A 57,197-nucleotide genomic window follows, 5' to 3' on the forward strand; every position below is an offset into this window, starting at 1 on the left:
TATTTTTTAAACATATGGCACCCAACTTGTAAGCAGGTCCTGGGAAACAGCCCAGAGGCCTCACCCGTTTTCACGAAAAACGACCAGAGCTCCAAGGGTGACTAATTTTTAGACAGGAGGAAGACTGTATGACTGCCCAACTCGACGAAAAAGTGGAACCGATTTTCCAGGAAGTCCTGGCGCGCAACCCCGGCGAGACCGAATTCCACCAGGCCGTTCGCGAGGTTCTCGAATCTCTCGGACCGGTCCTGGTGAAGAACCCCGAGTTCACTCACCACAAGATCATCGAGAGGATCTGCGAGCCGGAGCGTCAGATCATCTTTCGGGTGCCCTGGCAGGACGACAAGAACCAGGTGCAGATCAACCGTGGCTTCCGGGTCGAATTCAACAGCGCCCTCGGCCCCTACAAAGGCGGCCTGCGCTTCCACCCCTCGGTCTACCTCGGCATCATCAAGTTTCTCGGCTTCGAGCAGATTTTCAAGAACTCCCTGACCGGCCTGCCCATCGGCGGCGGCAAGGGCGGCTCCGACTTCGACCCCAAGGGCAAGTCCGATGACGAGATCATGCGCTTCTGCCAGAGCTTCATGACCGAGCTCTACCGCCACCTCGGAGAATACACCGACGTCCCCGCAGGCGACATCGGCGTCGGCGGCCGGGAGATCGGCTACATGTTCGGCCAGTACAAGCGTATCACCAACCGCTACGAGGCGGGCATCCTGACCGGCAAGGGCCTCGACTGGGGCGGCTCCCTGGTACGCACCGAGGCCACCGGCTACGGCGCGGTCTTCTTCGTCGACGAGATGCTCAAGGCCCGCAAGGACAGTTTCGANTCTGCACGGTCTCCGGCTCGGGCAACGTGGCCATCTACACCACCGAGAAGATCAACCAGCTCGGCGGCAAGGTCGTCGCCTGCTCCGACTCCAACGGCTACATCTACGACGAGAAGGGGATCGACCTGGAGCTGGTCCAGCAGCTCAAGGAAGTGGAGCGCCGCCGCATCAAGGACTACACCGGCTACCGCAAGCACGCCAAGTACGTGGCCAAGGGGAACATCTGGGAGGTCCCCTGCCAGGTCGCCATGCCCTCGGCGACCCAGAACGAGATCAACGGCAAGGACGCCGCCCTGCTGGTCAAGAACGGCTGCATCGCGGTCGGCGAAGGGGCCAACATGCCGACCACGCCCGAGGGGGTCAAGGTCTTCCTCGAGGCCGGCATCGCCTACGGCCCCGGCAAGGCCGCCAATGCCGGCGGCGTGGCCACCTCGGCCCTGGAGATGCAGCAGAACGCCAGCCGCGACTCCTGGGACTTCGAGTACACCGAGAAACGCCTGCAGCAGATCATGAAGAACATCCACCAGAACTGCTACGAAACCGCCCTCGAGTACGGCGCACCGGGCAACTACGTCGTCGGCGCCAACATCGCCGGTTTCATCAAGGTGGCCAACGCCATGGTCGCCATGGGCGTCATCTAGAGCGAGAACCGGAAACAGAACGCACATGTTGATCGCCTGACCCGCAAGCAAAGCCCTCCGAGCGACCCGCTTGGAGGGCTTTGCTTTCCCCGGGAACAGGGCTAGAATGAAGCGGGATCAGATTTCCTTCCGGGCGGGTACGAGAACCCGCTCGGGGGAAGCGGCACTACAAGGACAGGAGACGGGATGATGGCAGCAGCACGGGTAACGACCGGCTTTCAGGGACTGGACGACATTCTGGACGGCCTCCGCATCGGCGACAACGTGGTCTGGAAGGTCGACTCCATCGACGATTACCGTGACTTTGTCGGCCCCTTCGTCGAAAGTTCGCTGAAGGACGGCAGGAAAGTCGTCTACATGCGCTTCGGTCAGCATGCGCCCCTGCTGGAGGAGATCGAAGGGGTGCGCACCTGCGAACTCGACCCCCGCCAGGGCTTCGAGCATTTCGCCACCCGGATTCACGCCATCATCACCGAGGAGGGCAAGGAGACCTTCTACGTCTTCGACTGCCTCTCCGAACTGCTGTCCGCCTGGGCCACCGACCACATGATCGGCAACTTCTTTCGCGTCACCTGCCCCTACCTGTTCGAGTTGGACACCGTCGCCTACTTCGCCCTCATCCGCGACCGCCACGCCTTCAAGACCATCGCTCGCATCCGGGAGACGACCCAGGTCCTTCTCGACGTCCACAACTGTGCCGGAGACATGTACATCCACCCCCTCAAGGTGTGGCAGCGCAACTCCCCCACCATGTTCCTGCCCCACCTGAGGGACGGAGACGTTTTCACCCCTCTGGCCAACAGCTACGACGCCACCAACCTCCTTACCGACATCCACCGCCGCGACTCGGTCAGCGCCAGCCGCCAGCTCGACCACTGGCATCGCCTCTTCCTGCAGGCCGAGGAACTCGACCGGAGCGCTTCGGCCGAAGACGAGCAGAAGGCCATGGTCGGCCACCTCTGCCATCACCTCATCGGGCGCGAGGAGCGGATGCTCTCCCTGGCCCGCGAACACCTCTCCCTGGAGGACCTGCTCAACATCAAGTCGCGCATGGTCGGCACGGGGTTCATCGGCGGCAAGACGGTGGGCATGCTGCTGGCACGAAGGATCCTGGAAAAAGACCACCAGCTCGACTGGCAGACTCTGCTGGAGACCCACGACTCTTTTTTCGTCGGCTCCAACGTCTACTACGCGTATATCGTCCACAACGGCTGGTGGAAGCTGTACATGCGCCAGAAGACCGAAGAAGGCTACTTCGAGGCCGCCGCCGAGCTGAAAGAAAAGATGCTCCACGGCACCTTTCCCGAGATGGTCGCCACCGGTTTCCGGCAGATGCTCGAATACTTTGGCCAGTACCCGATCATCGTCCGCTCCAGTTCCCTGCTGGAGGACAGTTTCGGCAGCGCCTTCGCCGGCAAGTACGACAGCTTTTTCTGCGCCAGCCAGGGCTCCCTCGAGCAGCGCTACGAGGCCTTCGCCGACGCGGTGCGCAAGATCTTCGCCAGCACCATGAGCGAGGACGCCCTGACCTACCGAATCCAGCGGGGCCTGGACAAACATGACGAGCAGATGGCCCTGCTCGTCCAAAGGGTCTCAGGAGCCTACCGCAAGCACTACTACTTTCCCGAGCTGGCCGGGGTGGGGGTGTCGCACAACACCTTCGTCTGGGACAAGGACATGGACCCGAAGGCGGGGATGCTGCGACTGGTCTACGGCCTGGGCACCCGGGCGGTTGACCGGGTGGAGGGAGACTACCCGCGCATCGTCGCCCTCGACGCCCCCCTGAAAAAGCCCCACAAAGGCTTCGAGGACACCCGCCGCTTTGCCCAGAGAGACATCGCCCTGATCAATCTCGAGGACAACGCCGTCCAGACCGTCTCCATTCTGAGCCTGGCCAACGACGGGCTCGACCTGCGCCTGGAGCGGTTCGGGATCAAGGACCGTGAAACGATGCAAAAACTGGCGGCGCGGGGCCGCAAGGGACAGGAGGTCTGGCTGCTGACATTCGACGAACTGCTCTCCGACGAGGGCTTCACCGGCCTGCTCCGCAACATGCTCAAGACCATCGAGACGGCCTACGGCTACCCCGTGGACGTGGAGTTCACCGTCAACTTCGCCACCGACGGCAGCCCCAAGATCAACGTCCTGCAGTGCCGCCCCCTCCAGACCAAGGGCCAGCGGAAAAAGGTCCAGATCCCCGAAAGGGTCGAGGCGAAAAACGTCCTTATCCGCTCGGAGGGGAATTTCATGGGAGGCAACATCTCCCAGCCCCTCAAGTGGGTGATCTGGGTGGATCCGGAGGAGTACACCCGCCTGGCCCTCTCCCAGAAGTACGAGGTCGCCCGCCTGGTGGGCCGCCTGAACAAGCGGATCGCCGACCGCCAAAAGAGCCCCACGATGCTCCTCGGTCCCGGCCGCTGGGGCACCTCCACCCCGAACCTGGGGGTTCCGGTGACCTTCTCCGAAATCAGCAACATCACCGCCCTGGGCGAGGTGGCCTTCAGCGCCGGCGGCCTCATGCCGGAACTCTCCTACGGCTCCCACTTCTTCCAGGACCTGGTCGAGGCCGACATCTTTTATCTGGCCGTTTTCCCGGAAAACAAAAGCTGCCATTTCAACGAAAAGTGGCTGAAAAGCCTGCCGAACAGCCTGGAACCCCTCATGCCCGCCAGCAGCCACTTCAAGAACGTCGTGAAGGCCTACCGAGTCGAGGAGGAACGACTGCTCCTCGTGGCCGACGTGGTGACCCAGGCCCTGCTCTGCTACCGGGGCGGCGCTCCCCTGCCGGAACAGAACTGACCCCTGCCGGCCGAAGAAGGACGATCCCCTCTTCCGCCCGGCATCGAGGATCTACTGCAAGGCCATCAGGACCTTGGCGAGGGTCTCCCTGCGCTCCTTGAGCATCTCCCGGTAGTCCAGCAGGTCGGTGCCGGCGATCTCCATTCCCAGGTTGGAGATGTCGTTGTTGAGGGTGTCGATCAGGATCTTCTGTTCCTCGGAGTTCAAGTCGATCTGGACCATGGCTACCTCCCCTTGACTGCGGGTGAACGAGGGCCGGCCCCATGGGCCGACCCTCCCTTTACCTTCAAGTCTAGGTCGTTATCCTCCCGGCGCAAGGCCGCCATAAACACACCCCCTCCCCCCTGAGCGCCCCCGACAAACCCCGCCCTTGATTTTTCCCCCAACAGAAGACAGAATGGAATTCGGTTAATCATTCCCCCCCCCGACAGGAGAATACGCCATGAGCAAGGGCAAAACGACCCCCCTCGCCTGCTCCCGCTGCAGCGCCATGTGGGCGAAGGAGGGCACCACCAACTGCTGGAGCGACCCGGCAGCCCGTCCGCCGCGGCCCGGCTACTGCCCCTCGGAGCGGAAGAGCGAGATCATCGACGATTCCTTCCAAAAATACACCGGAAACGACGAGGACGCCAAGCTGGCACGGGTCGCCGCCGTGGTCGAGGGCCTCTGCTACCAGCCGGTGCCAGGCTCCGATGCAGTCAACGCCCGGTGGAACCGGGTGGAGGATACGGTCGCCCTGGCCAAGCTCATGAACTACCGCAAGATCGGTATCGCTACCTGCATCGGCCTGCTCGATGAAACCGAGCGCCTCAGCGCCATCCTCTCGGCCCAGGGGCTGGAACCCTTCTCGGTCTGCTGCAAGGCCGGAAGCATCGACAAACGCCGGCTTGGCATCGCCGAGGAACACAAGGTGCGCCCCGGCACCTTCGAGCCGGCCTGCAACCCCATCGCCCAGGCCCAGCTCCTCAATCAGGAGGGGACCGACATGAACATCATCGTTGGCCTTTGCGTAGGCCACGACATGCTCTTCGCCAAAAACTCGGAGGCCCCGGTCACCACCCTGGTGGTCAAGGACCGGGTCACCGGCCACAACCCGGCGGCTGTGCTGTACGGCCAGAATTTCTACTACAAGCGGCTGCAGAAGCAGCCGGTGCTGAGTGATGACCAGGTCTGCGAACTCCAGGAGGAGGGATAAACTACACCCCGAAGAGGGCCACCGGTCTCAGCGGCCCGACCCCGCTCGCCGCACCGCCGGAGGTCAAGACGACCGGCATCACCGACGGGCGCGATACCGGCCATCGCCTTGCAGATGAGCATGGATGGGGACATGGAGATGAGAAGGGCGGGTCCGAGACCCGCCCTTTTTATTTCGGAAACATAACCCAACCGAAGGTGACCAAGAAAATCAGTTTCTCTTTAACGCAGAGAGGCCGATACGAAAGGGAAAAGACCAGAAGCCCTGTCATGTCCTGCTTTTAGCTCAGGTGGTGCACTTTGAACTAGAATCTACCTTCCCCCTCACCCAGTACCACCCCCCCGCCAGCCCCTGCAGCCCCAGCACCACCCCGAACCCGGCACGGTAGCCGGCCGGGTCGTACCCACCGGTCGCGGTCTCGGGCCAGAGCCCGATGATGGCGCCGATTGCCCACTGGGCGACGAAGGCGGCCACGAACACCGGCAGGTTGAGGCCGGTGTTGGCGCGGCCGGCGAGGTGCCGGGGGAAACCCTGTGAGAGGGCGGCGTAGGGAAGGATGCAGCTGGTGCCGCAAAAGCCGAACAGCAGCCACAGAGGAACCGTGCCGACCGCCGGCTGCAGGACAAGGAGGAACTGTACCCCCATGAATGCGCCCATGCCGGCCGCCGCGACGCGCATCGGCTTCACTCCCCGGCGACCGAGGCGGTCGGCGAGGGCGCCGAAAGAGAAGTAGCCGGCGATCATCGCCAGGGAGATCCCCATCAAAGTTCCCGCCACCTCCATCCGCCCGTAACCGGCGACGTCGCGCAGCCAGGGACCGGACCAGAGACCGAGAATGGAGAGGTAGGCGGCCTGGCCGGCGACCGCCCAGGGGGCGATACGCCGGAAAGTGCGGTCGGAGAGGACGGTGGCGATCCCCGAAATCGCCTCGCGCAGACTCTCGCCGACGCCCGGCCCCTCTTTCTCGGGGACGACCAGAAAGACGAGAATCGCCGCGAGCAGGGTCAGGGCGGCAACGGCCAGGAACACCCCGCGCCAGTCGGTGACCTGCAGGGCGAACTCCACGGGGGCTGTTGCGGCCAGGGCGCCGACGCCGCCGGAGACCATCTGCACCCCGTTGACGAGAGGAAGCCGCTCCGGGGGAAACCACAGAGTGAAGGCCTTGAAGGCGGCCATCAGGCAAGCCGAGACCCCGAGACCGATGAGCGCCCGCCCGAGCATCAGACCGGCGAAGGTCTCTGCACGGGCGAAGACAAAGGCCCCGACTGCGGCGAGAAGAAGCAGCGCCGCCTCCACGCGGCGCGGCCCAAAGCGGTCGAGAAGCACCCCGAGGGGGAGCTGAAAGGCGGCAAAGAAGAGGAAGTAGGCGGAGGTAAGCAGGCCGAGGCCGGCCGGGTCGAGCCCGACGTCGCGCACCAGGTCGGGGGCGATGACCGCATTGACCGTGCGGTACAAGTAGGAGAGGAAGTAGCCGAGAGAGAAGGGAAGAAAAACGCGCAACAGGGTCAGTGGTGCCATGGCAGTCCTCCAGAAGGACCATGATGGCCGAAATCCCCCGTGATGACCAGGAAAACCCGGCCCCGAACAATCGTCCCCAGGAACCCCCGCCTTCTGACGAACGGACTTGACAGAAAGCTCAAACAAGAATATCATTCTCCCTCAAGGAGTTATTTTCGAATGCTTGACGAAATCGACTTGCAGATACTGCACATTCTTCAGGAAAAGGCCCGCATTCCCAACGCCGAAGTGGCGCGCCGGGTCGGCATGGCCCCCTCGGCAGTTCTGGAGCGCATCCGAAAGCTCGAGGAGCGGGGGATCATCGAGGGCTACGAGGTCCGGCTCAACCCGGGCCACTTCGGCCAGCAACTGGCCGCCTTCGTCCTGGTCGATGTCGACCGCGCCGGCAACGGCAGCGTATCGGGCGAACTGGCGGCCATCCCCGGGGTCCAGGAGGTGCACCAGGTCGCCGGAGAGGACGGCTACCTGGTCAAGGTTCGCGTTGCCAGCGCCGAAGCCCTCGGCAAACTGCTGCGCGAGAACTTCACCCTGATCAAGGGAGTGCGCGGCACCCGCACCCACATCGTGCTTTCGACCTTCAAGGAAACGCGCCGGATCACCCTCAACGGGACGGGCGGATAGGCTCATCTCCCCGGATCAGCACCCCCATTAGGCGCAAAGATCTCGAGAGAACAATTTCTCTTACAATATAAAACCTGAAACCAAAAACCAGAACAGGAGACCCGTCCCATGCCCATGTCCCAGAGCTTCAAGGACCGCCTATTTCCAGTGGCGGAGGAGATCGCCGCCCACTACGGCACCCCCTTTCACATCTACGACGAGGCCGGCATCCGCGAGACCGGCGAGAACCTGAAAAAGGCCTTTTCCGGCATCGACGGCTTCCGCGAGTACTTCGCGGTCAAGGCCCTGCCCAACCTGCGCATCCTCGAAATCATGAAGGATATGGGCTTCGGCTTCGACTGCTCGTCGATCCCCGAGTTGATCATGAGCCGCCAACTCGGCGCGAAGGCCGAAGACATCATGTTCACCTCGAACAACACCGACCAGGAAGAATTCCGCTTCGCCGAGCAGGATGGCGGCTGCATTCTCAACCTCGACGACATCACCCTTATCGACAAGGTGCCGAACTTCCCGGAACTGGTCTGCTTCCGCTACAACCCGGGCCCGCGGCGCACCGGCAACGTGATCATCGGCAACCCGGTCGAGGCGAAGTACGGCGTCACCCACGAACAGGTGGTCGAGGCCTACCGCAGGGCGCAGGAGCGCGGCGCCAAACGCTTCGGCCTGCACACCATGGTCGCCTCCAACGAACTCGACTACAGCTACATGGTCGAAACCGCCCGCATGGTTCTGGAGATCGCCGAGATGGTTGAGACCGAGCTCGGCATCCGCTTCGAGTTCGTCAACATCGGCGGCGGCTTCGGCATCCCCTACCAGCCCGACCAGCAACCGCTCGACGTCGACGCCATGAGCAAGGAGATCACCGCCCTGTTCGACGCCTTCAAAGCGAAGCACGGCTACGCCCCGGCGATGGTGATGGAGAGCGGCCGCTACATGGCCGGCCCCCACGGCTGCCTGGTGACCGCTGCCATCAACCACAAGGACACCTATCGCAAGTACATCGGCGTCGACGCCTGCATGAGCGCCCTGATGCGCCCGGCCCTGTACGAGGCCTATCATCACATCGACGTCATTGGCAAAGAGGGGGCGTCCAAAAGCGAGCTCTACGACGTGGTCGGCTCCCTGTGCGAGAACAACGACAAGTTCGCCGTGCAGCGCGAACTGCCCCCGATCGACGAGGGTGACCTGTTGGCGATCCACGACAGCGGCGCCCACGGTCACGCCATGGGCTTCCAATACAACGGCCGCCTGCGCCCGATGGAACTTCTGCTGCGGATCGACGGCAGCGTCGAACTGATCCGCCGGGCCGAGACGGTGGAGGACTACATGGCCACCCAGGAATTCACCCAGGACGCCTTCAGCCCCTCCGGCGCCTAGAAAAAGAGCCTCGGGGAAACCCCGCTTTACGAAAAAAATCCCCATTCTGCATAGGGATTTGTTACGGTGAAAAACACATCAACCCGAATCCAAAGGAGAACTCATGGCTCAGATCAAGAGCGGAGATACCGCCAAGGTCCATTACACCGGCAAGCTCGACGATGGGACGGTCTTCGACAGCTCTCGACAGGGCGACCCGATGGAATTCGAGGTCGGCGGAGGCCAGCTGATTCAGGGCTTCGACGAGGCGGTCCTCGGCATGTCCCTCGGGGAGAGCAAAACGGTCACCATCCCGTCGGAAAACGCCTACGGCCCGTACCGGGAGGAGATGGTCATGGAAGTCGAGCGCGGCCAGTTTCCCGAAGGGGTCTCCCCCGAAGTCGGGCAGCACTTCGAGATCCCCAACAACGACGGCCCCCCCCTGGTGGTGGAAGTCAAGGCCACCGACGAAGAGAAAGTGACCCTCGACGCCAATCACCCCCTTGCGGGCAAGGACCTGACTTTCGAAATCGAACTTGTCGAAGTCGCCTGACCCGCCCCGAAGAGAGAAGAAGGAACCTCAAGGCAGCCCCCCCCTGTTGCAGGGAGGGCTGCCTTTCCCTTTTCCGAGCCAAACGACTTCTTCGTTTCCCCTCCTGCGGGCGGCGGTAATGGTCCGGCTGGCTTAAAAGTGCCCCGGTTGCCCACAACCTCGTTCGCGGGTGTCTTTCAAAAGAAAAACGCCGCCCTTTCGGCCGGCGTCTGATGTGCAATCAGGGGGATGGTTGGGTGGCGCGTTGCATGTTCGGTGAAGACAGCGCCTCGATTAATGGGTGATCCGACGGGGCAGGTTCTGGGCCTGATGAATCCAGTCCTCTACCTGGCCCTGGGTCGGCAGCCGCCGCACCAGTTTCTTCTCTTGGTTGATCGCCTGCAGTTTCTGGAACAGATGCTCTGCGTTGCGTTGGCCCAGTTCGGGAACGGTATCGACTCCCGCCGCCTCCAGAAGGTCGGCATATTCCTCGCTGACCCCCTTGATCCGAAACAGGTCCACGATGTTGACCCAATGCAGGATCATCGATTCGGAAAGTCCCGATTTTTCTGCAATTTCCTTGCGTCCGTGCCGGGAAGCCCCCCTATCAAGCAGGGCCTCGGTGGACAGGATGCCTGCTTTCCTGAGCTTCTGGGCGTATGATTCGCCCACTCCTTCGATCTTGGTCAAGGTCGTCATTTTGAGCCTCCATTCGTTCGAAAGAACACCCAACCTGACGCAATTATACCACCAATGCCTTGATTTACAGGCGAAAACCCTTTCGACCGCAAATCAAAGCAAGCCCTCCTGGCGCAACTCGGCCAGCAGTTTCCTCCCCTGGCCCAAGCTGTCGAAAATTAGGGCGGAGGTGATGGTCGCCGTGGTCACGGCATCGACCTCGGGGTGGAAGAGCGGAGGCCGGTTCAGGCTCTGGCCCACCATTCGCCCGCGGAGCTTTGCGATATCGGAATCGTCCCAGTGAACGTTGCCGTACTTGGTCAACAGCAGGGGGATGAAGCCGAGCACCTCGCCCGCCGTGTCGAAAAGGTAGACGAAATGCACGTCGTGGCAAAGATCGCAGACCGAGGGCCGGCTGATCGCCTCGGCGAAGAAGCGCCGTTCCCCGCCCTCCCCTCCGACGAAGGCGGCATAGACCCTGCGCCCGCTGGGCAGGGCGACCCGCCTGAAGGCTTTTACCGGGGCGCCTAAAGTCGCAAAAGCGGCGCGCACCGTGGTCTCCATCCCCTCCTCGGAGACGATCGGCTCCACGCGAACGAGCGCATTACCCTGCGGGCCGCGCCGGCGCAGAAAAGACAGGTCCTGCTCCAGCAATCCCAGCAACTCTTCGAACAGGCGCCGGTATCGGCTGTTGGCGCCGAGGTGAGTCCCGGCGACGAGGCCCGCCCCGCCCCCGGGTTCGAACCGGACATAGGCGGCAAATGGAGTCGGGCTTCCCCCCAGGGCCCGGTGGAGAGCGAAACGAGGATCGGCGAGGACGGGAAAGGGAACCTCGTAGATGTCCCGAAAGTCCTCCACTTCCGCCCCCACGTTGCCGACGGCCACGGCGAGCATCTTGATGCGCCCCCGGGTCCGGGGATCTTTTTCGATGAGTTCGAAAAGACGGTTGAAAGGAAGGGTCTGCTTCTGGCAATGAGAGCAGTGAGTATTGAGAATTTCCACCAGGACCAGTTCGGCCCCGACCTGGCTGAGGGTGAAGCTCTCCCCCCCTCTCAGCCCGAGATAAGCCCGATCGGCCTGGGCGTCGGGCATGGGAAGAGGCTCCTCGGGGAAGGGCTCTCCGACCCGCAGGTAGCGGGCGTTTTCGGCGGCGGACAGGGCAGTGCCGAGCAGGAGGAAAAGCAGGGCAAACAGGACTCTGCCGAAGCAACGAAAAGCCCTAGCCGAGGAAATCTCTCCGGCCGGAGGGCCACCCGCCCGGCGACTCACGGGTAGGGGCCAGCGGAGGCAAAGGGCGCGAAGGGACCCAGGCCGGAAGGAAGGGTGCGCAGACCGACAGAATCGGGCAGGTGCAGGAAAACCACTTCCCCGCAGAGCACCTGCTGGCCGTACCGGCTGTGCAGGGTGCCGCCGAGGCACTCGAGGCGGACCGGGCACCCCTCGAGCAGGGGAACGCCGGTGCCGGGTCCGGTGCACCAGTTCACATCGGAGGGAACCGGGCAGGGCCCGCGGGCCGGGCAACTCCCCTCCAAGGAAGGATCCCCCGGCCAGTCGCGGCCGGGAAAGTTGAGGGCGAAGGGCTCTCCCCTCCAAAGGGGATCGACCGTCGTCCCGGGCCTGATTCCCGCCGAAAGCATGACGGGACGGGTCCCGACAAGTCCCACCCAGGCGGCAGCCACAACCGCCGGCCGCCCCGAGTGCAGTTTGAAGGTCACCCAGGCGGGAGCGAGGGACGAGGAGTGAACCGGGGGACAAATCGACGCCGTCATATCCTGCCTCCGAAGTAAAATCTGTCTTCAACTTTAATCCAAAAGGCGAGATTCTCAAGGAAAACGTTAAATAATTCTTGACACCTTTCGTGGACTTTTAAATAATACCAAAACGAACAGTTTGGAGGATTATTACCTATGAAACTATCGACCAAAGGCCGCTACGGGGTTCGTGCACTCTTTGACATGGCTTACCATTCGGGCACCCTCCCGTCCCAGATCAAAGACATCTCCCGCCGCCAGGAGATCTCGCCCCGCTACCTGGAGCAGATCTTTCAGGACCTGAAGAAAGGCGGTCTGCTGAAGAGCAAGCGGGGCCCGCAGGGGGGCTACTTCCTGGCAAAAAAACCGGACGAGATCACGGTCCAGGAGATCATCCTGGCGGCCGAGGGCGAGTTGGCCCTGGTTGAGTGTGCCAAGGCCCCGGAGGACTGCAAGAGCCAGTGCGACTTCATCAACCAGTGCGTGACCCAGAAGATCTGGGTCGAGGCCAGTCGCCGCCTCAACGAGTATTTTGAAAAGATCACCCTCAAGGATCTCTGCGAGGATGCGAAAGGGCTGGGGCTGGAAAAGGAACTGGATCACCGCTTCATGTATTTCATTTAGCCCACATCTCCGACCGCGCCCTCAGGCCTGGGCGCCCCACCCGAACCGGACTCAACTTTTTAAAGAGAGGTTCTCATGCCGACCACCATCAGTGACAATTCCATCGGCCAGGTAGGCAACACCCCCCTCGTGCGGCTCAACGCCCTTACCGAGGAGGGATCTGCCACCGTATGGGGCAAAATGGAGGGAACCAACCCCGGTGGCAGCATCAAGGACCGCATCGCCCTCGCCATGATCGAGCAGGCGGAGAAGGACGGTCTTCTCAAGCCGGGCGACACAATTGTCGAGCCGACCAGCGGCAACACCGGGATCGGCCTCTCCCTGGTCTGCGCCGTCAAGGGCTACAAACTGGTTCTGACAATGCCCGACACCATGAGCCAGGAGCGCCGCAGGCTTCTCGGGGCCTACGGGGCGGAACTGGTCCTAACGCCAGGTTCCCAGGGCATGCGCGGCGCCATCGATGCGGCCGAGGAGATCGTCCGCAAGAAAATGTGTTACCTGCCCCAGCAGTTCAAGAACCCCGCCAACCCCCGCGTCCACGAGCAGACCACCGGCCCGGAGATCCTCCAGGCCCTGGACGGCAAGGTGGACGCCTTCGTCGCGGGGGTAGGCACCGGCGGCACCATCACCGGGGTGGGCCACGTCCTCAAGGCCCACAACCCGGCGGTCCGCATCGTCGCCGTGGAACCCGCCGACTCCCCCGTCCTCTCCGGCGGAGACCCGGGGCCCCATCAGATCCAGGGCATCGGGGCCGGATTCGTGCCCGACGTCCTCGACACGACGATCTACGGGGAAGTCATCACCGTCACCAACGACGAGGCGATGAGCACCGCCCGCCGCCTGGCCAGGGAGGAGGGCATTTTCACCGGCATCTCCGCCGGCGCCAACATTTTCGCCGCACTCAAGGTGGCCAAGGACCTCGGCCCCGGCAAGAACCTGGTCACCGTCCTCTGCGACACCGGCGAGCGCTACCTGTCGACGGGCATATACGACTGATTTTCCCCCGGGGATGGAGTTGGCTCCATCCCCCTCTCGGAGAAGAGACGCGCATTGACCGGCACGCCCCTCGCCGCCAAGGCTCAAAAGCTCGGCACGGCCCTGGCCGAGATGACCCGGGTGGCGGTCGCCTTTTCCGGGGGACTCGACTCCAGCTTTTTACTGGGGGCCGCACGGGGAGAACTCGGCCCTGGAAACGTCCTGGCCCTCACTGCGGTCTCTCCCCTCTTCCCCCGCTGGGAACTCGAGGAGAGCCGGGCCCTGGCATCCACTCTTGGAGTTCGCCAGGTCCTGGTGGAGATCCCCTGGCTGAAAGAGCCCGGGCTGGTAGAGAACGGCCCCCGACGCTGCTATCACTGCAAACGGACCCTTTTCACCCGTTTGCTGGAGACGGCCCGGCAGAACGGAGATGCAGTCCTTGTCGACGGCTCCAACACGGACGACCTCGAAGACTACCGCCCCGGGCACGAGGCCGTTCGTGAACTGGGAGTCCGTTCCCCCCTGCTCGAAGCCGCCCTGTGCAAAGAGGAGATTCGCGCCCTCAGCCGCCGGATGGATCTCCCCACCCAAGACAAACAGCCCTTCGCCTGCCTGGCGTCCCGCTTCCCCTACGGAACCCCCCTGTCCCAAGCGGGGCTGGCCCGGGTGGAGCGCTGCGAGGACCTTCTGAGGGCGATGGGCTTCGCCAACTACCGGGTCCGCTCCCACGGCGATTCGGCCCGCATCGAGGTCTGCGCCGAGGAGATGCCCCGGCTCCTTGAGGAATCCTTGCGAGCGAAACTGGTTCGGGATTTCAAGGAAGCCGGCTTCGCCTACGTCTCGGTTGACCTGGAGGGCTACCGCACCGGGAGCATGAACGAAACCCTCGCCTGACCGCTCCGGGAAGCACGCCGGGGGGGGCCGGGCGGGATAAGAGATACACAGATGCATTGCACTGTTTTCACCTGGGAGGGGACATGCAGCGTAAGGGTGCTCTGTTTGCCGTCTGCTTCTTTGCCGGACTTCTCGGCGCCCTGGCCAACAGCCTGGCCGCCTGGCTCGCCGGAAGCTGGGGGCTGACCACCACCGCCGGGGTGGCCATGACCCCCGAACTCACCAAGACCTGGCTCTACCCGCGCCTGGTCTGGGGCGGCGTGTGGGGACTGGCCTACTTCTTCGTCGTCGCCTCCCCGCGCCACCGGCGCCGCTGGGTTCGCAAGGGCCTCTGGATCAGCCTGCTCCCCTCTGCGGTGCAACTCTACTACGTCTTCCCCTACCACACCCCCTTCGGCACCCTCGGCCTCGGCCTGGGCGCCCTCACCCCCCTCTTCGTCCTGATGTTCAACGGCATTTGGGGGTTTTTCACCGGCCTCTTCACCCGCATGATGTGGGGGCGGGGATGAAATCGCCCCGACCGCCCCTCCCCCACCCTGCCCCGTCCATCACCCCGCTTATCCTCTTTCTCCTCGCCCTTCTCCTCGCCCTTCTCCTGCTCGCCGGCTGCGCCGGGGCCGACACCGAACAGATCACCGGCAGGGTCACCTGGGTCTACGACGGCGACACCCTGGAGGTGGAGGGTGCCGGAAAGGTGCGCCTGATCGGCATCGACACCCCGGAGCGTGAAGCTTCCGGCCGCGACCGCTTCTTCCGGGAGAAGTTCGACATCTCTTCCGAAACCCTGCGCCGGGGCTACCGGCAGGCCCTGCAGTTCAACATCGCCACCGCCAAGGGGAATACCGTCCGCCTCGAATTCGACCGGGAAAAGCGCGACCGTCACGACCGTCTTCTCGCCTACGTAACCCTCCCAGACGGCCGCCTGCTCAACCGCCTGCTGCTCCAAAAGGGGCTGGCCGTGGTCTACCGGCGCTTCGGCTTCCGCCTCAAGGACGACTTTCTCCGGGCCGAGGCGCAGGCCCGAAAGGAAGGCACCGGCCTGTGGAAAAGATAGCAAAGCCCTGCCGGCGCGGCAGGGCTTTGCGTTTCGCATGCCGGGGAAAAGCCGGCAATCCCGTTGGCCGTCCTCCCGCTTCGAGATTTCGGCGCAGCCCGCCCGCCTTTGCTAAACGCCTCCCTTCAGCAGCCTGTAAAGAACGTAATTGAGGATTCCCCCGTAGCGGTAGTAGGCGATCTCGTTGGCGGTGTCGAGGCGACAGGTGACGGTGATCTCCTCGCTGCGGCCGTCGGTCCGGAAGATGTTCAGGCGCAGATCCTGCCCCGGCAGGAGCGGGCCGTCCTGACCGGCCAGGTCGAAGGTCTCGCTTCCGTCGAGGGCAAGGGTTTTGCGGCTCTCCCCTTTTCGGAACTGCAGCGGGAGCACCCTCATGCCGATGAGGTTGGAGCGGTGGATCCGCTCGAAGCTCTCGGCGAGAACAGCTTTCACCCCCAACAGCAGCGTCCCCTTAGCGGCCCAGTCGCGGCTGGAACCGGTGCCGTATTCCTTACCGGCGACGATCACAAGGGGCTTTTCCTCCTGCGCATAGTGCATCGCCGCGTCGAAAATGCTCATCTCCTCGCCGCTGGGGATATGCCGGGTCATGCCCCCCTCCGTCCCCGGCACCATCTCGTTGCGCAGGCGGATGTTGGCAAAAGTGCCCCTCATCATCACCTCGTGGTTGCCCCGCCGCGACCCGTAGGAATTGAAATCGGCGGGGCCGATGCCCCGCTCCCGCAGGTAGACCCCGGCCGGGCTGCTCGCCAGGATCGCCCCGGCCGGCGAGATGTGGTCGGTGGTAATTGAGTCGCCGAGCAGGGCCAGGACGCGCGCGCCGGCGAAGCCCGTCAGGCCGGCTTCAGAAGGCTCCCTGAGGGCGAAAAAGGACGGCTCCTTGACGTAGGTCGACTCCGGCTCCCAGGCGTAGGTCTCGCCCTCGGGCACCGGCAGGGTGCGCCAGCTTTCCTCCCCGCTGAAGACGTCGGCGTACTTCTCGCGGAACATGCCCGCCGAGACGAGTTTCACCAGTTCGGCGATCTCGGCATCGCTCGGCCAGATGTCCCGCAGGTAGACGTCGCTGCCCTCCGGGTCCTGTCCGAGGGGCTCGCGGGTCAGGTCGATGCGCGTGGTGCCGGCCAGGCCGAAGGCGACGACCAGCGGGGGCGAGGCGAGCCAGTTGGCCCGGGTCTGGGAATGAACGCGCCCCTCGAAGTTGCGGTTGCCGGAGAGGACCGAGCAGACCGTCAGGTCGCCCTCGGCGATGGCGTCGGCGACAGGGCCGTTCAGGGGGCCCGAGTTGCCGATGCAGGTGGTGCAGCCGTAGCCGACCACGTTGTAGCCGAGCCGGTCGAGATAGCCCTGCAGGCCGGCCTTCTCGAGGTAGTCGGTGACCACTTTGGAGCCGGGCGCCATGGAGGTCTTGACCCACGGCTTGCGCCTCAGCCCTTTCTCCACCGCCTTTTTGGCGAGCAGCCCCGCACCCATCATCACCGCCGGGTTGGAGGTGTTGGTGCAGGAAGTGATCGCCGAGATTACCACGTCCCCCTGTTTGAGACGGTAATCGGAGCCGGCGACCGGCACGCTTTTATCGCCATCGCCCTCCGGGATCGCCGCTTCGGTGGCCTGTTTCATCGTCTCGAGGTCAACCCGGTCCTGGGGCCTTTTCGGGCCGGCCAGGCTCGGCTTGACCGTGGAGAGGTCGAGTTCCACCACGTCCGTGAAATGGGGATCAGGTGTGTCGTCGGAGCGCCACAGGCCCTGCGCCCTGGCATAGGCTTCGACCAGGGCGACGGTGGCGTCGTCGCGGCCGGAAAGGCGCAGGTAGTCGAGGGTCACCCCGTCGACGGGAAACCAGCCGCAGGTGGCGCCGTACTCGGGCGACATGTTGCCGATGGTCGCCCGGTCGGCCAGTGGCAGCCGGCCGAGACCGGTCCCGAAGAATTCAACGAACTTGCCGACCACCCCGAAGGAGCGCAGCATCTCGGTCACCGTCAGCACCAGGTCGGTGGCGGTGACCCCCTCGCGAAGGGCGCCGGTCATGCGGAAACCGACCACCTCGGGGATGATCATCGAGACCGGCTGGCCGAGCATCGCCGCCTCGGCCTCGATCCCGCCGACCCCCCAGCCGAGCACGGCCAGGCCGTTGATCATCGTCGTGTGGCTGTCGGTGCCGACCAGGGTGTCGGGATAGGCGAGACTCCTGCCCTCGCGCTCCTCGCACCAGACGGTGCGGGCGAGGTACTCGAGGTTGACCTGGTGGCAGATGCCGGTCCCCGGAGGGACGACGCGGAAATTGTCGAAGGCGAGCTGGCCCCAGCGCAGAAAGGCGTAGCGCTCGCGGTTGCGCTCCATCTCCCTCTCGACGTTATGAGCGAACGCTTCGGGCATGGCGTACTTGTCGACCATCACCGAGTGATCGATGACCAGGTCGACGGGGATCTGCGGGTTGATCATCCGCGGGTCGCCGCCGGCCCTCGCCACCGCGTCGCGCATCGCCGCAAGATCGACCACCGCCGGCACCCCGGTGAAGTCCTGCATCAGCACCCGCGCCGGGCGGAAGGCGATCTCGTGGTCGGAGCGCCGTTCCACCAGCCAGTCGGCCACGGCGCGGACGTCCTCCACCGTCACCGTCTCCCCGTCCTCGAAGCGCAGCAGGTTCTCCAGCAGCACCCGCAGGGTGAAGGGGAGTCGGGACAGGTCGCCGAGCCCCGCCTTTGACGCGGCCTCCAGGCTGAAGTAGTCGTATTCCCTGTCCCCCGCGCTCAGGCTGCGGCGGGTCTTCAGGCTGTCCTTTCCGGTCCATTTCATGTCCCATCCTTTCGAAAGGGAGGCGAAGGGGGGATATCACCAGTCTTTCTGCCGGTTCCGAATCAAATTCTAGCAGAAATGGAGGCCGCCGCCAGCCCGGCCCGTCACGCCACCCTTGCCATAATTGCCCGATTTTGCTAATAGATGGGCAACCGGTTCCCAGGAGGACAATGCATGGACACCCTTGAGACGCTGCTGCGGGAGACCTTTCTCGGCATCAGCCTCGGCCGCTTCGCCGCCGCCTTCGCCATCCTCATCCTTTCCCTTGTCCTGAAAAGGGTCTTTTCCCACTTCTACGACCGGGTGGTCGCCCCCCTGGCGCAGAAGACATCCAACCGCTACGACGACCAGTTTTTGCAAGGGGTGAAAAACCCGGCCGGGTTCATGGTGGTGATCGCCGGATTGTTCGTGGCGGTCCAGGTGCTGCATCTGCCGAGCGAGCCGATGGATCTGCACCGCTTCGCCGGCGCGGTCCTCAAGGTCCTGGTCACCTTCGACGTCGCCTGGTTCCTCTTAAACATGGTCGCCCTGCTCGAGGCCTACCTCGCCCAGTGGGTAACCCGCACCGAGTCGACCCTGGACGACCACCTGCTCCCCTTCATCCGCAAGAGCCTGCGGGTCTTCATTGTCTTTCTGGCCTTCATCATGACAGTCCAGAACCTCGGCTACTCGATCAGCGGCCTGCTCGCCTCCCTCGGCATCGGCGGCCTCGCCGTCGCTCTCGCCGCCAAGGACACCCTCTCCAACATCTTCGGCTCGATCATGATCATCCTGGACCGCCCCTTCCACATCGGCGACTGGATCAAGGCCGGCGAGATGGAGGGAGTCGTGGAGGAGGTCGGCTTCCGCTCCACAAAGATCCGCACCTTTTCCAAGACCCTGATCAGCGTCCCCAACAACGTCATCGCCAACACGGAAATCAACAACTTCAGCCGCATGCCGAAGCGGCGCATCAAGATGACCGTCGGCGTCACCTACGAGAGTTCCCCGGCGCAGATGCGCCGGGCGGTGGACGACATCCGCGCCATGCTGAAGGAACACCCGGCGATCCACCAGGAGTTCATGCTGGTCAACTTCACCGACTTCGGCCCCAGCTCTCTCGACATCCTCGTCTACTGCTTCACCACGACAACGGTCTGGGGAGAATACCTCGAGGCCCGACAGGACGTCTGCCTGAGGATCATGGACATTATCGACGGGCTGGGGATGGAGATCGCCTTCCCCAGCCGCAGCATCTATCTGCGCGGCGGGGAGCAGGAAGAACTGCCGGCGGCATCGGGCGCGAAGGCATAAAAAAAGGCGGGGATGCGTCCCCGCCCTTCTAACACAGACCTCGAATCACTTCACCTCGATCTGCCGGGGATCGGGCACGGCCTTTTTGGGGAGGACCACCTTGAGCACCCCCATTTCGCAGTTGGCGCGAACCCGGTCCTGAGACACCGTAGCCGGCAGAGAGAAGGACCGGCGGAAAGGGCCGTAGCACCGCTCGATACGGTGGTAGTTTAGCTTGTTCTCCTCCCGCTCCAGTTTGCGCTCTCCCTCGATGATCAGCAGTTGGTCCTCGATGTGAACGTCGATGTCCCGTTGTTGTACCTCGGGCAGTTCCATCTTGACCACCACCTCGTGCTCATCCTCGTAGATGTCCACCGGCGGCTGCCAGATCCCCTCTTCCTGAGGCTCGCCCGAGGCCCGGCTGCGGCTCATCTCGAACAGCCGGTTCATCTGCTCCTGCATCGCGGACAGTTCGCTCATCGGATCCCACTCCACCTCGGCCATGACGACACCTCCCTCACTGAATCTCCCCCGCTCGGCTGCACAACGCTTTTCAATATACCGCGAAATGTTTCGGGCGGAAAGGACCTTTGCCCCCCACGAACCTTTAGCGGGCATCTCTTCATCCCCACAAAAGCATTGATGGTTCAGGCTTTTTCATTTATCATCTCAAAACCATGAATACTGACCCTCCCAATCCTCCCCTGCGCATCCTCCTCGTCGAGGACTCCCCCACCCACACGGACCTTATCCGCGGCGCCCTGGCGAAGGGACCCCGTCCCGTTGCCCTGACCGAGGCGAGAGGCCTGGCCGAGGCCCAGAGACTGATCGCCTCATTCCCCCCCGACCTGGCCGTCATCGACATGCACCTGCCCGACGGCCGGGGATCGGACCTGCTGCAGAACTGCCCCCACCCCCTGCCCTGCCCCGTGGTGATCCTCACCGGCCAGGGGAGCGAGGAAGCTGCGGTGGAGACCCTCAAGGCCGGCGCCCTGGACTACGTGGTCAAATCGCCCCAGACCCTCGCGAACATGGGGCAGATCATCGACCGGGCGGTACGGGAATGGGGCCACGTCACCCGAAGGCGTCGGGCCGAGGTCGCCCTGAAGGAAAACGAACGGCTGCTCGGGGTCATTTTCGACCGGGCCTACCAGTACATGGGCCTGCTTGAACCGGACGGGACGCTCATCAAGATCAACCGGACGGCCCTGAAGGCCATCGGCGCAGAACCGGACGATGTCCTCGGCAGACCCTTCTGGGAGACAGTCTGGTGGACCCACTCCCCCGAGCTTCAGCAGCGGCTGCGGAAGGCCATCGAAAAGGCCGCCGGAGGGGAATTCGCACGCTTCGAGTCCTCCCACCCCTCGCCGCGGGGAAAGCATTTCCACCTCGACATCTCCATCCAGCCGGTCCGGGACGAGGACGGCCGGGTGGTCCTGCTCGTTCCCGAAGGCCGGGACATCACCGAGCGCAAGCACGCCGAGGAGGCCCAGCGCCTCAGCGAGAACCGGATCCGGGCGATGTTCGACAACATGGCCGCCGGGGTGGTCGCCACCAACGAGAAGGGGCTCATGATTGAGGTGAACGACCGCTGGCTGGAGATGCTCGGCCGCAGCCGGGAGGAAGTCATCGGCCACTCGCCCCTCGAATTCACCCATCCCGAGGACCGGGAGGAGAGCCGGAAAGTCCTCGACGAGGCTCTGTCCGGCATACGACCCACCTTCCGCATGGAAAAGCGCTACGTGCGCAGCGACGGCAGCGTTTTCTGGGGCGATCTCTCCACCACCAAGGTCTTCGATGAGCAGGGCTGCCTGCAGACCTCCATCAGCATCGTCTTCAACATCAGCCAGCGCAGAGCCGCCGAGGAGAGGCTGAAGGAGGCAAACCGGGAGCTGGAGGCCTTCGCCTACACCGTCTCCCACGACCTGCGCACCCCCCTCACCCCGATCATCGGCTTCGCCGAGGTGTTGCAGGAGAGATACCGGGACCGGCTCGATGCCGAAGGGCTTGGCCTACTGAAGACGATCACGGCCGAGGGGCGCAAGATGATGGCCCTGATGGAAGACCTGCTCGGCCTGGCCAAAGTGGGCAGGCTGGAGCGGCCCGCCGAGCCGGTCGACGCGGAGGAAGTGGTGCGGGAGGTCCTGACCCGGCTCGGCAGCCGCATCGCCCAGGCGGGCGCCAGGATCGAAACGAAGAGCCTGCCGGCGGCGCGGATTCCGAAAACCCTCCTCCAGCAGATCTTCGAGAACCTGATCGGAAACGCCCTGCGTTACGGCGTTGAGGGTGGGAACGGTATCGAGATCGGCGGGACCCGCAGCGACGGCCGGGTCCGCTATTTCGTCCGCGACCACGGCCGGGGCATCCCCGAGGCTGAGCGGGACCGCATTTTCGAGCCCTTCTTCCGGGGCACGACGGGGGACGGGCAGCCGGGAACCGGCATCGGCCTTTCCATCGTGCAGAAAATAGCCCGGCTCCACGAGGGCCGGGCCTGGGTGAAGGAAACCCCCGGCGGGGGCTGCACCTTCTGGGTAGAGATGGCCGACTGAAGGATTTTTTCTCGGAAAGCCCCGCCCGAGGCCCCGTCAGATCCCCGCCGCGACCTCCGCGGTCATCAGGCCCGCGACCTCCCCGGCCGGCAGAGGCCGGCAGAAGAGAAACCCCTGCCCCTGCCGGCACCCCTTCTCAAGCAGCACCCCCACCTGCTCCTTCGTCTCCACCCCCTCGGCGATCACATCGAGCCTCAGATTACGCGCAAGGGCGATAATCGACGCGGCGATCGCAGCGTCGTCCGGGTTGACGGCGATCTCTGCCACGAAAGAACGGTCGATTTTCAGTTTGGATATGGGAAAGCGCTTCAGGTAGCTGAGGGACGAGTAGCCCGTTCCGAAGTCGTCGATCGAAAGGTGCACCCCCATCGCCTTGAGGGCACCGAGGGTCGCGATGGCCCCCTGCACGTCCTCCATGAGGAGCCCTTCGGTGATCTCCAGTTCCAGCAGCTCGGGGTCGAGTCCCGTCTGTCCGAGGACGCGCTCGACCCGCTCGACGAAGCGAGCCCCGCGAAACTGGCGGGGGGAGATATTGACTGCCATTCTGACGGGCGGCGAACCGGCGTCCTGCCAGGCCCTGGCCTGGCTGCAGGCGCGTTCCAGCACCCACTCACCGAGGGGGACGATCAGGCCCGTCTCTTCGGCCAGGGGGATGAAATCGCCCGGGGGGACAAGGCCCCGAGTCGAGTGCTCCCAGCGAAGCAGCGCCTCCACGCCGACGATCGCGCCCGTCTCCAGGTCGTGCTGCGGCTGGTAGTGGAGCAGGAACTGGTCTTCCTCCAGACCCGCGCGGAGACTTGCCTCCATCACCAGCGACTCCTCGGTTCGAACGTTCAGGGTCGGGGCGTAAAACTGGTACGTGTTCCGCCCCTGGGCCTTGGCATGGTACATGGCGATATCGGAGTTTTTCAGCAGGGCGTCCAGGCTCTCCCCGTCATCAGGGAAGAGACTGATTCCGATGCTCGTGGTAATGAAAAGCTTGTGCCCCTCCAGGACGAACTCCCCGGCCAACGCCCGCAGGATCTTCCGGGCCACCTCAGCTGCCCCCCCTGCGTTCTCGACCCCCTCGAGAACGACGAGGAATTCGTCACCGCCCTGCCGGGCGACCGTGTCGGCCTCGCGGACGCACCCCCGCAGGCGTTCGGCAACCTTCATCAGCAACCGGTCTCCGGCGGGATGCCCGAGGGAATCGTTGATGTTCTTGAACCGGTCGAGGTCGAGAAAGAGGAGGGCGACCTTCCGCTCCTGGCGGCGCGCCTTGCCCATTGCCTGCTTCAAGCGGTCCCGGAGGAGGGCCCGGTTGGGCAGGCCGGTCAGGGGGTCGTGAAAGGCCAGATGCTGCAGCCACTTGTCGTTTTCCTCGAGAAGGGCTTCCACCTGAAGGCGTTCAGTAATGTCGCGAGAAGACTCGATGACCCCCCGCAGGGTGCCGTCATCGTTCCACAGGGGGGAGGCCTCCACTTCGAAAATCCGCCGCTCGCCGTCGCCTAAAAAGTGGTGATGGATTACCCGGGCCGCCTCCCCGCTCTTGCGGACCGTGTCAAGGGGACAGGGATGGGCCTCCCCATGGCAGGGGTGCTGAGAATGGTGGGAAACCTGGTAGCAGAAAAGATCCCCGTCGGACGGGGTCGATTCGGGGAGGTGGGCGGCCGCCGCCGCGTTCATCAGAAGAACGCGGAAATCGGGAGCGATGACCATGATCGGGTCCTGGACCCCGTCGATCACCGCCTGGAGGAACTCCTTATCCTTGCGGGACTCTTCCCGGGCCCTGCGGTCCTGGAGCTTGAGGAGCCACCGGCCCATGGTGCGGGCGACGATGGCGGGCAACTCCGCCAGGGTGTTTTCGCTCTTGACGACGTAGTCGAGGGCCCCGTCCCTCATCGCCTGAACGGCCTCCGCTTCATCGCCGGCCCCGGTCAGGATCACGACCGGATAGGGCGCCTGGTCGGGGTCTTCGGGCAGAAGCTTCGTCCCCCTCCCGTCGGGCAGCACCAGATCGGCAATGACCAGGTCGGGGACCGAATCGGCAAGGCGGGAACGGGCCTGCGCAAGAGAGGTCGCGACACTGACCCGCATCGGTTGGGTCCCGCACGATTCGACCGCCTGGCGGATCATCTCGGCCTGGCTGGCCGAATCTTCGACGAGGAGGATGTGGATGTCTTGAGATATCACCGCGGTTCAGTCCCACCCATCCGGTTCACCCAGCAGCTTCTTCCCCTTCTCCCGCAGTTCAGAGATCCTGAAGGGCTTATTGACAAAATCGTCGGCACCGGAGTCGAGAGCCACCGCCCTTTCGTTCTCCCCGCTTTTCGCCGTCATGATGATGATCTTGCACGACGAGGTTGCGGGATCGTCTTTCAGGATCCGGGCGACCTCGAAACCGTCTTTTTCCGGCATCATGACATCGAGAACGACCAGGTCGGGCTTTTTCCTTCTCGCCTCCTCGATCGCCCCGCTTCCGTCTTCGGCATGGAAAAGGCACACCTCCGGGGCGGTAAAGGCGAACCCGGCCAGGCGCCGTATCTCCGGCTGGTCATCGACGATGAGGACTCTCTTCTTTTCCCTGCTCGACACTCTTATATCCTTCTCTCGTTCCTATGACCGGGAGCTGTTTTCGAAACATCGCTTCACGCATGCGAGGAATTCATCGGGTCGGCAGGGCCTGACGCTGGGAACAGCCTCGAAACGATCAGGGCCCGCATGGGGCTCCTCCCCTTCGGGCAGTTTCACGGCAATTACCGGGAGTGTTTGTGCAACTCTCTCGACCTGCTCATACAACAGGGCATTCTCCTCGGCCAGAGAGGCCTGACTGATCACCAGCAGATGGGCACCGGTCGAGTCCTCCCGACAAAGGGATATCCAGTTCACCGCCTCCTCCAGCCCCCTGAAATAGGTCACCTGGAAGTCAGCGAGGTCGAGAAAAAAGAGGACTGTCTTGACGCTCCCCGGATAGGGGAACGCATCGACGACAAGTACATGCCCTGGGGCCATCAGTACCCTCCTGGTCGGCGCGACAGAGGTGGAAAAGTGGAATCCGGCCCGGCACCAACAGAGTGGTAAAAAAAAGCATTTATGATGCCAAAAAAGAGGAGAGGCTTCGGAAGGCGGAAAACTGGGGGGGGATGCGGAGGACAGGAGGAGGGGGTTCCGCCCGAAGAGATACAACCAAAGACGCAACTGGCCCCGATGTTTCTTAATGATACGCCCAGGCGAGCACCTCGCCCCCCTGCAACCTCCCGCGGAAGGTGGCCCCGCCCCCCTTAAGGGAGAGTCGTTTCATTAAAAAGAAGAGCCACAACCTGGACTGCTTTTACAATCCTGGTTGTGGCTCTTAGGGGAAAAGGGGGCGCAAAAAGAGAGATCTAGCGGCTGGTCTTTTTGAGGCGCTTGCTCAGGGCCTGCTGGGAGATACCGAGCAGGCCGGCAGCAATACTCTGGTTGCCTTTGGATCGTTTCATCGCTTCGCCGACGAGTAGGTCGGTCGTCTCAACAATGGTCGGCAGGCGCTGCGGAAAGACAAGGGCGGCTGGGGGGAGGACGCCCTCCCCGGCGGTAAGACCGATCTTCTGGCGAAAAGACTCCATCGAAAGGACTTTGGTACGGTGCAGGCTCACCGCGTCGTAGACCATGGCCCGCAGCTCCCGCACGTTGCCGGGGAAATGATGAGTGGCGAGGAGAACGGCAAGCTCGGCAGTGGGGGTTGGCGTCTTCTTGCCGAGCCCCCGGGCCGCCTCATCGAGAAAGGCGTCGAGGAGCAGGGGGATGTCCTCGGTGCGCTCCCGCAGGGGGGGCAGGTGCACCTGGTGGGAGCGGACGCGGAAGTAGAGGTCTTTCCGGAAGGCGCCCGCGTCCTGCCGGGCAGCGAGGTCGCGGTTGGTGGCGCAGAGGATCCGCGCGTTGCTCCGCTTCGGAAGGTCGGAGCCGAGGGGGAGATATTCCCCTTCCTGCAGCAGGCGCAGGAGCTTGACCTGGGAGGCCGGGCTCAGATCGCCGACCTCGTCGAGAAAGAGGGTGCCCCCCTGCGCCCGCTCTATCATGCCGGGCCGGGCCCTGTCCGCCCCGGTGAAGGCCCCTCTGGTATGGCCGAAGAGGGTGTCCGAGAAGACCTGGTCGTCGAGCCCCGCCGCGTTGACAGCGACCCACGGCCCGGCGGGGGTCCCCAACTCGTGGAGAGCCCGGGCGATCAGCTCCTTACCGGTGCCGCTTTCGCCGGTAATCAGCACCGGCTCGCCGCTGGGCGCCACCGCCTCGGCATAGAGGAAGAGCGCCTCCATCTTCGGGCTGCGGGTGATGATGGCGGAGAAAGCCTCCGGGTTCTCCAGTTCGCCCGCTTGATCCACTCTGCGCAAGGCGGAGTTCTCGCGGCGCAGAGCATAGACGTCCAGCGCCCGCCGCACCCCGGCGAGCAGGCGCTCCTCCTCACCGGTCTTGACGTAGAAGTCGAAGGCCCCCCGTTTCATGCACTCGACGGCGGTCTCCACCGTATTCATGCCGGTAAGGATGATGACCGGAACCTCGGGGTGCTCCTCGGCAATCATCATCAACAGCTCCCGGCCGGAAAGATGGGGCATGGTCAGGTCGAGAAGAATCAGGCTTACCTCCTGACCGGCCAGAATTCCCATCACATCCCGGCTGTCATGGCACTGGAGGACGTGGTTGATCCCTGCGGAACCCCCGAGGGACAACGAGAGACTGCGCAACCAGGACGACTCGTCGTCGACGAGGAGGATCGGCAGATCCGGGAAAAGTTTCCTGCTCATCTTCAGTCCTTCTCCTGAAAAACGGGAACTTCCAGAGTCGCCGTCGTCACTTTGCCCACGGTCGAGGAAAAGGCAAGCTTGGCGCCCATGTCCATGGCAATGCGGGAGGAAATGGAGAGACCGAGCCCGCTCCCCCCCTCTTCCCGCCGGGAGGTGTAGAAGGGTTCGGTGATGCGGGGGAGGTCCTCCGGGGCAATCCCGACCCCCTCGTCCCGGACCTCCAGCACCACCCTGTTCCGGTCTTCGTCGAAACGGGTCCTGATGCGAATCCCCCTGTCCTTCCCCTGCAGTGCATGATAGGCATTGGTAACCAGGTTGACCGTCACCTGGACCGTCCCCTGAAAATCCCCATACGCCGCGGGCAGCCCCGCGCCATAATCAGCCACGAAATGGTCCGTCGCCTTGCGAACGGTACTGCCGGCAAGACGCAGTGCCGCCTCCACCGCCTCGTTCATGTCAAAGGGCCCGAGTTGCTGGGCTCTCGTCGGGCGGGAGAAGTCCTTCATGTCCTCGACGATGTGAGCGATGCGGCGGGAGGCGTCGAGCATTTCAGATAAGAGGAGCGGGATTTCGTCCCGCAGTTCCGAATAGGCCCATTCGCCCATAGTAAAGTCGCCATCCTGCCGGTAGCGCTCCTCCAAGGCCTCCAGTCCGACCGGCGCCGCTTTGGCGAGGATCGAGGCGTTGACCCTGACCAGAGCGTTGGGGTTGTTGATCTAGTGGGCCACCCCGGCGGCCAGTTCGCCGAGGGCCGCCAGGCGGCTCGAACGTTCGGCCTCCTCGCGAAGCCGAACTTGTTCGGTGATGTCGCTGGCAATCTCGATGACATTGATCACCCCCCCCGCCGAATCCTTCAGGGGAATCGCTTTGAGGTGCCAGCTGCGGCCGTCGCCCTTGGCAAACGTCCTCTCCACGATCTCTCCGCTGCGGAATGTTTCGACGGCAGGGCAGATGCCACAGGGGGTCGTGCGGTTGTGCCATGCCGAGTAGCAGGTCTCTCCGCTCAGGAACGCAGTGGAGGATGGGCGGAGGGCCGCGGCCGCCTGGTTGGCCCAGACAACTTCCAGGTCGGGAGAAAGGAGGACGATCACGTCGGGGATGCCGTCGAGCAGGGTACGAAACTCTTGCGAAACCCTTTTGAACTCCCCTTCGCTGCGGCGCAGGGATTCTTCGACCTGCTTGCGCTCCGTGATGTCCGTGATAATCCCTTCGAGAAAGAGCATCTCCCCGCCTTCGGAAAATATGCCTCTTCCCAACTCTGCAACCCACCGCTGCTTTCCCCCGGCGGTGCGGATGCGATATTCCAACTGAAAGGGCCGTTTCTTCACAAGGGAAGCCTTGATCATATGCCACACCCTTTCCCGGTCATCCGGGTGAATGATGTGAGCATAAGACACCTTATGACTGTCGAGCAGGTCTTCGGGCAGATAACCGGTCAGGTCGCGGCAGCCCTCGCTGACAAAATCCATTGTCCAGGCGCGGTCGTTCCTACAGCGGTAAGCCATCCCCGGGAGGTTGGCCATCAGCGTGGCGAGCCTTCTTTCACTCTCCCGCACCGCCTCTACGGCCAGCTTGCGTTTGGAGATGTCCCGGATCGACTCGATTGCGCCAATGACATTCCCCTCGGTATCGTACAGGGGCGAGGCGACTCCCCAGAGATACTTCCCCGCGCGATTCTCCGCGGGAGGCAGGAAGGCCTCCCCCATGACCCTGCCGTCCTCTGTCCTGGCCACGCCGTAGAAGGTTTCAAGGTCCCGGTCGTCGCTTTCGACCAGGTCGATCAGGATCGGCCGGCGTTCCCCCCAGAACGGCAGCGCATAGGCATAATCCCCCTGCCCGAGGACCTCCTCCTTGGGCACTCCGGTCATCTCCTCGACGGCCCGGTTCCAGGCGACCACCCGCTTTTCCCGGTCGATGACGAAGGTGGCGTCGGGGAGGAAGTCGATGATGTCGGCCAGGCGCCGGTGGGTGGTCTGCAGATCTTCTTCAACCACCTTGCGCTCGGTGATGTCGAGCGTCGTCCCGACAATCCGCACAGGCTTGCCCGCCGCGTCGCATTGGACTTCGCCCTGCACGTCGAAATGCCGGACGCTGCCGTCGGCGAGGATGACGCGATGCTCGAGCCGATAGGCGCGCTCCCCGGTCAGGGCCCGATCAAAAGCCCGCTGCATATCCTCTCGGTCATCGGAATGGATGAGTTCGAACAATTGCTCGGCGGTAGGCGTAAAGGCGGCTGGCTCCTGCCCGACGAGGCGATACATCTCGTCGGACCAAAAAATATCGCCGGTCTCGAGGTCGGTATCCCAGCTGCCCACGCGGGCGATCCGCTGGGCTTCCGCCAGGCTGGCCCGGCTCTTCTACAGTTGCCGCCGGTATTCCACGCGCTCGGTGATGTCCATGTGGGTGCCGAGCAGGCGCAGCGGCTGCCCCTCCCTGGTACGCTCGACCGCCTCGCAGCAGGAAAGGATGTGCCGGTACGCGCCGTCTTTGGTCCGCATGCGGAACTCGGCCATGTAGCTCCGGCCGTTGTCGAAAAAATCCTCGGCTGTGGCAATCGCCTGTTCGCGGTCATCCGGGTGCAGCAACTCGGCCCAGGATTCATAGGAGGCTTCAAGCTCGTCCGACTCGTAACCGAGCATCTGGTAATACCTGGAGCTGAAATAGGTTTCTCCGGTCTCGGTGTTCAAGTCCCAGACCCCCTGGTTGGAGACCTGCAGGGCCAGGGCCAGGCGCTTCTCGCTCTCCTGCAGGCGCCGTTCCACCTCTTTGCGCTCGGTGATGTCCTGAATCATGGCGACGGACCGCATCGGCCCGTGCCCCGCCTGGGGCAGGTAGGCGACCGAAACTTGCCCCCAGACCGTGGATCCGTTCTTGCGCAGATAGCGCTTTTCCATTTCGATGTGCCGCCGCTGCCCGGCGGTGGCCTCGTCGATCTGCCGCGCGGTCAACTCGAGGTCCTCGGGGTGGGTCACATCGGCCACGGTGAGCTGTTGCAACTCGGCCTGGCTGTAGCCGAGGAGCCGGCACAGAGCCGGGTTGACATGATCAATCTTGCTTCCGGCTGAGAAGGTCGCCATGCCGACCGCGGAAGCCTCGAAAATTGTCCGGAACCACTCCTCGCTTTCGCGCAGCGCCCTTTCGGAGCGCTCGCGGGCAATGGCGCTGCCGAAGATCTCGCCGACGGTCTTGAGCCGGTTCAGCGTATCGTCATCCCAGGATTTCTCCGCATGGACGCTGTCAAACCCGAGCAGGCCGATCTGCTGTTCGGCCACGTAGATCGGCACCCCTGCCAGAGTGCGTATGCCATGTGCCTGCCAGAGTTCCTTTTCCGTCTGCGCCTCAGAGGGCAAGTCATCGACCCGCGGTACATAGAGCACCTTCTGGCTCCTGATCTTCTCCAGGTACCAGGGCAGATCGCTTAAATTGACGGCCTGCTTCTCCTCCCGGGCTGCTGGAACACCCTCCGCGCACACCTCGTTGGTGCAGGACGCATGCATTCCGCCCGGGGTACGCAAGAAGACATAGCTGCGGTCCGCTGCGATAAATTCGCCAAGTTCCTGCAGTGCCAGATCGATGCCCTGATTTATCTCTTCAGAGGGGAGTTCAACGAACCGGGTTGAGATATTGGCGATGAGTTTCTCGAAAGCCTCTCTGAATTCCAGTTCCCGATTAGCTGTCAGGTACCGCAACCGTTCCAGACCCATTCGGATGAGCACATCCAGAAAATGGGAGTGGAAGGCGAGGATTTCCTCGACCCGCTCCCGGGAGAAGATCGGCACCCGGCGCAACGCCTCGAGATAGACCTCCTCGTCGAAGCCGTGCTCCAGGGCCTGCGCCCTGAAGAACGCTTCGTCGGGGGGCTGGTAGAGGAACTGGCCGAGGTACAGGTTGGCGAGATGGTTGCCTTCGATGATGACCGGCATGCAGGCATCGATCAGGCCGTTTTGGCAGGTGTATTCGATGAAGCCGCAGGAGGGGAGTTCGGCATCGCCCGTCAGGTAGCGATCGATATAGGCGTCGCTCTCCCGGCAGCGCCGTGCGGTGGCCGGATGGACACGATGGAACTTGGTGCAGATGTCCTGCCAACCCGCCGCCAGCAGCACCGTCCCGTCGACGTCGATCATCCCCACGGGGATCCCCGCCGCCGCGTACAGACTGTCCACCATCGTCCGCACGGCGGGCAGGTCGATCAGGTCGGAGAGTCGATATTGCATACCATCATCCTTGAAGATACACACTGAACTCGTGCGCTCGGCCCCACCCCGGATGTCCCTGAAGGGCCCCCGAATTGAGCTCTACACAAACAAGTAGACTGAGACATGGTTTGACAATATTCAGACAAAAAGGATTAAAAGTCCATAAAATTACGGCAATTTAACTATTTACATGTTTGGCTTTTTGACTGCAAGGAAGGAAAATAGGCGGGGTTTAGGCAGGTGACATATGTGTTTTCTGGCCAGAAGAAGCCAGTGCTCACGGCAAGAGGCTGTACCGTCACTCCAGATAATATTCAACCAGAAGGCCGTCACCGGGCTTTTCGGGCATTCTGTTTTTTCTCCACCTCCAAAATCCGCACCGTCGTCGCCAGGACGGTGTCGGGGTTGAGGGAGAGGCTGTCGATGCCGCACTCCACCAGAAACTCGGCGAACTCGGGATAGTCGCTCGGGGCCTGGCCGCAGATGCCGATCTTGCGCCCCGCCCTCTTCACCCGGGCGATGACGTCGGCGATCATCGTCTTCACCGCGGCGTTGCGCTCGTCGTAGAGGTGGGCGACGATCTCCGAGTCGCGGTCGAGGCCGAGGATCAGCTGGGTGAGGTCGTTGCTGCCGATGGAGAAGCCGTCGAAGATTTCCGCGAACCCCTCGGCGAGGACCACGTTAGACGGGATCTCGCACATCACGAAGACCTCCAGGCCGTCCTTCCCCCGCTCCAGCCCCGCCTCCGCCATCACATCCAGACCCTTCCGCCCCTCCTCCACGGTTCGACAGAAAGGGATCATGAGCTTGACGTTGCTCAGCCCCATCTCCTCCCGCACCCGCCGCATGGCCCTGCACTCGAGCAAAAAGCCCTCCCGGTAGCGCTCGTCGTAGTAGCGCGAGGCGCCCCGGAAGCCGATCATGGGGTTGGACTCCTGCGGCTCGAAGGCCGCCCCCCCGAGGAGCCCCGCGTACTCGTTGGTCTTGAAATCGCTCATGCGCACGATGACGTCGTTCGGGTAGAAGGCGGCGGCGAGGGTCGCCACCCCCTGGGCGAGCTTGTCGACGAAGAAGGCGGCCCCGTCGGGGTAGCCTTCGGTCAGTCGTTCGATGCGCCGCCGCTCCCCCCGGTCCGCGATCCGGTCGGGATGCAGCAAGGCGAGGGGGTGGGCCTGGATGGCGGTGTTGATGATGAACTCCAGGCGCGCCAGGCCGATGCCGTCGTTGGGGATGCGGGAGAGGCCGAAGGCCTGCTCCGGGTCGCCGAGGTTCATCATGATCTTCGTCCGGGGCCGCTCCAGGGTGCCGAGGTCGGTCTGCTCCACGTCGAAGGGGAGAATTCCCTCGTAGACGAGGCCCGTCTCCCCGCCAGCGCAGGAGACGGTCACATCCTGCCCCTCTTTGAGCACGGCGGTGCCGTCGCCGGTGCCGATGACGCAGGGCAGCCCCAGTTCCCGGCTGACGATCGCCGCGTGGCAGGTGCGCCCGCCGCGGTTGGTGACGATCGCCGCCGCTTTTTTCATGACCGGCTCCCAGTCGGGGTCGGTCATGTCGGTGACCAGGACGCGCCCGGGCTCGAAGCGCCCGATGGCGTGGGCGTCCTTGATGACCATCGCTTTTCCCGCGCCGATCCGGTTGCCGACGCTCTTGCCGGTGGCGAGGACCTGGCCCTCCCCCTGCAGGCGGTAGGTCTCCAGGACCTGGCCCCGGCGCAGGGACTGGACCGTCTCGGGGCGGGCCTGGAGGATATAGAGTTCGCCGGACTCGCCGTCCTTGCCCCACTCGATGTCCATGGGACGGCGGTAGTGGTCCTCGATGACGCAGGCCAGGCGCGCCAGCTGCAGCGCCTCCTCCTCCACGAGGCAGAAGCGGCGCCGCTCCTCTGCAGGGACCGCCACCTCCCGGGTGGTGGCCTTCGCCCCCCCCTCGGTATAGACGACCTTCTTTTCCTTGCTCCCCAAAGTGGCGCGCAGCAGGGGTCGGAAGCCCTGGGCCAGGGTTGGTTTGAAGACGGTGTACTCGTCGGGGTTGACCGCCCCGGCGACGACATTCTCCCCCAACCCCCAGGCGGCGTTGATCAACACGACACCCTCGAAGCCGCTCTCCGTGTCGAGGGTGAACATGACCCCGGCGCACCCCTTGTCCGAGCGCACCATCTTCTGCACGCCGACGGAGAGGGCCACGGCGGAATGGTCGAAGCCCTTGTCCTGGCGATAGGAGATGGCGCGGTTGGTGAAGAGGGAAGCGAAGCAGTTGCGGCAGGCCTCGAGCAGCTCCTCGACGCCGCGGATGTTGAGGTAGGTCTCCTGCTGGCCCGCGAAGGAGGCGTCGGGGAGGTCTTCGGCGGTGGCGCTGGAGCGCACCGCCACGTCGCAGTCCTCGCCGAAGCGTTCTTCCAGCCGACCGTAGGCCCGGCGAACGGCCTCCTCGAGCCCCGCGGGAAGGGGGGCCGAGCGTAGCGCCCGGCGGATGCGCCGCCCCACGGAAGCGAGGTTGGCCATGGTCTCGGTGTCAAGCTCGCCCAACAGCCGCTCCAGCTTTCCCTCGAGGCCGGCCTCCCGGAGAAAGAGGCGGTAGGCGTCGGCGGTCACCGCGAACCCCGGCGGCACCCGTACCCCCCCGGGGCCGAGGTGGCGCACCATCTCCCCGAGGGAGGCGTTCTTGCCCCCGACCCGGGGGACGTCCTTCAGGCTGACTTCCTCGAACCACAGGACCAGGTCTTCACGGGCCATGACTTTCTCCTCTTTGCCGTCCTGCCTCAATCTTGGCAGAAGTTCCTAAAGCCACTTTTTGCGCCGGAAAAAGCCGAACATGGCCCCGCCCAGCACCACGACCGCCAGCCAGAAGGCGGCATAGCCCCAACGCCACTTCAGTTCGGGGATGTGCTCGAAGTTCATGCCGTAAATGCCGGCCAGAAAGGTCAGGGGAATAAAGATGGTGGCGATGATAGTGAGGACTTTCATGACCTCGTTCATGCGGTTGCTGATACTCGACAGGTAGAGGTCGAGCAGGCCGCCGATGAGGTCGCGAAAGGTCTCCACCGTGTCCACCACCTGGATGGTGTGGTCGTAGACGTCGCGCAGGAAGACCCCCGTCGCCTCGGTCACCAGGGGAGTCTCGTCCCGCTGCAGGGCCGCGAGGACCTCACGCAGGGGCCAGACGGACTTGCGCAGCAGGATCATCTCCCGCTTGAAGGCGTGGATCTTCTGCAGCGACTCGGGGGTGGCCTCGACGATCAATTCGTCCTCCATGCGCTCGAGCTGGTCGCCGATCTTCTCGAGGATGACGAAATAGCTGTCGACGATGGCGTCGAGCAGGGCGTAGGCCAGATAGTCGGGGCCCATTCGCCGGATGCGCCCCTTACCGCTGCGCAGGCGCTCGCGCACGCCGTTGAAGACGTCCCCCGCCTCTTCCTGGAAAGAGAGGACGTAGCCTGAACCGAGGACGAAGCTGACCTGCTCGGTGCGGATCTCGCCGGCCTCCTCGTCGTGGAAGAGCATCTTGGCGACAAGAAAGAGGTAGTCCCCGTAGTCCTCGAGCTTGGGCCGCCCGCCGGTATTGAGGATGTCCTCAAGGACCAGGGGGTGCAGGCCGTACTTCTTGCCGAAAGCCTCGATCAGGGGCACATCGTGGAGACCGTCGAGGTTGAGCCAGGACACCCCGCCCGCCCCGGTCTCCCTCGCCTCGGAAGGGCTCCGGAGGGCGCCCTCCTCCAGCCGCTCCGGACCGTAGCTGATAAGGGTGATCCGGGCCTTCTCCCCCTTCTTCTCCCCGATGTGCACCAGGGTGCCCGGGGCCGCACCCACCTTTTTCTTCCTCACCGGAGCAAGTCGTCTCCTCATTCCAGCCCCCTCTACAAAAGGCAACAAACCGCATGTCTTTTCATAAAGTTACCCCATTTCAACAAAGTAACAAGAGGGCCCTTGACGATCACCCCCGGTCGGTTAAGTTTTTAATAAGTTTTTATCCCAAGGAGGCCTGCGCTCTTGGAAACCCTTGTCCTGCTGCTGAAACAATTCATTCTCCCCCTGGTGACGACCGCCCTGGTGGTGGGAGGCCTCGCCGGGAGCCACATCCTTCTCGAGGCCCGGTTCAAGGACCGGCCGGAGAGGAACCTGCACCGGCAGCTCATCATGCTGGGCTTGACCCTGTTCGGCCTGCTCCTCATCGTGCTCAGCCTGCCCCTGGGCGAAACTCTGCGCGGCCAGGTGCTGAGCCTGATCGGCATCGTGCTGAGCGCCGCCCTCGCCCTCAGCTCCACCACCTTCCTGGGCAACGCCCTGGCGGGCATCATGCTGCGCACGGTGCGCAGCTTCCGCATGGGGGATTTCATCCGGGTCCAGGACCACTTCGGCCGGGTCTCCGGGCGCGGGCTCTTTCACGTGGAGATCCAGACCGAGAACCGCGACCTGACCACCCTGCCCAACCTCTTCCTCGCCACCCACCCGGTCAAGGTGACCCGCGCCTCGGGGACCATCGTGACCTCGGAGGTCTCCCTCGGCTACGACGTCCCCCGCCAGCAGGTGGAGGCCCTGCTGGTCGAGGCGGCCGGAGCGGCCGGGCTCGAAGAGCCCTTCGTCTACCTCACCAGGCTCGGGGACTTCTCGGTTGCCTACCGGGTCCACGGCCTTCTCCCGGAGGTCAAGCAGTTCCTTTCGGCCGGCTCGCGCCTCAACGCCATGCTCCTCGACACCCTCCACCGGGAAGGGATCGAAATCGTCTCCCCAAACTTCATGAACACCCGGGCGACGGGAGACAAGATGTTCATCCCGCCCCGACAGGAGGCATCCGAAGAGAAAGCTCCGGAGACGGATCCCGAGGCGATCATCTTCGACAAGGCCGAGCATGCCGAAACCCTGGAGGAGAAAAAAGAACAGATGAAGACCATCGAGGCAACCCTGGGAGAGCTCGAAAAATCCCTGGCCGGCGCGGCCGAGGGGGAACCGAGGGACAGGCTCCAGGAAAAGATCGGGCGCTGCACCGCGATCCGGGATCGGCTGAAATCACACCTCGAAGAGGCCTCCCGCCAGGCCGAGCGAAAAGAGTGACCCCGGGGCAGGGGATCCCCGCCGTCGAAAAGACCGCTCCGACTGCCCCGAGGCAGGCCTTATTGCAACGATAAATCGCGCTGTTATACTGGAAACAGAGACTGGTGAAACGCTTTAAGGGAGGTCCTTATGGCACACAAGATCCTGGTGGCGGTAGATGGTACGGACGAGTCCGAACGGGCCCTCGAATATGCAGCCAAAATGGCGCGCGAAATGGAGGACGCTCACCTGACCATCTTTTCCGTGGGAGAACCCGTCCCGAACGACTTCATCGAGCACGACAAGCTTCCCGAGGGTGAAACCGAGCGGGAACAATTGGAGAAATTGTGGGAGGGCTCGGACCGTTTCCATGCCGAGCATGAACAGGTCCGGGACAAGATGTTCAAGCGGATGGTCCGGCGGGCCGAAAAACTCGGAATGGAGCCCGACCACATCGATACAAAGTATGCGTCACGGGAAGTGAGCATTCCGGCGGAGATCGTCAACGAGGCGGAAGAGGGCGCCTACGAGGCCATCTGCCTCGGCAAGCACGCGCACACCGGCCTGAAGGAGCTCTTCCACGGCAGCATCACCGACCGGGTCAAGCGGCAGGCCAAGGACTGCGCCGTATGGGTCGTCGAGTAGGACTTCCCGGCAGGGACGCATAGCCGCCCCGGCCCCTCCGAAGGGAGAGCGGCCCTGTTCTGTCCGGGCAGGCGATGGCCCGCCTCCCGCGTATCCCAAAAAAGATGGGGGGACGCCTCTCGTGGGCAGTCCCCCCATCTTTTCTTTCTTCGCAATCCCTGCATGTCACATCGTTAGTTAAAGGGTCCCTTGGCCTTCTCCTCTTCCGTGGTCGCAGGCTGTGGCTGGCGAAGGATGCGCTCGAGGCTGGCGAGGGAGTCCCCTCCCTGCTCCACGTACTGGCGCATCGCCTCGAGGCGGCGGCGGATCTCCTCCTCGGCCTGCTTGCGCAAGGCGGCGGCGGCGGCCTCCAAATCGCCCCTCTCGTCGGCCTTCTCGTCCTCTCCCCGGCCCTGAAGGTCCGACTTGCGGCGCAGGTCCTGATACTCTCCGAACTGCTGGAAGTGGGAGGGACCGAAGAACATGATCTCCGGGACAAGGCTGGAGAAGCTCTGCACCCCGCGGATGTCGCGCCCCTCGATACGGTAAGCCTCGAGCAGTTCCGGCTCCAGGTCCTGGTAGTTCTGCAGGGGCATGAACATGCGCGACAGGTACTGAAGGACCTTTTCGGTCTTCTTCCGATGCCCGCCGATAATGACCGAAGCCCCCACCTCCCCCTTCTGCGCGCCCTTGGTCCAGGGGGCCCCGGTGATGCCGAAGTCGTTGAGCACCGGAAGGCAGAGCAGCACCGAGAGGGTATTGATAGCCAGGGCGAAGCCGGCAGACGGCCCCCCCACGTTGTAGGAGGCCGAGAGCAGCTGGTGGTGCAGGGTATACCCCTCCAGGTAGCGGCCGACCAGGCGGAAGACGTTGATATCGGGCTGCAGCGACTGCAGATAGTTCTCCACCAGGGTCAGAGCCTCCTGGGCGCTCTGCTGAGTCATCTGCACCGCCAGGTCGAGTTCCGCCGCCCCGGGGGCTGAGGTGGAGACCGCCCCGGTGACAACGATCTTCTCCGGGTGGACCCGGTAGACGAGGGAAGAAGCGATGGGCAGCAGCACCCCGCTGGTGTCGTTGGCTCCGACTCCGACCACGAACCCCACCTGGGGCTCGCGGGACAGCTCGGTCTCAAGGAACTCGTCAAGCTGCTGCTTCCCCTTGCGGGTGGGGCTGCTGGCGATTTGCTGGCGGGCGCTATGGAGGTGCCAGGCCGTGATGGGGTGCTCGCCCTTGGCCCGCGCCCTGCCGAGCCTCTCGGCGACCGTGTCGAGGCAGGCCAGCAGGGCCTCCTCGCCCTGGCGGGCCCGGGCGGCCAGCTCTCCCTCTCCGGCGGTCCCCTCCAGGAGCCCCTGCAGGATCTTGTAGTTAAAGCGCACGAAACGGGCCCGATCCTCCTCCGGCTTGTCCACATCGTGCATCAGCTTGTCGAGGACCTCGATCTCGGTGGAGCGCTGAGAGCGCAGTTTCTCGGCGAAGGCGGTGAAGTCCGCCGGGGTCTCGCAGATCCCCCGCGCCTGGCGCAGCATCTCTTCGAAGGTAAGCCCCTCGTCCAGAGGGATCCCGACCAGTTCCTTGCGCATGATGCTCAAGGCGTCCTCGTCGCGCATGTGACCGATGACGTTGAGCACTTTCAGGCGCTTGGAGCGGATCAGGGCCGGGTCGAGAATATCGAGACGGTTGGTCGTCAGAACGGTGAAGACCCGGTTCAGGGTGGACTCGCCGTCGATAATGGAGAGGAACTTGTTGGTGACCTTGTCGTAGGGGCTGCCGCCCTGCTGAGAGCGGCGCGGCGCCACCGCGTCCCCCTCGTCGAAGAAGACCATGGCGGGCGAGAGCATCTTGGCGATGTCGTAGACCTTCTCCAGGTTCTCCACCATCCCCTCGACCGGCCGTACCGGGTCGGAGAGGTGGCCGAGGTGGACCGCCAGGTCCTGCACGTCCGTGTTGTCCCCGAGCCAGGAGCGCACCATGTAGGTCTTGCCCGAGCCCGGCGGGCCGGTGAGGACGACCCCCTTCTCCTCGCTGACGTGATAGTAAAGGGAGTTGTTGACCATCTCGGAGAACTCGTTCTTTATCCCGCCGATGTAGTCCTCCCAGCGGACGCCGCGGTCCATGTGCCCGACCACGTCCTTGAAGAGAGAGCCGTAGACGTTGCGCGCCACCTCCTTGAGGGCGTCGCGAACCAGGAGCTGGTCATCCAGATACCCGGGGCGGAAATCGCCCTTGATGGCAAGCAGAGAGTCGATGAGACGGCGAACGTAGGCGGGGAGAATGCGCAGGCTGAGCTCCCGGAAGATGGGATAGAGTCGCTCCACAGCAGCCTCGAGGGCGGTCTCGGAGACGACCAGCGGCCCGGTCCCCTCGCCGAAGGTGCAGTTGTTGCGCTTGAGCTCCATGCGCACCACCTCACGCAGGTTGGCCGGGTCCTTCCACAGGTCGCCGATGTCGATGACCAGGCCCCGCTCCACGAAGCGCTGGTAAATGGCCGGGTCGAACTGCTCCGGCTGATCGGTGGTGGCGATCAGCAGGCAATCACGCTTGCCCTGGGTGATCTCGTCGATGAGGATGTTGGCGGCGTCGACGAGGGTGCTCTGCTGCGCCTTGACGCTGCTCATCTGGTCGGGGCGGCCGAAGGCGGAATGGGCCTCCTCCAGGTGGCGGATGCAGGTGTTGCGCGGGTCGCCCATCGCCTTGCGCAGGTAGTTGCCCGGCTCGCCGGCCCAGGCGGTCTGGTAGTCGTTGGGAGTGATCATGGCGTGATCGACCCAAACACCTTCCTCCTCCAGGGAGGAGAGGGCCTGGCCGATCCGTTCCCGAAACAGGTACTTGACCCCGGGAAGCCTGGAAATAAGCCTCAGCCGTTCGATCTTGCGGCGGCGCTCCAGGCGCACCGCCAGCTCCGGGTCGACGTCCTCGAGCTTGTACCAGAAGGGCAGCCCGGCCATGACGTCGTCCTTCTTGGCCTGCAGGTCGATGAGGGGGCGCACCTCGGCGGCGAAGATCGCCCGCTCCACCGCCTCCTTTACGGTGGAGCTCTTGCCCCCGCCGGTCGGGCCGACCACCAGGACCAGGGGAGCCCGGGGGACGGTCGGGTCCTCTGTGTAGCCTTTGAGAATGTGGGCGTGGTAGAGCTTGCGGAAGATCTCGAGAAAGGATTCGGGGACGAAGATGTCCGAAGTCTGCTCGACCAGCAGGTAGAGCAGGTACTGGTAGTCGTGCCAGTCGAGTTCGCGGGAGAGGATCTTGTCCCAGGCCGCCCGGGCGTTGTGCGAGCCCGAGATCTCGAAGCGGCGCCGCCAGTCGCTGAGCAGCTCGGGGTCGCGCAGGATCGTGAAGCTGCGCTCGCCCGGCTTGAACAGGCGCTTCACCCAGCCGCGCAAAAAGGAAAGGGGGGTGCGGGTCGGGTCGTACTGGCGCAGCCGGCGCAAAACGAAGAGCTTGGTCTCGAAGCTCCAGCTCTCGGCCAGGGCCTCGATCTGCCTGATCCGCTTTTCCGAAAGGCGGATATAGACCGGCCGTCTAGTCTTTCGTGGTCGGGCCATAGGGCGGCTTCCGGTCTTTGCGGGCACCCGCGGTCGGAGCCGGCAGCGTCACGGGGGGCGCCGATCCCGTGGTGTTGAGCACGAAGGTGTTCTGCCCCTGCTGGTTCTTCTCGTAGGCGGTGGCCCACTTCTGCTGGTTGAGGAAATCGAAGAGGTAGCGGTCGCTGTCGGCGCTGAGGCCGAGGGAGCGGCGGAAATCGCTGATCGACTCGCTGTAGGCCGCGTAGAGCTTGCGGGTCCGGCTCGCCTCGAGGTCGGCGGCGTAGTTCTCCGCCTCGGCGATGAGTTCGCGGCGCTTCTTCTCCTCGCTGGCCGCGGCCAGGGTGTCGCCGAAGCGGGTGTCGCGCAACACGAATGAGACGACCTCGATGCCGTACTTCTCCTCCAGGGTCGGGCCCCCCGCGTTGATCGGGCGATCCTTGAGATCCGAGAAAATCTCCTCCTTAATCGTCTCGCGCCCGGAGATCAGCTCGTCGATGGTGCGGCTCTGCATGACGTCATTGACGATGCCGTCAAAGTCGTTCTGCAGAAGGCTCTGGGGGAGTTTGTTCTCGATCCCCCAGCGCTCCAGGTCCCTGATGCGGTAGGTGAGCATGGCGCTCGTCCAGAGGGCGACGTTCCCCTTGGAGATGATGCGCTGGGTCTCCGGCTGGCCCCCCAGATAAAGCTCCTGGTTCATCAGCGGCACCTCCAACTCCAGCCGGGTGAAGAAGGGTAGCCGCCCGTGCCAGCCGACGTCCTCCACCACCCGCCTCTCGCCGGAGAGGGTCTCGACGATCACCGCGTAGTTGCGGCGGACCTTGTAGATCGTCTTGGTGGCATAGACCAGAACCACCCCGTAATAAATCGCCCCCCCCACCAGGAGAGTGGAAAAGACCCGGCGCAGGAAAGTCTTGATTCTGGCCCGCTGCAGCAGTCGAAATCGTTGTTCCGGTTCCACAGGCACACCCCCGAGTTGACGTTGGAACAATTATAACATCTTTTTATTGGATAAAGCCGGTCGGACAGAAATCGCTTTTATCATTAAAAAGATCGTCCGGACACAGCCATTCCAGACATCTCCATGAAGCACTGCCCCCTGAAATATCAAACAGTGTTTATCTCTACCCGATTGAAACCCGCGCCACCCTGTGGTAACGTTCGAAAATCATTAAAAACGACCCACTCACCCGCAGACGCCGGAGGGACCCCATGGCCAGCACCGTCTATTTCGCCGACATGCGCGCGGGACACCGCGAGAACCTTTTCGACAAACTGGAACGCCTCCTCGAAGAGGCGGGCATCGACGGCATCGTCGACCGCGGCGACCTCGCCGCCCTCAAGGTCCACTTCGGCGAGAAGGGAGGACACGCCTTTGTGCGCCCCCCCTTCCTGCGCCGGATCGTCGAGGCGGTCAAAGCCCTCGGAGGCCGCCCCTTCCTCACCGACAGCTGCACCCTCTACCCCGGCGAGCGCAAGGAAGCGGTCTCGGCCCTTTCCTGCGGCATCGAGAACGGCTTCGCCTACGCCGTCGTCGGCGCCCCCCTGGTCATGGCCGACGGCCTGCGCGGCCAGTCGGCCCGCCGGGTGGAGATCGGCGGCGAATTCTTCCAGGACGTGAGCATCGGCCTGGAGATCCTCGAAGCCGATGCCCTGATCGCCGTCTCTCACTTCAAATGCCACGAGCTGACCGGCTTCGGCGGCGCTCTCAAGAACCTCGGCATGGGCTGTTCCAGCCGCGAGGGAAAGCTGGATATGCACTCCAACGTCGCCCCGGTCGTCGCGGAGAAGTTCTGCACCGCCTGCGCCGCCTGCCTCAAGGCCTGCGTCCACGACGCCATCGCCATGGTGGAGGGAATCGCAAAAATCGACCCCGACAAGTGCGCCGGCTGCGGCCGCTGCATCACCGTCTGCGAGGAGAAGGCGATCCAGATCCAGTGGAACGCCGAGGCGCCCCTGGTCATGAAGAAGATGGCCGAGTACGCCAAGGGGGCGGTGCACGGCAAGCAGGGCAAGACCCTCTACGTCAACTTCGTCACCCAGATCTCGCCGGCATGCGACTGCTACGGCCACTCGGACGCCCCGATCGTCGCCGACCAGGGGATCGCCGTCTCCACCGACCCGGTCGCCCTCGACCAGGCCTGCGCCGACCTCGTCAACGCCGCCCCGGGCCTGCCCGGCACCGTCCTCGGCGACCCGGCCGCCGCCGGGGCCGACAAGTTCCGCGCCGTCTACCCCCACATCGACTGGGAGGCCACCCTCGAGCAGGCCGAGAAGATCGGCCTCGGCAGCCGCCGGTACGAGCTGGTGAAACTGGAGCCGAAAAGCCCGAAGGGGTGGTAGCGGGGCGAACGCCCCGGCAAGAGCAGGCTGAAAGCGCCGCGCCCGGAGGGTTGCGGCGCTTTTTTTGAGTGCGGCAACGGGAAGGCCCCCCGGGGAGACGGGAGGCCGGCAGAAACGAGCAGGCTGAATCACCTGCTTTCGGTTTGCCCTTGAAGCCCCCGCCCTGCCCTGAGCCCCCGTCGGCTTTTACGGTTCATCAGGGCCCCGCGCTTCCGCGGAAAGGCCCCGGGGCGGCGTGCTTCAAGGACAAACACTTGGAGAGCACCCGTTAAACGCGAAACACCTCAGTGATGGCTCATCGACTCGATCGCCTCGTTGACCTGGGCGCGAAAGCTGTCGGAGGGGTGCACCACCACTTCACGACTGCCGACCGTCGCCTTATAGCGATCATCGCTTTCGTTGGCCTCGTAGATCTCCCGCAACCGATCGGAGAGCGACTGCAGTTGCCGGGGCTCAACCCCATGCTCATCGACCAGGGTTTTGAAGTTGATCACCCGATCCCCCTCGATCCAGGCGATGCCGAACTTTTTCGGGGGCTTGCCGATAAAGACGATGCCTCCATCTTCTCCCGGCACCACCTCCACAGGCTCATGCACCTTTTCGAAGAGGGCCTGGAGCTGGCCGCTGATTTTTTCCAAATGTCCCGCGACCGGGCCAGCCGGGTCCAGGTCCGGGTAATCCAGCTTATTGCCGAACATTTTGTTGAAAAATCCCATAAGATGGCTCCTTTCCTGCCGACGGGTTAATTATTTATAACAGTATTATAGTCTGCCGCTTTTTCAAGACCTGAGGGACACTGCATAGGACGGATGGGGGTCAAGAGCCCCTGCCCCCGGCAGGAGCGGGGAAACAGAGGATGCCTTGTCGTTTCGGGGAGACGTGTGCTATAAGAGTTCGTCCATGAAGTGACTCTTTGGAGGGACGATGGAATGAAGCAAAAGGCGCCGTGACCGATTGGGTTGTGGCGCCTTTTCTCTTGAACCCCAAAGAACAATTTGCCCAACCTGAACATTTGAGGTGATTCTTGACCGAAGAGAAGCAACCCGACCACCCCGAAGAGGGGGTGGAGGTCCCGTACGAGCAGATCAACCCGGACACGCTGCGGACCATGATCCAGGAATTCGTGACCAGGGACTGGTCGGACTTCGGGGACGACAGCTATACGATGGAGGGCAAGATCGCGCAGGTGCTTCAACAGTTGCGGGACAAAAAGGTCAAGGTCGTTTTCGACCTGAAGTCACAGACCGCCAATATCGTCGTTCGCCGCTGAACCGGGTCCCCACCGGCCCGAAGACGGAGACACCCCTCGGGGAGAAAACAGCCTCCCCACCAAACAGAAGAGGAGAACATATGTCCATGGAGATCACATTCCCCGGCGGCCTGGCCATCGAAGCCCACTTCGACGGCCTCACCCTGCGCACCGACCAGCCCGAAGCGGGCGGCGGCGAAGGCAGCGCCCCCTCCCCCTTCGACACCTTCCTCGCCTCCATCGGCACCTGCTCCGGTTTTTTCGCCCTGCGCTTCTGCCAGCAGCGCAAACTCTCCACCGACGGCCTGAAGATCACCCTCGACACCGCCAAGGGGAGCGGGGCGCGCAAGCTCGACCGCATCACCCTGACGATCCACCTGCCCGAGGGGTTCCCCGACAAGTACCGGGACGCCATCGTCAAGGCGACGGACATGTGCGCGGTGAAGAAGGTGATCCAGAATCCGCCCGATTTCGAGACGGTGGTGGTATAGGGACAGAGGTCTCGCCCCCTGACGGCAACGACTGGTGGGTGGGAGGCTTGGACCGAGTCGGCTCCAGGCATTTCAGGTAGACTGTATAAAAAAGGGAACTAGAGAGGCGTGTAGTCCTGCGGGCGAGGCACCTCGACCATTTCGCACTCCTGCTCCAGGGCCGCCAGCAGGGCCTCGGCGTCGGCCGAGCGGGAGGGGGGCCAGGCGATCTCCACGACCGCCTCGCGGGGTGCGAGGGTGCGCACGAAGGCGAGACCGTCGTAGCTCTCGAGGGTGAAGCGCAGGGTGGCGATCTGCTGCTTCGGCAGGCGGTAGCAGCGTTTTTCGAAGGGCGAGTCCATGGGGTTCCTTCCGGGGAGTGGAAGGGGCCATCGTAGCAGAGCCGGAGCGGGGGGACAATCCCCGGAATGGGACCGCCCCTTTATGCTTGACGTATCGGGTAAAAAAAGTTATTTTCCCTAAACAATTTTTAGCAGAATTTAAAATGATTATTGGCGTCCCCAAGGAAACCAAGACCCGCGAGTACCGGGTCGGCATGACCCCCGCCGGGGTGCGCGCCCTGGTGGAAGACGGCCACACCGTCCTGGTGGAGACCGGCGCCGGGGCCGGCAGCGGCATCGCCGATGCCGAGTACCAGAAGGCCGGGGTCCGGCTGATCGAGGAGCCGGAGGCCCTCTTCGCGCAAGGGGAGCTGATCGTCAAGGTCAAGGAGCCCCTGGAGAGGGAGCTGGAGCTGCTGCGCGAAGGCCAGCTCCTCTTCACCTACCTGCACCTCGCCCCGGCCCCCCGCCTCACCGCGGCCCTGCTGGAGCGAAAAGTCACCGGCATCGCCTACGAGACGGTGCAGCTGGACGACGGCAGCCTCCCCCTGCTCCACCCGATGAGCGAGGTGGCCGGCCGCATGGCGGTCCAGGTGGGGGCCCACTACCTGCAGAAGGAACAGGGGGGCAAGGGAGTCCTGCTCGGCGGGGCGCCGGGAGTGAAGCCCGCCCGGGTGGTGATCCTCGGGGCCGGCACCGTCGGCAGCAACGCGGTGCGCATCGCCGTCGGCATGGGCGCCGAGGTGACGGTGCTCGACATCGACCCGGGCCGCCTGGCCTTTCTGGACGACCACTACGGCAACCGGGTGCGGACCCTCATGTCCAACTCGCAGAACATCGAGGACGAGGTCATCCGGGCCGACCTGATCGTCGGCGCGGTGCTGGTGACCGGGGGGCGGGCCCCGCTCCTGGTCAGCCGGGAGCTGGTCGGGCGCATGAGCCCGGGGAGCGTCATCGTCGATGTCGCCGTCGACCAGGGCGGCTGCGTCGCGACCACCCGGGCCACCACCCACGACGACCCGGTCTACACCGTCGACGGGGTGCTCCACTACGGGGTGGCCAACATGCCGGGGGCGGTGAGCCGCACCAGCACCTACGCCCTGACCAACAGCACCCTGCCCTGCGTGCGCAAGATCGCCGGGCTGGGCCTGGCCGGGGCGACCCGCGCGGACGCTCCCCTGGCGCGAGGGGTCAACACCCACGCCGGGGTGCTGCGCAACGAATCGGTGGCCCGGGCCCTCGACCTGCCCTGGGAGCCCTACGGCCCCTGAAAGACGAACCAGAATTTCGCAGGTATTTCTTTTTCAGCCATCAAACCTCCTCCAAAGGCGGCTTTTCCCAGAAAAAGAAGTATTTTGCATCCCCCCGGGCTCCCACCCGGGGGTTTTTTTATCTTTTTTTTCGTGACATCGGCTGTGAATTTGACTTCATCATCAATAACGGGAATGGCAGTTCACCCCAAACCCAAAGCCTGTCTCACGCAAAGCCGCAAAGACGCCAAGGAGGGCATCAAGGCGAGTTTCAACGACTTTCTTTGCGCCCTTTGCGGACTTGAGTGAGCGCAAGCGAAGGGGCGTGAGGCCGATTCTGGTTTCAAACGCCGGGGATGTGGTGATCGAGCAGAAAGCGGGCGATGCTCCGCTTGGGGGGCAGGGACGGCAGGTCATCGACGGGAAACCAGCGGGCGTCCTCCAGTTCCTTCTCCTCCACCTGCACCTCGCCGCCGTCGTACTCGGCGACGAAGCCCGCCATGAGCTGGCTCGGGAAGGGCCAGCACTGGCTGCCGACGTAGCGGACGTCCCGGATCCGAATCCCCGTCTCCTCCAGCACCTCCCGCGCCGCCGCCTCCTCCAGGGACTCGCCGAACTCCAGGAACCCCGCCACGAGGCTGTAGCGCCCGGGCGGCCACTCGGCCTTGCGGGTGAGGAGGACCTCTCCGGGGCGTCGCACCAGGACGATGGCGCAGGGGTGGATGTGGGGGTAGTGGAGGGCGCCGCAGGGGAGGCAGCTCTTGCCCCACTCGCCGGCGATGGGCTCGAGGGCGCCGCCGCAGCGGGAGCAGAAGCGGCTGCCGCGCTCCCAGTGCAGGACCTGGCCGGCGACACCGCCGAGGGAGAGGAGATCGACCGGCAGGTCGGGCCGGGAAGCGAGGATGTCGCGGGCGACAAGGCCCGGCGGGAGGCCGGTCGCCCGGGACAGGGCCAGGGCGCGGCAGGGGCGGCCGTCCCAGGTGCCGAGGCGGACCGCCTTCGGCTCCAGGGCCCGGAGCTCCTCCGGCAGGAGGCCGAAGGAAAGTCCGGGGGGCTCTCCCTCGCGGACCAGCAATTCGGTGCCGCGCAGGATCGCCCAGACCCCCGCCTCGCCCCCGTCGGGGCCGGGAGGGAGCAGGCTCAGGCGTTCCTTCACGCACTCGCTGTTGAAGGGAAGGAAAAGGGGGGACGGGAAGGTCTCGGGGAGCACCGCTCTCAGCCCTCCCCGGACCCGGCATAAAGGAGGAGGGCCAGCTGGGTCTTGCCGTCGGGGATCTCACCGGCCCGCACCATGCGCAGCGCCTCCTCGAGGGGGAGGGTGAAGACCTCGATGTATTCGTCGGGCTCGGGGGCCCGGGGGACGGGGCTCAGATCCCGGGCCAGGTAGAGGTGGACCACCTCGTCGCAGAAGCCGACGGCGGTGAGCATCTACCCGAGCTTCTCCACCCTGGCGGCGCGGTAGCCGACCTCCTCCACGAGTTCGCGGCGCACGCAGGCCTCGGGAGACTCGTCCGGCTCGAGGCGGCCGGCGGGGATCTCCACGACCATGCCGCCTCCGGCGGGGCGAAACTGGCGGATCAGGACGACCTCGCCGTTCTCCAGCAGGGGCAGGACGGCGGCCCCGCCGGGATGGCGGACGATCTCGAAGTCGGCCTCGCGCCCGTCGGGCAGGCGGTGCCCCTCGATGGCGAGGGAGACGATCCGGCCGCTGAATATCTCCTCCTTCCTGACCTTCATGGCTGGGCCTCCGCGGGCGCCTAAAAGCCGAGGCTGATCTTGGCGGTGTAGACCGGCAGCTGGGAGTACTCCACGTCGAAGGTGAAGCGCAGCAGGGTCAGGGCCACCTGCACCCCGCCGAAGACCCGCACCTCGTTGTAGTCGTGGTCCCCGAGCACCCCGCGCAGCAGGGGGTCGTCGCCGTCGTACTTGCCCGCGATGTGCACCACCCCGATCCCGGCGTAGGGGGTGAGCATGAGCACCCCCTTGCTGATCACGGCGTCGGCGGCGTAGGTGTCGAGGGAGAGGTCGTCCACCCCGAGCAGGGTGGAGTAGCTGCCCCGCAGGGAGAGGGCCGGGGTGGCCACGGTCCCCTCCAGAAGGGCGACCTGGAGCTCGGCGCCGGCGAGTTCGACGTTGCTGTCCAGGACCTGGGCGTAGCTGGCCCCCACGTCGATATTGAAGGGCAGTCCCTTGCGGGCGTGAATCCGGGGCACGGCCAGGTAACCGGGGGCCGAACCGTTGCCCAGCCGGATGACCTCGTCCCACAGATCGTTGTCGATGTTGATGAAACTGACCTCGGCGGCGACATCGAAGCCTGTGATTCCCCCGGGCTCCGCCGGTGCGATCCCCCGGTAGGCGGCTGCCAGGCCCGCCTCCTTGACCAGGTCACCCAGCACGGAATTGGCCAGGTCCGAGGGGAACTCCAGGTCGTACTTGCCCGCCGCGGCGGGCCCGCAGAACATCAGGACCACAAGAACCGCCAGAATCGAAGTCTTCATCTTCTTCATCCTCCTTGTCAGATCGCAATCATTCCACCGGACTGGAGCGTTCTTCCCCCTGCGTGGAAGGCGAACCCCGATGGTGGGCGATGATATCACAGGCTTTCCTGCCGGGCCAGTGAAAGAACCGCCCCCCGACCGGGGCCGAAAAGCTGCACAGGCCGCCGATGGAGATAGAATACTAACAAAGGAGCGCCCGGCCATGGCCCCCTCGCACCCGACATCGCCCCCATCGCCCCCGGAGACCGGCCGCCTGCTGGCGGTGGGGGACATCCACGGCTGCCTCGACCACCTGAAGCGGTTGATGGAGCGGGTCCGGCCGCGAGCGGCGGACCGGGTCGTCTTCCTCGGCGACTATATCGACCGCGGCCCGGACGGCCGGGGCGTGCTCGACTACCTGCTCGCCTTCCGGCGGCGGCACCCCCGCAGCGTCTTTCTCAAGGGGAACCACGAGGCGATGTTCCTCGACTTCCTCGGCGGCGTGGACCAGTTGCCATTCCTGCTCAACGGCGGCGCCGCCACCCTGGAGAGCTACCGGGAGGACCGGGGCATCCGCATCCCGAAGGAGCACCTCGACTTTCTGGCGGGCCTGGCCCTCTATTACGAAACCGAGCGCTTCGTCTTCGTCCACGCAGGCCTGCGCCCGGTCCTGCCCCTGGAGGAGCAGTCGGAGCAGGACCTGCTCTGGATCCGCGACGAGTTCATCGGCTCGGCCTACGACTGGGGCAAGACCGTGGTCTTCGGCCACACCCCCCGAACCGAGCCCCTCTGGAGCGCCACCCGCATCGGCCTCGACACCGGCGCCGTCTACGGCCGGGTACTCACCTGCTGCGACGTGGAGCGGCGCCGCTTCTGGAACTCCGCGGCGCCGCCGGCCCTCCGTCCTTGAACCATTCCTACCCGGCCGCCTCGCGGCGCAGCAGGTCCCCCGGCCGCGCCCCCGGCGGCAGCGCCATAACGGCCCGAGCGTTGGGCTGGACCACCTGCAGCGGCTCCCCCCCCCCGGCAAAAACCTCCTCCACCGGGAAGGATGCCTGCCGCATTCCGGGGCCGATCAGCTCCAGGGTCTCCCCGGGGAAGAACCGGTTGCGCCCCTCGACCGTCCCGCGCCCCTGGCCGTCCACGCTCCGCACCACCCCGACGAAATCGTGGCTGCGCCGGTAGCGTGCATCGCCGCTCTGCACCCCTGCGTCGTCCCGGCCGCCGAACAGGAAGCCCGTGCCGTAGGGGCGATGACTGACCCGCTCCAACTCCCCGACCCAGTCGGGCTCGGGACGGTAGGCTTCCGGGTCGGCCAGGTAGCGGTCGAGGGCGGCCCGGTAGACCCGGGTCACGGCCGCCACGTAGTAACGGCTCTTCATCCGGCCCTCGATCTTGAGGCTGTCCAGCCCCGCCCCGACGAGCTCCGGCAAGCGTTCGAGCAGGCACAGGTCGCGGCTGTTGAGAATGTAGGTTCCCCGGGCGTCCTCCTCCACCGGGAAATACTCCCCGGGGCGGGTTTCCTCCACAAGGGCGTAGCCCCAGCGGCAGGGGTGGGCGCAGCCGCCCTCGTTGGCGCTGCGCCCGACAAGGGCCGCCGAGAGAAGGCAGCGCCCCGAGTAGGCGACGCACATGGCCCCGTGGACGAAGACTTCGAGTTCCATGTCGGTGGCGGAGCGAATGGAGCGAATTTCCTCCAGGGTCAGCTCCCGGGCGAGGTTGATTCGCCGCACCCCGGCCCGCTGCCAGAACCGGGCGGCCCCGGCGTTGGTGGTGTTGGCCTGGGTGGAGAGGTGGATCTCCCGCCCCGGGTCGACCTCCCGCACCAGTTCCAGGACTCCGGGGTCAGAGACGATGTAGGCGTCCAGGCCCAGGGGCCTCAGTTCCTCCAGGTAGGACGCCAGGGAGGCCGCCTCGCAGGGACGCAGGTAGGCGTTGAGGGTGAGGTAGAGCCGCCGTCCCCTGGCGAGAGTCAGCTCCCGGGCCCGGGCCAGTCCCGCAAGGTCGAAATTACCGGCGTTGGCCCGCAGGCCGAAATGCTCGCCGCCAAGGTAAACCGCGTCGGCCCCGTAGTCGAGTGCGGTTTCCAGCTTTTCCATGTCCCCCGCGGGGACCAGCAATTCAGGTCGCGACATGCCTCTCTCCTCCCGGTGAATTGCCCGCCAGCTTAACACAGCCAGGAACGAAAATGTTAGGCCCGAGAGGGTGCACCGCCACCATTCTTCACTTGACAATCGCCAAAAAACCCTATAATTGTTAAGATATTTTGTTTTCCCCCAATCAATCCCATCTTTCCTGGGAGGTAACAACATCGTGCGCACCCACCTGGCGAAACTGACCCTCATGGCGGCCCTGGCCACCATTACCGGATGCACCCTGCCCCAACAACCCCAGGGCCCCGTCTTTTCGGGGGAGATGGCTCAGATCAAACTCGACCAGCAGGATCTGTACAGCAAAATCAATCGGCTTCAGCAGGGGCTTCAAGATCTCCACGACACCCTCGGCGAGCAACAAGTGCAGATCGAGACCATGCAGGAGAGCCTGGTGGCGCAAAAAGGCACCGCAGCCGGGGTAAAGACCGAAACCATGACGACGGCGCCCCTCCCCGCACCGCCGCCAGCCCAGCCCCCCGGCAACGCCCCCTCCCCCACCAAGATCTACCTGCAGGCCTTCGCCGACTACGCCTCGAACCGGGTTTCCGAGGGCATTGACGGCTTCGAGACCTTCCTCCGACTCTACCCGGGCAGCGACTACGCCGGAAACGCCCAGTACTGGCTCGGAGAATGCTACTTCTCCCAGGAAAATTTCTCCCGGGCCGCCGACGAGTTCCAGAAGGTGGTGGACATCTACCCCCAGACCGGCAAAGCCCCCGACGCCCTTTTGAAAATGGCCCAGGCCTTGCAACGGCTAAACGAGCAGGAACGGGCCCTGCGGACCATGCAGACCCTGCGGGAACTCTACCCTGAAAGCGCCGCCGCGAAAAAGTCCCTGAGCAGGCCCTAGCCGCGACGAAGTGCCCGGGGAGGCGATTGAAGCGAAATCGGTTATCTAGAATGCATACGCGAGGGAATGTAATGATCTGGCCAAGGTTACTGCTGTTTCTCTGCCTACTCCTCCTTCCCCTGACGAGCCTGGCCCAGGCGCCGCTCCAGACCTACGTCATCAAGAAGGGCGACACCCTGTGGGGCATTTCGGAGCGGTTCATCAACGACCCCGACTACTGGCCCAACCTCTGGTCCCACAACCCCTTCATCACCAATCCCCACTTCATCTACCCCGGCCAGAAGGTACTCATTTACGACGGCCGGCTCGAGATCGTCCCGGCCCGTCCTGAGGCCGCCCCGGACGAGCCTGAGGCCCGCCCCGCACCGCCGGCTCCAGAGAAGGGCCAATCGGTGACCATCAAGACCTTCGGCGGATCGGAGGGCTTCGTTACCCGGGCCGAGGTCGCCTCCGCCGGCACCCTCATAGACACCGTGGACAACCGACTCCTGATGGCCGAGGGAGACAAGGTCTTCCTGGACATGGAGAACCTCGCCTCTGTCGCCCCCGGCGACGAATTCACCCTGTTCGAAGTCGGCAAGGAAGTCAAACATCCCCTCACGGATGCGCCCCTCGGCTTCCAGGTCGTCACCCTCGGCACAGTGCGGATTACCGCACTCGACCCCTCGGTGGCCACCGGGGTCATCACCGACTCGTTCCTGGAGATCCAAAGGGGGGCCCGCCTTATGCCCCTCAGGGCGCCGGTTCGGGAAGTGGAGCTCAAGAGCGCCGCCCGCCCCATCCTCGGCACCCTGATCGGTGCCCGCGGCAACCAGATCCTCCTTGGCCAGCACGATCTGGCCTATGTGGACCTCGGGACCCGGGACGGGCTGGAGGCGGGGAACATGCTCTACATCTCCCGGCCCCGCACGGCATCCGAATTCGGCCTTCAGGGCGAGGAGATCCAGTTGCCCGACGTGCTGCTGGGAGGTGCGGTGGTCCTGGAGGCTGGGCAGGAGAGCGCTTCGGTGCTGATTTTGAAGGCGGCCGGGCCCCTGTACCGGGGCGACCGGGTGACCACCGTCACCCCCTAGGGAAGAGCCGCCCGGAAACCGGCGCCTTCGAGTCAAAAGAACATTAAAAAAAGGGTTCAGGCCATGCCTGGACCCTTTTTTTGGCTGCAGGCTCCTCCCCCGCGGCTATTCGTAGGGATGGGGGAGCCCGGCGACATCGTGGAGGAGGTGACCCACCTCGTGCCCTGCGATCTCCCAGGTCAGAGGATCGTCATTGGGAAGTTGGCGAAGGATGATAACGGCCGGCCGGACCGGGGTCGCAGGCAGGTAATGGCCGAGTCCTTCGAAATCCGGATCGACGACGATCATGTGCTCCGGGACATGGAGCACCCGGTAGGGGGTCCGCTCGGGCGAGGCGCAGCCCCCAAGGGCCACGAACAAAAGCAGAATGAGCGCCATCTTCACGCTTGGCACCACTACGCCCTCCTCTCCACGGTCAATGCTCGCCGCCCGCAAGCGATCCGGGCAACTCCTCGGAAGATGAACCCCGGAGCCCCAAAAAGAAAGACCGTGCCTGCCGCAGGGTTTTCCCGTCGGCAGCCCGGCCATCTTCGGTTTTGAAGACCCGGCGCTTTCCGCCCCCCCCTCACAGGGGGTTTGGCTTTTTCGAGGTATCGATCGACCTTGCCTTAACAGATATCACCCCCCCTCCCCCTGTCAAGATCCCGCCAAAGGATCACGACAAAAATGAGCCATTGCTAACTTTAGCCATTGACATCGCCCTCCCCCTTTCGTAAAGATGGTCACCATGACTGCGGACGAAACAGCCTGGCTGCGCCTTCACCTCACCCCGGGCCTGGGACGGATCGGCCTCATCCACCTGATGAAGGCCTACGGCTGCCCCCGGGCCGCCCTCGCGGCCGGACCCGCAGGATGGTCCGGGTTGGCCGGATTCCGGTCCGGGAAGGTCCAGACCCCGCCCGCCGAGAACTCCCCCCCGGTGACCCAGGCCCGGGAAAGCCTCTCCAGAACGGGCGCGCGCATCGTCTCCCTCCTCGACCGGGAGGCGTACCCGCCCCTGCTCCGGGAGACCCACGATCCCCCGGCGCTGCTCTACGTTCGAGGCAATCTGCCCTGCGGAGAGGCCCTGGCCGTGGTCGGCGCCCGCCGAGCCTCCACCGCGGGCCGGCGGCTGACAGCCGAGATCAGCAGGGAACTGGCCAGCCGGGACATCACCATCGTCAGCGGCCTGGCCCGGGGCATCGACACCGCCGCCCACCAGGGCGCCCTCGATGGAGAAGGCACCACGGTCGGAGTGCTGGGCTGCGGAATCGACCGAATCTACCCGCCCGAAAACAGGCGGCTCTTTCTAGAAGTTCTCGAGCGAGGCGCCATTCTTTCCGAATTCCCGCCGGGGACACCGCCGCTGGCCAGACATTTCCCGGGCCGCAACCGGATCATCAGCGGCATGTGCCGGGGGGTCTTGGTGGTGGAAGCGGCCGAGGGGAGCGGCTCCCTGATTACCGCCGACTTCGCCCTCGAGCAGGGACGTGACGTCTTCGCCGTGCCCGGTCCGGTCTACTCGCCCACCGGCGGAGGGGTCAACCGCCTTCTGAAGGAAGGGGCCAACCTGGTGACCGGAGCGGCCGACATCCTTGATGCGCTCTGGCCGCACCTGCCCTCCCCGGCCCTCCGCCAGCGGCAGGACACCTTCGCCGCCGCCCTGGCCGGAGACGCCCTGACCCTCTACGGACTTATCGGCGACACCCCCCTCCACCCCGATGAACTGGCCCGGAAAAGTGCCTTGACACCCATGGAGGTTTCGTCTATTTTACTGCACCTAGAACTCCAGGGAGGGATCGAACAGCTTCCGGGCATGCGTTTCGTGCGCTCCCGCAAACCATAGTCTCACGGCGGCTTATGGCAGCAAATTCACAAAGAGAGCGGGTTCTGACCATTGTCAGCATCATCGCTCAGTACGTCATGGAGGAGCGCAACCCGCTGACCGAGACCGACATCGTCGAAGAATTGCTGGCGGTCGGTTTTGACGAGGAGGAGATCGACGCGGCCTTCGTCTGGATGGAGGACTATTCCCTGGAGTCCCCCTCCGAAGCCGCCCCGTCCATGACCTCCTCATCCCAAAGGGTTTTCACCGCCGAAGAGGCCCGGGTCCTTTCCCCGGAGGCGCGGGGCTTTCTCCTGCGGCTGCGGACCATGGGGCTCCTCGACGACGCCAACCAGGAAGAGATCATCGACCGGGCGGTCGATACGGCCGAAGACGAGCTGAGCCTCAAGGAGCTGAAGACCCTCACAGTGCTGATTCTCTTCGCCCGATACCAAAACGACTGGCGGCGGGAATTCGACTGTATCCTGGACGACGACTGGTCAAGACTGTATCACTGAGACTTCAAAGGCTGCGGGCGACCCTGCGGCCTTTTTGCTTTCCATCCCGTGAACCGAGCCGGTTCGGGGCGCTGCCCCGCGACGCCGCAAGGCGCTACGCATCGGCGCCGGCGAGCCGCCCCGCCTTCCAACCGAGGAGCAGATGGCTAAATCACTCGTAATCGTCGAATCCCCGGCCAAGGCCAAGACCATAGAGAAGTTTCTGGGCAAGGGGTACAAGGTCCTTGCTTCTTACGGCCACGTGCGGGCCCTGCCGAGCAAGCAGGGGTCGGTAGACGTGGAACACGACTTCGAACCCCTGTACCACGTCCTCCCCGAGAGCAAGAAGCAGATCGACCTGCTGAAGAAAGAGGCCGGGGGAAGCGACGAAATCATCCTCGCAACCGACCTCGACCGGGAGGGAGAGGCCATCGCCTGGCACCTGCTCGAGGCCATGGGGATCGACGAGAAGGGCGACTCCCCGAAGGTCAGGCGGGTGACTTTCCACGAGATCACCGAGAGCGCCATCAAGAAGGCGATCGCCGAGCCGCGCACCATCGCACGCGACCTGGTGGACGCCCAGCAGGCCCGCTCCATCCTCGACTACCTGGTCGGCTTCAACCTCTCCCCCTTTCTGTGGAAGAAGATCCGCTACGGCCTCTCGGCCGGCCGCGTCCAGTCCGTGGCCCTGCGCCTCGTCTGCGAGCGGGAGAAGGAGATCGCCGCCTTCGTCCCACGGGAGTACTGGACCATCGAGGCGCAACTGCGCTCGGCCGGCGGGGACGACTTCCTGGCCCGCCTCCAGGCCGTCGACGGCAAGAAGCTCGACAAGTTCGCCATCGCCGATGAAGAGCAGGCAAAGGCGCTTTCCGAGGAGATCGCCCGCCAGAGCTTCGCCGTCTCCGAAGTAAAGCGCAGCGAAAAGAAGCGTAACCCTGCGGCCCCCTTCACGACCAGCACCCTCCAGCAGGAGGCCAGCCGCAAGATCGGCTTCTCGGCCCGCAAGACCATGGGCACCGCCCAGAAGCTATACGAGGGGATCGACATCGGCGAGGGGGCGGTCGGCCTCATCACCTACATGCGTACCGACTCGATCGTCCTCTCCGAAGAGGCCAAGGCCGAAGCCAAGGAAGTGATCACCGAGAACTACGGCCCGGAATACGCCCTGGACAAGCCACGGGTTTTCAAGAACCGGGCAAAGAACGCCCAGGAGGCCCACGAGGCCATCCGCCCCACATCCATCGCCAACACCCCGGACAAGGTCAAGGCCTTCCTCTCCTCCGACCAGTTCCGCCTTTACCGCCTCATCTGGACCCGCACCGTCGCCTCCCAGATGGCCTCCGCCATCCTCGACGCCACCACCGTCGACATCGCCGCCGGCGAGCGCTTCTCCTTCCGGGTCAGCGGACAGGTCATCCGGTTCCCCGGCTTCATGAAACTGTACATCGAGGGAACGGACGAGGAGGAGGAAAAGCCCGAAGGAACCCTCCCCGCCCTGGAGAAGGGGGACGGGGTGGAGAGCGGCGAGATCCTGCCCGACCAGCATTTCACCCAGCCCCCGCCCCGCTACACCGAGGCGAGCCTGGTCAAGACCCTGGAGGAGTACGGTATCGGCCGCCCCTCCACCTACGCCTCCATCATGAACACCCTGGTGACGCGCAAGTATGCCCGCCTGGAGAAGCGCGCCTTCTACGCCGAGGACGTGGGGATGGTCGTCAGCGACCTGCTGGTCAAGCACTTCCCCAAGTACGTGGACTACGACTTCACCGCCCAGCTCGAGGAGGACCTGGACGCCATCTCCCGCGGAGAGGAAAAGTGGCGGCCCTTGCTCCGGGCCTTCTGGGACCCCTTCATCGGCCTGCTGAAGCAGAATGAGAAAGAGGTCACGAAGGAGGAAGTCACCACCGAGAAGACGGACAAGGTCTGCCCCGACTGCGGCAAGGAACTGGTCATCAAGCTGGGAAGGGCTGGACGCTTTCTGGCCTGCTCTGGCTTTCCCGAATGCCGCCACACCGAGCCCCTCTCCGGTGAGGAGCGCGAAGAGCCCGTCCTCTCCGAAGAGAAGTGCGACAAGTGCGGGGCCCTCATGCTCATCAAGGAGGGGCGCTACGGCAAGTTCCTCGCCTGCTCGGCCTACCCCGGCTGCAAGAACATCCAGCCCCTGGTCAAGCCGAAGGCTCTCGGCATCACCTGCCCCGAGTGCAAAGAGGGGGAGTTGATGGAGAAGAAGAGCCGCTACGGCAAGATCTTCTACTCCTGCAACCGCTACCCCAAGTGCAAGTACGCCCTCTGGGACCTGCCGATCCCCGAGCCCTGCCCGACCTGCGGATTCCCCCTGGTGGTGGAGAAGGTGACCAAGCGCTACGGCACCTATCGCAAGTGCCCGGCCGAGGAGTGCGACTACAAGCTGGTGCTGGTCGAACCGGAGAAGAAAGCGCCGGCGAAGAAGGCCGCGGCCAAGAAAGCGCCAGCCAAGAAAGCGC

50 protein-coding genes, 2 pseudogenes and 1 riboswitch (1 of these 53 running past the window's edge) are annotated in these 57,197 nt (G+C 64.3%); of the genes and pseudogenes, 26 read left to right on the forward strand and 26 right to left on the reverse strand.

Going from position 1 to position 57,197, the window contains the following annotated elements; translation table 11 throughout:
- Window positions 1-128 precede the first annotated feature (128 nt).
- From C0617_RS00490 to C0617_RS00500, 3 genes and pseudogenes are all read left to right on the forward strand, one after another.
- A pseudogene (locus C0617_RS00490) lies at window positions 129-829 on the forward strand (Glu/Leu/Phe/Val dehydrogenase dimerization domain-containing protein); the annotation flags it as partial.
- 1 nt (window position 830) lies between these two features.
- A pseudogene (locus tag C0617_RS00495) lies at window positions 831-1,471 on the forward strand (glutamate dehydrogenase); the annotation flags it as partial.
- 186 nt (window positions 1,472-1,657) lie between these two features.
- Complete coding sequence (locus C0617_RS00500; RefSeq protein WP_291315060.1) at window positions 1,658-4,270, forward strand: PEP/pyruvate-binding domain-containing protein; 2,613 nt, start codon at window positions 1,658-1,660, stop codon at window positions 4,268-4,270.
- Between the two features lie 51 nt (window positions 4,271-4,321).
- Here C0617_RS00500 and C0617_RS00505 read toward each other — a convergent pair whose 3' ends face one another.
- Entirely contained in the window at window positions 4,322-4,492 is a 171-nt protein-coding gene (locus C0617_RS00505) for a hypothetical protein (RefSeq protein ID WP_291315061.1), read from the reverse strand.
- A 220-nt stretch (window positions 4,493-4,712) separates the two neighbouring features.
- Here C0617_RS00505 and C0617_RS00510 point away from each other — a divergent pair, with 220 nt between their 5' ends.
- Entirely contained in the window at window positions 4,713-5,465 is a 753-nt protein-coding gene (locus tag C0617_RS00510) for a DUF1847 domain-containing protein (protein WP_291315062.1), read from the forward strand.
- A gap of 285 nt (window positions 5,466-5,750) precedes the next feature.
- Here C0617_RS00510 and C0617_RS00515 read toward each other — a convergent pair whose 3' ends face one another.
- Window positions 5,751-6,983 (reverse strand): MFS transporter, encoded by a 1,233-nt coding sequence (locus tag C0617_RS00515; protein ID WP_291315063.1) that lies wholly within the window; start codon window positions 6,981-6,983, stop codon window positions 5,751-5,753.
- Between the two features lie 159 nt (window positions 6,984-7,142).
- Here C0617_RS00515 and C0617_RS00520 point away from each other — a divergent pair, with 159 nt between their 5' ends.
- The 3 genes from C0617_RS00520 to C0617_RS00530 all read left to right on the forward strand — a co-directional run bounded on the left by C0617_RS00520 (window position 7,143) and on the right by C0617_RS00530 (window position 9,513).
- Entirely contained in the window at window positions 7,143-7,604 is a 462-nt protein-coding gene (locus C0617_RS00520; protein WP_291315064.1) for an Lrp/AsnC family transcriptional regulator, read from the forward strand.
- A gap of 108 nt (window positions 7,605-7,712) precedes the next feature.
- Complete coding sequence (gene lysA, locus C0617_RS00525) at window positions 7,713-8,981, forward strand: diaminopimelate decarboxylase (protein WP_291315065.1); 1,269 nt, start codon at window positions 7,713-7,715, stop codon at window positions 8,979-8,981.
- Window positions 8,982-9,084: 103 nt separating this feature from the next.
- Entirely contained in the window at window positions 9,085-9,513 is a 429-nt protein-coding gene (locus tag C0617_RS00530; protein WP_291315066.1) for a peptidylprolyl isomerase, read from the forward strand.
- Between the two features lie 273 nt (window positions 9,514-9,786).
- Here C0617_RS00530 and C0617_RS00535 read toward each other — a convergent pair whose 3' ends face one another.
- The 3 genes from C0617_RS00535 to C0617_RS00545 all read right to left on the reverse strand — a co-directional run bounded on the left by C0617_RS00535 (window position 9,787) and on the right by C0617_RS00545 (window position 11,939).
- Window positions 9,787-10,191: a DUF4332 domain-containing protein gene (locus C0617_RS00535; protein ID WP_291315067.1), complete on the reverse strand. Its 405-nt coding sequence runs from the start codon at window positions 10,189-10,191 to the stop codon at window positions 9,787-9,789.
- Between the two features lie 93 nt (window positions 10,192-10,284).
- Complete coding sequence (locus C0617_RS00540; RefSeq protein ID WP_291315068.1) at window positions 10,285-11,439, reverse strand: redoxin domain-containing protein; 1,155 nt, start codon at window positions 11,437-11,439, stop codon at window positions 10,285-10,287.
- Window positions 11,436-11,939, reverse strand: a complete 504-nt coding sequence (locus tag C0617_RS00545) for a flavin reductase (RefSeq protein ID WP_291315069.1) — start codon at window positions 11,937-11,939, stop codon at window positions 11,436-11,438. Before C0617_RS00545 ends, C0617_RS00540 begins: the two co-directional genes overlap by 4 nt.
- A gap of 138 nt (window positions 11,940-12,077) precedes the next feature.
- On the opposite strand from C0617_RS00545, the gene C0617_RS00550 reads away from it, so the two are divergent.
- The 5 genes from C0617_RS00550 to C0617_RS00570 all read left to right on the forward strand — a co-directional run bounded on the left by C0617_RS00550 (window position 12,078) and on the right by C0617_RS00570 (window position 15,468).
- Window positions 12,078-12,545 carry an Rrf2 family transcriptional regulator gene (locus tag C0617_RS00550; RefSeq protein ID WP_291315070.1) on the forward strand — a complete coding sequence of 156 codons (468 nt, stop codon included), beginning with the start codon at window positions 12,078-12,080 and terminating at the stop codon, window positions 12,543-12,545.
- A gap of 75 nt (window positions 12,546-12,620) precedes the next feature.
- On the forward strand, window positions 12,621-13,541 hold the full coding sequence (gene cysK, locus C0617_RS00555; RefSeq protein ID WP_291315071.1) for a cysteine synthase A: 921 nt from the start codon (window positions 12,621-12,623) through the stop codon (window positions 13,539-13,541).
- A 54-nt stretch (window positions 13,542-13,595) separates the two neighbouring features.
- Window positions 13,596-14,414: an ATP-dependent sacrificial sulfur transferase LarE gene (gene larE / locus C0617_RS00560; RefSeq protein ID WP_291315072.1), complete on the forward strand. Its 819-nt coding sequence runs from the start codon at window positions 13,596-13,598 to the stop codon at window positions 14,412-14,414.
- Window positions 14,415-14,497: 83 nt separating this feature from the next.
- Window positions 14,498-14,923, forward strand: a complete 426-nt coding sequence (locus tag C0617_RS00565; RefSeq protein WP_291315073.1) for a hypothetical protein — start codon at window positions 14,498-14,500, stop codon at window positions 14,921-14,923.
- A complete protein-coding gene (locus tag C0617_RS00570) occupies window positions 14,920-15,468 on the forward strand; it encodes a thermonuclease family protein (RefSeq protein WP_291315074.1) in 549 nt (182 codons plus the stop codon). Before C0617_RS00565 ends, C0617_RS00570 begins: the two co-directional genes overlap by 4 nt.
- Window positions 15,469-15,579: 111 nt before the next feature.
- Here C0617_RS00570 and acnA read toward each other — a convergent pair whose 3' ends face one another.
- The gene (gene acnA / locus C0617_RS00575; protein WP_291315075.1) at window positions 15,580-18,258 is read right to left on the reverse strand and encodes an aconitate hydratase AcnA; all 2,679 of its coding nucleotides are present in this window, start codon (window positions 18,256-18,258) and stop codon (window positions 15,580-15,582) included.
- A gap of 174 nt (window positions 18,259-18,432) precedes the next feature.
- Here acnA and C0617_RS00580 point away from each other — a divergent pair, with 174 nt between their 5' ends.
- Window positions 18,433-19,551: a mechanosensitive ion channel family protein gene (locus C0617_RS00580; RefSeq protein ID WP_291315076.1), complete on the forward strand. Its 1,119-nt coding sequence runs from the start codon at window positions 18,433-18,435 to the stop codon at window positions 19,549-19,551.
- A gap of 45 nt (window positions 19,552-19,596) precedes the next feature.
- Here the strand turns inward: C0617_RS00580 and C0617_RS00585 are convergent, their stop codons facing one another.
- A complete protein-coding gene (locus C0617_RS00585) occupies window positions 19,597-20,034 on the reverse strand; it encodes an Hsp20/alpha crystallin family protein (protein ID WP_291315077.1) in 438 nt (145 codons plus the stop codon).
- Window positions 20,035-20,207: 173 nt separating this feature from the next.
- On the opposite strand from C0617_RS00585, the gene C0617_RS00590 reads away from it, so the two are divergent.
- Window positions 20,208-22,079: a PAS domain S-box protein gene (locus C0617_RS00590; RefSeq protein ID WP_291315078.1), complete on the forward strand. Its 1,872-nt coding sequence runs from the start codon at window positions 20,208-20,210 to the stop codon at window positions 22,077-22,079.
- 36 nt (window positions 22,080-22,115) lie between these two features.
- Here the strand turns inward: C0617_RS00590 and C0617_RS00595 are convergent, their stop codons facing one another.
- From C0617_RS00595 to corA, 9 genes are all read right to left on the reverse strand, one after another.
- Window positions 22,116-24,251, reverse strand: a complete 2,136-nt coding sequence (locus C0617_RS00595) for an EAL domain-containing protein (RefSeq protein WP_291315079.1) — start codon at window positions 24,249-24,251, stop codon at window positions 22,116-22,118.
- A gap of 6 nt (window positions 24,252-24,257) precedes the next feature.
- Entirely contained in the window at window positions 24,258-24,653 is a 396-nt protein-coding gene (locus tag C0617_RS00600; RefSeq protein ID WP_291315080.1) for a response regulator, read from the reverse strand.
- A 21-nt stretch (window positions 24,654-24,674) separates the two neighbouring features.
- Complete coding sequence (locus C0617_RS00605; RefSeq protein ID WP_291315081.1) at window positions 24,675-25,070, reverse strand: hypothetical protein; 396 nt, start codon at window positions 25,068-25,070, stop codon at window positions 24,675-24,677.
- A gap of 371 nt (window positions 25,071-25,441) precedes the next feature.
- Window positions 25,442-26,839 (reverse strand): sigma-54 dependent transcriptional regulator, encoded by a 1,398-nt coding sequence (locus tag C0617_RS00610; protein WP_291315082.1) that lies wholly within the window; start codon window positions 26,837-26,839, stop codon window positions 25,442-25,444.
- Between the two features lie 2 nt (window positions 26,840-26,841).
- Window positions 26,842-27,480, reverse strand: a complete 639-nt coding sequence (locus C0617_RS00615; protein ID WP_291315083.1) for an ATP-binding protein — start codon at window positions 27,478-27,480, stop codon at window positions 26,842-26,844.
- 75 nt (window positions 27,481-27,555) lie between these two features.
- Entirely contained in the window at window positions 27,556-29,154 is a 1,599-nt protein-coding gene (locus C0617_RS00620) for a PAS domain-containing protein (protein WP_291315084.1), read from the reverse strand.
- 42 nt (window positions 29,155-29,196) lie between these two features.
- Complete coding sequence (locus C0617_RS00625) at window positions 29,197-31,053, reverse strand: PAS domain S-box protein (protein ID WP_291315085.1); 1,857 nt, start codon at window positions 31,051-31,053, stop codon at window positions 29,197-29,199.
- A 311-nt stretch (window positions 31,054-31,364) separates the two neighbouring features.
- A complete protein-coding gene (ppsA, locus tag C0617_RS00630; RefSeq protein ID WP_291315086.1) occupies window positions 31,365-33,767 on the reverse strand; it encodes a phosphoenolpyruvate synthase in 2,403 nt (800 codons plus the stop codon).
- A gap of 45 nt (window positions 33,768-33,812) precedes the next feature.
- Entirely contained in the window at window positions 33,813-34,877 is a 1,065-nt protein-coding gene (gene corA, locus C0617_RS00635) for a magnesium/cobalt transporter CorA (protein WP_291315087.1), read from the reverse strand.
- A gap of 144 nt (window positions 34,878-35,021) precedes the next feature.
- Between corA and C0617_RS00640 the strand changes: the two genes are divergently transcribed.
- Together C0617_RS00640 and C0617_RS00645 are read left to right on the forward strand one after the other, a co-directional pair.
- The gene (locus C0617_RS00640; protein ID WP_291315088.1) at window positions 35,022-36,083 is read left to right on the forward strand and encodes a mechanosensitive ion channel family protein; all 1,062 of its coding nucleotides are present in this window, start codon (window positions 35,022-35,024) and stop codon (window positions 36,081-36,083) included.
- A gap of 129 nt (window positions 36,084-36,212) precedes the next feature.
- Window positions 36,213-36,707 (forward strand): universal stress protein, encoded by a 495-nt coding sequence (locus tag C0617_RS00645; RefSeq protein WP_291315089.1) that lies wholly within the window; start codon window positions 36,213-36,215, stop codon window positions 36,705-36,707.
- 173 nt (window positions 36,708-36,880) lie between these two features.
- On the opposite strand, the gene C0617_RS00650 is transcribed toward C0617_RS00645, so the two are convergent.
- Together C0617_RS00650 and C0617_RS00655 are read right to left on the reverse strand one after the other, a co-directional pair.
- Window positions 36,881-40,228, reverse strand: coding sequence for an AAA family ATPase (locus tag C0617_RS00650; RefSeq protein ID WP_291315090.1), 3,348 nt, complete (start codon window positions 40,226-40,228; stop codon window positions 36,881-36,883).
- Window positions 40,206-41,168, reverse strand: coding sequence for an SPFH domain-containing protein (locus C0617_RS00655; RefSeq protein ID WP_291315091.1), 963 nt, complete (start codon window positions 41,166-41,168; stop codon window positions 40,206-40,208). Before C0617_RS00655 ends, C0617_RS00650 begins: the two co-directional genes overlap by 23 nt.
- Window positions 41,169-41,419: 251 nt before the next feature.
- Between C0617_RS00655 and C0617_RS00660 the strand changes: the two genes are divergently transcribed.
- Window positions 41,420-42,550 (forward strand): DUF362 domain-containing protein, encoded by a 1,131-nt coding sequence (locus C0617_RS00660; RefSeq protein ID WP_291315092.1) that lies wholly within the window; start codon window positions 41,420-41,422, stop codon window positions 42,548-42,550.
- A gap of 284 nt (window positions 42,551-42,834) precedes the next feature.
- On the opposite strand, the gene C0617_RS00665 is transcribed toward C0617_RS00660, so the two are convergent.
- The gene (locus C0617_RS00665) at window positions 42,835-43,266 is read right to left on the reverse strand and encodes a hypothetical protein (RefSeq protein ID WP_291315093.1); all 432 of its coding nucleotides are present in this window, start codon (window positions 43,264-43,266) and stop codon (window positions 42,835-42,837) included.
- Window positions 43,267-43,574: 308 nt separating this feature from the next.
- On the opposite strand from C0617_RS00665, the gene C0617_RS00670 reads away from it, so the two are divergent.
- Both C0617_RS00670 and C0617_RS00675 read left to right on the forward strand, forming a co-directional pair.
- On the forward strand, window positions 43,575-43,820 hold the full coding sequence (locus C0617_RS00670; RefSeq protein ID WP_291315094.1) for a YheU family protein: 246 nt from the start codon (window positions 43,575-43,577) through the stop codon (window positions 43,818-43,820).
- An 86-nt stretch (window positions 43,821-43,906) separates the two neighbouring features.
- The gene (locus C0617_RS00675; RefSeq protein WP_291315095.1) at window positions 43,907-44,290 is read left to right on the forward strand and encodes an OsmC family protein; all 384 of its coding nucleotides are present in this window, start codon (window positions 43,907-43,909) and stop codon (window positions 44,288-44,290) included.
- A gap of 98 nt (window positions 44,291-44,388) precedes the next feature.
- Here the strand turns inward: C0617_RS00675 and C0617_RS00680 are convergent, their stop codons facing one another.
- Window positions 44,389-44,631 carry a DUF4911 domain-containing protein gene (locus C0617_RS00680; protein WP_291315096.1) on the reverse strand — a complete coding sequence of 81 codons (243 nt, stop codon included), beginning with the start codon at window positions 44,629-44,631 and terminating at the stop codon, window positions 44,389-44,391.
- Between the two features lie 143 nt (window positions 44,632-44,774).
- On the opposite strand from C0617_RS00680, the gene ald reads away from it, so the two are divergent.
- Window positions 44,775-45,881, forward strand: coding sequence for an alanine dehydrogenase (gene ald / locus C0617_RS00685; RefSeq protein ID WP_291315097.1), 1,107 nt, complete (start codon window positions 44,775-44,777; stop codon window positions 45,879-45,881).
- Between the two features lie 322 nt (window positions 45,882-46,203).
- On the opposite strand, the gene nudC is transcribed toward ald, so the two are convergent.
- The 4 genes from nudC to C0617_RS00705 are packed head-to-tail and all read right to left on the reverse strand — an operon-like array spanning window position 46,204 to window position 48,358.
- On the reverse strand, window positions 46,204-47,070 hold the full coding sequence (nudC, locus tag C0617_RS00690; protein ID WP_291315098.1) for an NAD(+) diphosphatase: 867 nt from the start codon (window positions 47,068-47,070) through the stop codon (window positions 46,204-46,206).
- Window positions 47,071-47,075: 5 nt separating this feature from the next.
- Window positions 47,076-47,288: an NUDIX hydrolase gene (locus C0617_RS00695; protein WP_291315099.1), complete on the reverse strand. Its 213-nt coding sequence runs from the start codon at window positions 47,286-47,288 to the stop codon at window positions 47,076-47,078.
- Window positions 47,289-47,597, reverse strand: coding sequence for an NUDIX hydrolase (locus tag C0617_RS00700; protein ID WP_291315100.1), 309 nt, complete (start codon window positions 47,595-47,597; stop codon window positions 47,289-47,291).
- A gap of 20 nt (window positions 47,598-47,617) precedes the next feature.
- On the reverse strand, window positions 47,618-48,358 hold the full coding sequence (locus C0617_RS00705) for a hypothetical protein (RefSeq protein WP_291315101.1): 741 nt from the start codon (window positions 48,356-48,358) through the stop codon (window positions 47,618-47,620).
- A gap of 202 nt (window positions 48,359-48,560) precedes the next feature.
- On the opposite strand from C0617_RS00705, the gene C0617_RS00710 reads away from it, so the two are divergent.
- Window positions 48,561-49,247: a metallophosphoesterase family protein gene (locus C0617_RS00710; protein ID WP_291315102.1), complete on the forward strand. Its 687-nt coding sequence runs from the start codon at window positions 48,561-48,563 to the stop codon at window positions 49,245-49,247.
- 7 nt (window positions 49,248-49,254) lie between these two features.
- Here the strand turns inward: C0617_RS00710 and C0617_RS00715 are convergent, their stop codons facing one another.
- Window positions 49,255-50,472, reverse strand: a complete 1,218-nt coding sequence (locus C0617_RS00715; protein ID WP_291315103.1) for a U32 family peptidase — start codon at window positions 50,470-50,472, stop codon at window positions 49,255-49,257.
- A gap of 178 nt (window positions 50,473-50,650) precedes the next feature.
- Here C0617_RS00715 and ybgF point away from each other — a divergent pair, with 178 nt between their 5' ends.
- Window positions 50,651-51,340: a tol-pal system protein YbgF gene (gene ybgF / locus C0617_RS00720; protein WP_291315104.1), complete on the forward strand. Its 690-nt coding sequence runs from the start codon at window positions 50,651-50,653 to the stop codon at window positions 51,338-51,340.
- 71 nt (window positions 51,341-51,411) lie between these two features.
- Entirely contained in the window at window positions 51,412-52,413 is a 1,002-nt protein-coding gene (locus C0617_RS00725) for a LysM domain-containing protein (protein WP_291315105.1), read from the forward strand.
- 105 nt (window positions 52,414-52,518) lie between these two features.
- Here C0617_RS00725 and C0617_RS00730 read toward each other — a convergent pair whose 3' ends face one another.
- Window positions 52,519-52,806 (reverse strand): hypothetical protein, encoded by a 288-nt coding sequence (locus tag C0617_RS00730; protein WP_291315106.1) that lies wholly within the window; start codon window positions 52,804-52,806, stop codon window positions 52,519-52,521.
- A 118-nt stretch (window positions 52,807-52,924) separates the two neighbouring features.
- Window positions 52,925-53,004, reverse strand: a riboswitch (cyclic di-GMP riboswitch).
- A gap of 136 nt (window positions 53,005-53,140) precedes the next feature.
- On the opposite strand from C0617_RS00730, the gene dprA reads away from it, so the two are divergent.
- The 3 genes from dprA to topA form a co-directional block, all read left to right on the forward strand.
- A complete protein-coding gene (gene dprA / locus C0617_RS00735) occupies window positions 53,141-54,238 on the forward strand; it encodes a DNA-processing protein DprA (protein ID WP_291315107.1) in 1,098 nt (365 codons plus the stop codon).
- A gap of 14 nt (window positions 54,239-54,252) precedes the next feature.
- Window positions 54,253-54,735 (forward strand): DUF494 family protein, encoded by a 483-nt coding sequence (locus C0617_RS00740; RefSeq protein WP_291315108.1) that lies wholly within the window; start codon window positions 54,253-54,255, stop codon window positions 54,733-54,735.
- A gap of 142 nt (window positions 54,736-54,877) precedes the next feature.
- On the forward strand, window positions 54,878-57,197 hold the 5' portion of the coding sequence (gene topA, locus C0617_RS00745; protein ID WP_291315109.1) for a type I DNA topoisomerase. It continues 119 nt past the right edge of the window; only the first 2,320 of its 2,439 coding nucleotides appear in the window; the start codon lies at window positions 54,878-54,880; the stop codon falls past the right edge of the window.

Source organism: Desulfuromonas sp. (assembly GCF_002868845.1).
In the GTDB taxonomy this organism is placed as follows: domain Bacteria; phylum Desulfobacterota; class Desulfuromonadia; order Desulfuromonadales; family BM501; genus BM501.

Coding starts and splice junctions, on each gene's coding strand:
- C0617_RS00530 (WP_291315066.1), top strand. CDS start 9,085: ATGGCTCAGATCAAGAGCGGAGATACCGCCAAGGTCCATTACACCGGC.
- C0617_RS00515 (WP_291315063.1), bottom strand. CDS start 6,983: ATGGCACCACTGACCCTGTTGCGCGTTTTTCTTCCCTTCTCTCTCGGC.
- dprA (WP_291315107.1), top strand. CDS start 53,141: ATGACTGCGGACGAAACAGCCTGGCTGCGCCTTCACCTCACCCCGGGC.
- lysA (WP_291315065.1), top strand. CDS start 7,713: ATGCCCATGTCCCAGAGCTTCAAGGACCGCCTATTTCCAGTGGCGGAG.
- C0617_RS00715 (WP_291315103.1), bottom strand. CDS start 50,472: ATGTCGCGACCTGAATTGCTGGTCCCCGCGGGGGACATGGAAAAGCTG.
- cysK (WP_291315071.1), top strand. CDS start 12,621: ATGCCGACCACCATCAGTGACAATTCCATCGGCCAGGTAGGCAACACC.
- C0617_RS00590 (WP_291315078.1), top strand. CDS start 20,208: ATGAATACTGACCCTCCCAATCCTCCCCTGCGCATCCTCCTCGTCGAG.
- acnA (WP_291315075.1), bottom strand. CDS start 18,258: ATGAAATGGACCGGAAAGGACAGCCTGAAGACCCGCCGCAGCCTGAGC.
- C0617_RS00510 (WP_291315062.1), top strand. CDS start 4,713: ATGAGCAAGGGCAAAACGACCCCCCTCGCCTGCTCCCGCTGCAGCGCC.
- C0617_RS00625 (WP_291315085.1), bottom strand. CDS start 31,053: ATGCAATATCGACTCTCCGACCTGATCGACCTGCCCGCCGTGCGGACG.
- C0617_RS00695 (WP_291315099.1), bottom strand. CDS start 47,288: ATGCTCACCGCCGTCGGCTTCTGCGACGAGGTGGTCCACCTCTACCTG.
- C0617_RS00545 (WP_291315069.1), bottom strand. CDS start 11,939: ATGACGGCGTCGATTTGTCCCCCGGTTCACTCCTCGTCCCTCGCTCCC.
- C0617_RS00645 (WP_291315089.1), top strand. CDS start 36,213: ATGGCACACAAGATCCTGGTGGCGGTAGATGGTACGGACGAGTCCGAA.
- C0617_RS00740 (WP_291315108.1), top strand. CDS start 54,253: ATGGCAGCAAATTCACAAAGAGAGCGGGTTCTGACCATTGTCAGCATC.
- C0617_RS00500 (WP_291315060.1), top strand. CDS start 1,658: ATGATGGCAGCAGCACGGGTAACGACCGGCTTTCAGGGACTGGACGAC.
- C0617_RS00650 (WP_291315090.1), bottom strand. CDS start 40,228: ATGGCCCGACCACGAAAGACTAGACGGCCGGTCTATATCCGCCTTTCG.
- C0617_RS00580 (WP_291315076.1), top strand. CDS start 18,433: ATGGACACCCTTGAGACGCTGCTGCGGGAGACCTTTCTCGGCATCAGC.
- C0617_RS00705 (WP_291315101.1), bottom strand. CDS start 48,358: ATGAAGACTTCGATTCTGGCGGTTCTTGTGGTCCTGATGTTCTGCGGG.
- C0617_RS00520 (WP_291315064.1), top strand. CDS start 7,143: ATGCTTGACGAAATCGACTTGCAGATACTGCACATTCTTCAGGAAAAG.
- C0617_RS00680 (WP_291315096.1), bottom strand. CDS start 44,631: ATGGACTCGCCCTTCGAAAAACGCTGCTACCGCCTGCCGAAGCAGCAG.
- C0617_RS00700 (WP_291315100.1), bottom strand. CDS start 47,597: ATGAAGGTCAGGAAGGAGGAGATATTCAGCGGCCGGATCGTCTCCCTC.
- C0617_RS00675 (WP_291315095.1), top strand. CDS start 43,907: ATGGAGATCACATTCCCCGGCGGCCTGGCCATCGAAGCCCACTTCGAC.
- C0617_RS00550 (WP_291315070.1), top strand. CDS start 12,078: ATGAAACTATCGACCAAAGGCCGCTACGGGGTTCGTGCACTCTTTGAC.
- C0617_RS00610 (WP_291315082.1), bottom strand. CDS start 26,839: ATGAGCAGGAAACTTTTCCCGGATCTGCCGATCCTCCTCGTCGACGAC.
- C0617_RS00570 (WP_291315074.1), top strand. CDS start 14,920: ATGAAATCGCCCCGACCGCCCCTCCCCCACCCTGCCCCGTCCATCACC.
- C0617_RS00565 (WP_291315073.1), top strand. CDS start 14,498: ATGCAGCGTAAGGGTGCTCTGTTTGCCGTCTGCTTCTTTGCCGGACTT.
- C0617_RS00605 (WP_291315081.1), bottom strand. CDS start 25,070: ATGGCCCCAGGGCATGTACTTGTCGTCGATGCGTTCCCCTATCCGGGG.
- ppsA (WP_291315086.1), bottom strand. CDS start 33,767: ATGGCCCGTGAAGACCTGGTCCTGTGGTTCGAGGAAGTCAGCCTGAAG.
- C0617_RS00535 (WP_291315067.1), bottom strand. CDS start 10,191: ATGACGACCTTGACCAAGATCGAAGGAGTGGGCGAATCATACGCCCAG.
- C0617_RS00505 (WP_291315061.1), bottom strand. CDS start 4,492: ATGGTCCAGATCGACTTGAACTCCGAGGAACAGAAGATCCTGATCGAC.
- corA (WP_291315087.1), bottom strand. CDS start 34,877: ATGAGGAGACGACTTGCTCCGGTGAGGAAGAAAAAGGTGGGTGCGGCC.
- C0617_RS00660 (WP_291315092.1), top strand. CDS start 41,420: ATGGCCAGCACCGTCTATTTCGCCGACATGCGCGCGGGACACCGCGAG.
- C0617_RS00725 (WP_291315105.1), top strand. CDS start 51,412: ATGATCTGGCCAAGGTTACTGCTGTTTCTCTGCCTACTCCTCCTTCCC.
- ald (WP_291315097.1), top strand. CDS start 44,775: ATGATTATTGGCGTCCCCAAGGAAACCAAGACCCGCGAGTACCGGGTC.
- C0617_RS00585 (WP_291315077.1), bottom strand. CDS start 20,034: ATGGCCGAGGTGGAGTGGGATCCGATGAGCGAACTGTCCGCGATGCAG.
- C0617_RS00665 (WP_291315093.1), bottom strand. CDS start 43,266: ATGGGATTTTTCAACAAAATGTTCGGCAATAAGCTGGATTACCCGGAC.
- C0617_RS00710 (WP_291315102.1), top strand. CDS start 48,561: ATGGCCCCCTCGCACCCGACATCGCCCCCATCGCCCCCGGAGACCGGC.